General features: G+C 39.5%; 50 protein-coding genes (1 of these 50 running past the window's edge). 15 read left to right on the forward strand and 35 right to left on the reverse strand.

The features are described from left to right. Positions 1 to 56 precede the first annotated feature (56 nt). The 7 genes from B3E92_RS20355 to B3E92_RS20385 all read right to left on the reverse strand — a co-directional run bounded on the left by B3E92_RS20355 (position 57) and on the right by B3E92_RS20385 (position 7,803). Complete coding sequence (locus B3E92_RS20355) at positions 57 to 584, reverse strand: acyl-CoA thioesterase (RefSeq protein ID WP_046674180.1); 528 nt, start codon at positions 582 to 584, stop codon at positions 57 to 59. 14 nt (positions 585 to 598) lie between these two features. After that, a complete protein-coding gene (locus B3E92_RS20360; protein ID WP_115047311.1) occupies positions 599 to 1,513 on the reverse strand; it encodes an SDR family oxidoreductase in 915 nt (304 codons plus the stop codon). 182 nt (positions 1,514 to 1,695) lie between these two features. After that, positions 1,696 to 2,640, reverse strand: coding sequence for a M20/M25/M40 family metallo-hydrolase (locus B3E92_RS20365; protein ID WP_112373766.1), 945 nt, complete (start codon positions 2,638 to 2,640; stop codon positions 1,696 to 1,698). An 88-nt stretch (positions 2,641 to 2,728) separates the two neighbouring features. Then, positions 2,729 to 3,379 carry a lipoprotein signal peptidase gene (locus tag B3E92_RS20370; RefSeq protein ID WP_070562322.1) on the reverse strand — a complete coding sequence of 217 codons (651 nt, stop codon included), beginning with the start codon at positions 3,377 to 3,379 and terminating at the stop codon, positions 2,729 to 2,731. 55 nt (positions 3,380 to 3,434) lie between these two features. Then, on the reverse strand, positions 3,435 to 3,821 hold the full coding sequence (locus B3E92_RS20375; RefSeq protein WP_046674049.1) for a TraR/DksA family transcriptional regulator: 387 nt from the start codon (positions 3,819 to 3,821) through the stop codon (positions 3,435 to 3,437). Between the two features lie 3 nt (positions 3,822 to 3,824). Continuing rightward, positions 3,825 to 7,238, reverse strand: a complete 3,414-nt coding sequence (gene ileS / locus B3E92_RS20380; RefSeq protein WP_115047318.1) for an isoleucine--tRNA ligase — start codon at positions 7,236 to 7,238, stop codon at positions 3,825 to 3,827. Between the two features lie 214 nt (positions 7,239 to 7,452). Further along, complete coding sequence (locus B3E92_RS20385) at positions 7,453 to 7,803, reverse strand: HesB/IscA family protein (protein WP_046674047.1); 351 nt, start codon at positions 7,801 to 7,803, stop codon at positions 7,453 to 7,455. 287 nt (positions 7,804 to 8,090) lie between these two features. On the opposite strand from B3E92_RS20385, the gene glyA reads away from it, so the two are divergent. The 8 genes from glyA (at position 8,091) to purE (ending at position 16,255) form a co-directional block, all read left to right on the forward strand. Then, on the forward strand, positions 8,091 to 9,362 hold the full coding sequence (glyA, locus tag B3E92_RS20390) for a serine hydroxymethyltransferase (RefSeq protein ID WP_286898103.1): 1,272 nt from the start codon (positions 8,091 to 8,093) through the stop codon (positions 9,360 to 9,362). Between the two features lie 542 nt (positions 9,363 to 9,904). Continuing rightward, positions 9,905 to 10,501: an RNA polymerase sigma factor gene (locus B3E92_RS20395; protein WP_046674045.1), complete on the forward strand. Its 597-nt coding sequence runs from the start codon at positions 9,905 to 9,907 to the stop codon at positions 10,499 to 10,501. Positions 10,502 to 10,962: 461 nt separating this feature from the next. Further along, a complete protein-coding gene (locus B3E92_RS20400) occupies positions 10,963 to 11,658 on the forward strand; it encodes a zinc metallopeptidase (protein WP_070562330.1) in 696 nt (231 codons plus the stop codon). Positions 11,659 to 11,791: 133 nt separating this feature from the next. Then, complete coding sequence (gene ffh, locus B3E92_RS20405) at positions 11,792 to 13,132, forward strand: signal recognition particle protein (protein ID WP_046674043.1); 1,341 nt, start codon at positions 11,792 to 11,794, stop codon at positions 13,130 to 13,132. Between the two features lie 334 nt (positions 13,133 to 13,466). Continuing rightward, complete coding sequence (locus B3E92_RS20410; protein WP_201639725.1) at positions 13,467 to 14,057, forward strand: NADH-quinone oxidoreductase subunit A; 591 nt, start codon at positions 13,467 to 13,469, stop codon at positions 14,055 to 14,057. Between the two features lie 2 nt (positions 14,058 to 14,059). Then, positions 14,060 to 14,563, forward strand: a complete 504-nt coding sequence (locus tag B3E92_RS20415) for an NADH-quinone oxidoreductase subunit B (protein ID WP_046674041.1) — start codon at positions 14,060 to 14,062, stop codon at positions 14,561 to 14,563. Positions 14,564 to 14,594: 31 nt separating this feature from the next. Beyond that, positions 14,595 to 15,737, forward strand: coding sequence for a 5-(carboxyamino)imidazole ribonucleotide synthase (locus tag B3E92_RS20420; RefSeq protein WP_201639724.1), 1,143 nt, complete (start codon positions 14,595 to 14,597; stop codon positions 15,735 to 15,737). 8 nt (positions 15,738 to 15,745) lie between these two features. Next, positions 15,746 to 16,255: a 5-(carboxyamino)imidazole ribonucleotide mutase gene (purE, locus tag B3E92_RS20425; protein ID WP_046674039.1), complete on the forward strand. Its 510-nt coding sequence runs from the start codon at positions 15,746 to 15,748 to the stop codon at positions 16,253 to 16,255. Positions 16,256 to 16,301: 46 nt separating this feature from the next. On the opposite strand, the gene B3E92_RS20430 is transcribed toward purE, so the two are convergent. The 4 genes from B3E92_RS20430 to bshA all read right to left on the reverse strand — a co-directional run bounded on the left by B3E92_RS20430 (position 16,302) and on the right by bshA (position 20,028). Beyond that, on the reverse strand, positions 16,302 to 17,285 hold the full coding sequence (locus B3E92_RS20430; protein ID WP_236586123.1) for a sugar phosphate isomerase/epimerase family protein: 984 nt from the start codon (positions 17,283 to 17,285) through the stop codon (positions 16,302 to 16,304). A 230-nt stretch (positions 17,286 to 17,515) separates the two neighbouring features. After that, positions 17,516 to 18,079, reverse strand: a complete 564-nt coding sequence (gene frr / locus B3E92_RS20435; RefSeq protein WP_070566206.1) for a ribosome recycling factor — start codon at positions 18,077 to 18,079, stop codon at positions 17,516 to 17,518. Positions 18,080 to 18,107: 28 nt separating this feature from the next. After that, positions 18,108 to 18,812: a UMP kinase gene (gene pyrH / locus B3E92_RS20440; protein ID WP_046672284.1), complete on the reverse strand. Its 705-nt coding sequence runs from the start codon at positions 18,810 to 18,812 to the stop codon at positions 18,108 to 18,110. 73 nt (positions 18,813 to 18,885) lie between these two features. Further along, complete coding sequence (gene bshA / locus B3E92_RS20445; RefSeq protein WP_046672291.1) at positions 18,886 to 20,028, reverse strand: N-acetyl-alpha-D-glucosaminyl L-malate synthase BshA; 1,143 nt, start codon at positions 20,026 to 20,028, stop codon at positions 18,886 to 18,888. A 361-nt stretch (positions 20,029 to 20,389) separates the two neighbouring features. On the opposite strand from bshA, the gene B3E92_RS20450 reads away from it, so the two are divergent. From B3E92_RS20450 to B3E92_RS20470, 5 genes are all read left to right on the forward strand, one after another. Continuing rightward, complete coding sequence (locus B3E92_RS20450) at positions 20,390 to 21,109, forward strand: DUF1003 domain-containing protein (protein ID WP_070566208.1); 720 nt, start codon at positions 20,390 to 20,392, stop codon at positions 21,107 to 21,109. Continuing rightward, complete coding sequence (gene arfB, locus B3E92_RS20455) at positions 21,106 to 21,510, forward strand: alternative ribosome rescue aminoacyl-tRNA hydrolase ArfB (protein WP_070566211.1); 405 nt, start codon at positions 21,106 to 21,108, stop codon at positions 21,508 to 21,510. The genes B3E92_RS20450 and arfB overlap by 4 nt, the downstream gene beginning before the upstream one ends. A gap of 150 nt (positions 21,511 to 21,660) precedes the next feature. After that, on the forward strand, positions 21,661 to 22,029 hold the full coding sequence (locus B3E92_RS20460; protein ID WP_115047324.1) for a BlaI/MecI/CopY family transcriptional regulator: 369 nt from the start codon (positions 21,661 to 21,663) through the stop codon (positions 22,027 to 22,029). A 31-nt stretch (positions 22,030 to 22,060) separates the two neighbouring features. Next, complete coding sequence (locus tag B3E92_RS20465; RefSeq protein WP_201639723.1) at positions 22,061 to 23,794, forward strand: energy transducer TonB; 1,734 nt, start codon at positions 22,061 to 22,063, stop codon at positions 23,792 to 23,794. A 16-nt stretch (positions 23,795 to 23,810) separates the two neighbouring features. Then, complete coding sequence (locus tag B3E92_RS20470) at positions 23,811 to 24,701, forward strand: hypothetical protein (protein WP_070566215.1); 891 nt, start codon at positions 23,811 to 23,813, stop codon at positions 24,699 to 24,701. 23 nt (positions 24,702 to 24,724) lie between these two features. On the opposite strand, the gene B3E92_RS20475 is transcribed toward B3E92_RS20470, so the two are convergent. The 12 genes from B3E92_RS20475 to B3E92_RS20530 all read right to left on the reverse strand — a co-directional run bounded on the left by B3E92_RS20475 (position 24,725) and on the right by B3E92_RS20530 (position 34,776). Next, entirely contained in the window at positions 24,725 to 25,015 is a 291-nt protein-coding gene (locus B3E92_RS20475) for a chaperone modulator CbpM (RefSeq protein ID WP_046672278.1), read from the reverse strand. A gap of 4 nt (positions 25,016 to 25,019) precedes the next feature. Beyond that, positions 25,020 to 25,952 carry a DnaJ C-terminal domain-containing protein gene (locus B3E92_RS20480; RefSeq protein WP_070566219.1) on the reverse strand — a complete coding sequence of 311 codons (933 nt, stop codon included), beginning with the start codon at positions 25,950 to 25,952 and terminating at the stop codon, positions 25,020 to 25,022. Positions 25,953 to 26,105: 153 nt separating this feature from the next. Then, the gene (locus tag B3E92_RS20485) at positions 26,106 to 27,680 is read right to left on the reverse strand and encodes a M28 family peptidase (protein WP_070566221.1); all 1,575 of its coding nucleotides are present in this window, start codon (positions 27,678 to 27,680) and stop codon (positions 26,106 to 26,108) included. 179 nt (positions 27,681 to 27,859) lie between these two features. Continuing rightward, positions 27,860 to 28,306, reverse strand: a complete 447-nt coding sequence (gene rpiB, locus B3E92_RS20490) for a ribose 5-phosphate isomerase B (RefSeq protein ID WP_046672275.1) — start codon at positions 28,304 to 28,306, stop codon at positions 27,860 to 27,862. Between the two features lie 12 nt (positions 28,307 to 28,318). Then, positions 28,319 to 29,179 carry a twin-arginine translocase subunit TatC gene (gene tatC, locus B3E92_RS20495; RefSeq protein WP_070566223.1) on the reverse strand — a complete coding sequence of 287 codons (861 nt, stop codon included), beginning with the start codon at positions 29,177 to 29,179 and terminating at the stop codon, positions 28,319 to 28,321. A 76-nt stretch (positions 29,180 to 29,255) separates the two neighbouring features. Further along, a complete protein-coding gene (accC, locus tag B3E92_RS20500) occupies positions 29,256 to 30,611 on the reverse strand; it encodes an acetyl-CoA carboxylase biotin carboxylase subunit (protein WP_201639722.1) in 1,356 nt (451 codons plus the stop codon). Positions 30,612 to 30,684: 73 nt separating this feature from the next. Beyond that, positions 30,685 to 31,164: an acetyl-CoA carboxylase biotin carboxyl carrier protein gene (gene accB, locus B3E92_RS20505; protein ID WP_046672272.1), complete on the reverse strand. Its 480-nt coding sequence runs from the start codon at positions 31,162 to 31,164 to the stop codon at positions 30,685 to 30,687. 74 nt (positions 31,165 to 31,238) lie between these two features. Continuing rightward, positions 31,239 to 32,228, reverse strand: a complete 990-nt coding sequence (locus tag B3E92_RS20510) for a beta-ketoacyl-ACP synthase III (protein WP_046672271.1) — start codon at positions 32,226 to 32,228, stop codon at positions 31,239 to 31,241. A 7-nt stretch (positions 32,229 to 32,235) separates the two neighbouring features. After that, positions 32,236 to 33,174: a phosphate acyltransferase PlsX gene (gene plsX, locus B3E92_RS20515; protein ID WP_070566225.1), complete on the reverse strand. Its 939-nt coding sequence runs from the start codon at positions 33,172 to 33,174 to the stop codon at positions 32,236 to 32,238. Between the two features lie 106 nt (positions 33,175 to 33,280). Next, complete coding sequence (gene rpmF / locus B3E92_RS20520; RefSeq protein WP_046672269.1) at positions 33,281 to 33,472, reverse strand: 50S ribosomal protein L32; 192 nt, start codon at positions 33,470 to 33,472, stop codon at positions 33,281 to 33,283. A 14-nt stretch (positions 33,473 to 33,486) separates the two neighbouring features. After that, positions 33,487 to 34,023: a YceD family protein gene (locus B3E92_RS20525; RefSeq protein WP_046672268.1), complete on the reverse strand. Its 537-nt coding sequence runs from the start codon at positions 34,021 to 34,023 to the stop codon at positions 33,487 to 33,489. Positions 34,024 to 34,125: 102 nt separating this feature from the next. Further along, positions 34,126 to 34,776: an epoxyqueuosine reductase QueH gene (locus tag B3E92_RS20530; protein WP_070566227.1), complete on the reverse strand. Its 651-nt coding sequence runs from the start codon at positions 34,774 to 34,776 to the stop codon at positions 34,126 to 34,128. Between the two features lie 178 nt (positions 34,777 to 34,954). Between B3E92_RS20530 and B3E92_RS20535 the strand changes: the two genes are divergently transcribed. Further along, on the forward strand, positions 34,955 to 36,115 hold the full coding sequence (locus tag B3E92_RS20535; RefSeq protein WP_070566229.1) for a hypothetical protein: 1,161 nt from the start codon (positions 34,955 to 34,957) through the stop codon (positions 36,113 to 36,115). 8 nt (positions 36,116 to 36,123) lie between these two features. Here the strand turns inward: B3E92_RS20535 and B3E92_RS20540 are convergent, their stop codons facing one another. The 6 genes from B3E92_RS20540 to B3E92_RS20565 all read right to left on the reverse strand — a co-directional run bounded on the left by B3E92_RS20540 (position 36,124) and on the right by B3E92_RS20565 (position 45,839). After that, positions 36,124 to 36,975, reverse strand: a complete 852-nt coding sequence (locus B3E92_RS20540; RefSeq protein ID WP_312194325.1) for a transglutaminase-like domain-containing protein — start codon at positions 36,973 to 36,975, stop codon at positions 36,124 to 36,126. Positions 36,976 to 37,072: 97 nt separating this feature from the next. Beyond that, positions 37,073 to 37,732: an ABC transporter ATP-binding protein gene (locus tag B3E92_RS20545; RefSeq protein ID WP_046672265.1), complete on the reverse strand. Its 660-nt coding sequence runs from the start codon at positions 37,730 to 37,732 to the stop codon at positions 37,073 to 37,075. Positions 37,733 to 37,835: 103 nt separating this feature from the next. Next, positions 37,836 to 40,238, reverse strand: a complete 2,403-nt coding sequence (locus B3E92_RS20550) for an ABC transporter permease (protein WP_070566231.1) — start codon at positions 40,236 to 40,238, stop codon at positions 37,836 to 37,838. Between the two features lie 255 nt (positions 40,239 to 40,493). Next, positions 40,494 to 42,941, reverse strand: coding sequence for an ABC transporter permease (locus tag B3E92_RS20555; RefSeq protein ID WP_201639721.1), 2,448 nt, complete (start codon positions 42,939 to 42,941; stop codon positions 40,494 to 40,496). 27 nt (positions 42,942 to 42,968) lie between these two features. Next, positions 42,969 to 45,410, reverse strand: coding sequence for an ABC transporter permease (locus B3E92_RS20560; RefSeq protein WP_286898107.1), 2,442 nt, complete (start codon positions 45,408 to 45,410; stop codon positions 42,969 to 42,971). A gap of 204 nt (positions 45,411 to 45,614) precedes the next feature. After that, on the reverse strand, positions 45,615 to 45,839 hold the full coding sequence (locus B3E92_RS20565; RefSeq protein WP_070566237.1) for a helix-turn-helix domain-containing protein: 225 nt from the start codon (positions 45,837 to 45,839) through the stop codon (positions 45,615 to 45,617). A 126-nt stretch (positions 45,840 to 45,965) separates the two neighbouring features. Here B3E92_RS20565 and B3E92_RS20570 point away from each other — a divergent pair, with 126 nt between their 5' ends. Next, on the forward strand, positions 45,966 to 46,634 hold the full coding sequence (locus B3E92_RS20570) for a hypothetical protein (RefSeq protein ID WP_070566239.1): 669 nt from the start codon (positions 45,966 to 45,968) through the stop codon (positions 46,632 to 46,634). Between the two features lie 72 nt (positions 46,635 to 46,706). Here the strand turns inward: B3E92_RS20570 and B3E92_RS20575 are convergent, their stop codons facing one another. From B3E92_RS20575 to B3E92_RS20600, 6 genes are all read right to left on the reverse strand, one after another. Then, the gene (locus B3E92_RS20575) at positions 46,707 to 49,112 is read right to left on the reverse strand and encodes an ABC transporter permease (protein ID WP_070566241.1); all 2,406 of its coding nucleotides are present in this window, start codon (positions 49,110 to 49,112) and stop codon (positions 46,707 to 46,709) included. A gap of 190 nt (positions 49,113 to 49,302) precedes the next feature. Beyond that, positions 49,303 to 50,952, reverse strand: a complete 1,650-nt coding sequence (locus tag B3E92_RS20580) for an ABC transporter permease (protein WP_286898109.1) — start codon at positions 50,950 to 50,952, stop codon at positions 49,303 to 49,305. Between the two features lie 303 nt (positions 50,953 to 51,255). Further along, a complete protein-coding gene (locus B3E92_RS20585) occupies positions 51,256 to 51,708 on the reverse strand; it encodes an ABC transporter permease (RefSeq protein WP_201639718.1) in 453 nt (150 codons plus the stop codon). Positions 51,709 to 51,741: 33 nt separating this feature from the next. Beyond that, the gene (locus B3E92_RS20590) at positions 51,742 to 54,132 is read right to left on the reverse strand and encodes an ABC transporter permease (RefSeq protein ID WP_286898111.1); all 2,391 of its coding nucleotides are present in this window, start codon (positions 54,130 to 54,132) and stop codon (positions 51,742 to 51,744) included. A 51-nt stretch (positions 54,133 to 54,183) separates the two neighbouring features. Further along, entirely contained in the window at positions 54,184 to 56,577 is a 2,394-nt protein-coding gene (locus B3E92_RS20595) for an ABC transporter permease (RefSeq protein WP_115047337.1), read from the reverse strand. 100 nt (positions 56,578 to 56,677) lie between these two features. Next, on the reverse strand, positions 56,678 to 57,671 hold the 3' end of the coding sequence (locus B3E92_RS20600; protein WP_070566251.1) for an ABC transporter permease. The gene runs 1,397 nt beyond the window's last position; only the last 994 of its 2,391 coding nucleotides appear in the window; its start codon lies off the right edge, out of view — the gene reads right to left on this strand; it ends in the stop codon at positions 56,678 to 56,680.

The following is a 57,671-nucleotide window of genomic DNA, read 5'->3' on the forward strand; positions in this document are numbered from 1 at the left end:
TTGAGACAGCCTCTTTTTTATTATTTGCACGGTATGTAAGCCATAAAAATTAGGTATTAATTCTTTTGGCTAAAAAGACTAACCAGCGCTTTTAATTTTTTTGCATTTTCAGGCTTTAGTTTCCCCGCGAGAATAAGACGCAGCTCTCTTCGTTGTAATGCATCTTCGTAAGCTTTGTGTTCTATGTCTGTTTCAGGAATTAGTACCGGCACAGCTTTGGGGTTGTTATCCGCATCAACAGCAACAAAGGTATAATAAGCTTCGTTGGTTTTTACACGGGTGCCTTCCGGTAAATTAGATGCGAAAATTTCCATGCGTACTTCCAAAGAACTATTAAACGCACGTGTTACTTGAGCTTGTATCGTGACGACCTCACCCAGTTTAATGGAGCGCTTAAAAGATACATTATCAACAGATACTGTGACGACGACATTGCTACAGTGTTTTTGAGCAGCAATAGCCGAACAGATATCCATCCAATACAATAAACGGCCACCCATCAAATTTCCAAATGTATTGGTATCGTTGGGTAATACCAATTCGTTCATCTCTGTGTATGACTCTCGCGCAAATTTCTCTATCATATCATTATTTGTCATTATCGTCCAAACGTTTTGAATTGATGATCTATGATTGCCAAAGCATCCGTAAATGACGTCGGCACATAACCCAATTCAGCGTTAGATCTAGTCAGGTCAAAGCCTGTCTGCCGTGGCCTGTTTTCTGCCTGTCCAATGCTGGCAGCGCTGATCTCCGAAATCAATCCTTTGTCTAGTTGCCAGAAGTCTGCAATTTTGTAGACAGCCTCATTGATCGACATAAGCTCTGCTCCTGAAATATGAAATATTCCCTGTGCTTCTCGGTCAATAGCGAGTTGGCAAGCATAAGCTAAATCATCCACAAAGGTAGGCATTCTCCATTGGTCATTGACTACTTTTATAGGTTCATTTTGTGACAACTTACTTTTGGCCCATAATACGAGATTCGAACGATTGGGGTCAGCATTGATCCCATAGACTAATATTGTGCGAAGGATAGCATAATGACAGCCCGATTTTGCAAGCACTTGTTCGGAAGCATATTTACTTTTCCCATATTCACTTTGTGGATTGGGGAGATCTGTTTCATCATAAGGCGTATGTTTTTTGCCATCAAATACAAAGTCCGTAGATAAGTGGACCAGTTGAGTCTGATGTGTAGTACAATAGGAGGCAAGATAGGCCACAAGATCGACGTTAAGCGATTGACATGCGGCTTGATCTGCTTCACAAGCTTCCACACTTGTCATGGCTGCTGTATGTACAATTGCATCAAAAGTTTGTGCAGCTAAAAAATCTGTCAGTTTTTCCCGATCCGATAGATCTACTTGATAGAAAGTATAATTCACTTGATTCGGGTTGCGATTTGGACCCTTCGAAATGGCAACAACATCATATTGGTCATTTTTAGCAAGTAAATCAACGACTTTTTGGCCGAGGAATCCATTGGATCCTGTCACTAGTATTTTTTTCATCAACAATAATTAAATGATATCCAAGCACCCGTTTATAAAGACTCGTTTGCAGGGACTTAAGTGCGCTGTTTAGTTTATTCGTGTATGTCTACAAACTCGTTGACTAATCTCTGTTATAGCATTTGAGCATATAAAAAGCTAGATTATCACTTGCTGTTAAAGACAAATCCGCTTTTTTTGTTTTAGTTGGTCCATATAAAGTCCATTTTACTGGATTGTTTCATGATATTTTCAACCACTGTTTTTTCTAGATCTAAAATGGCTTTTAAAGCATTGTAATCAATTTTATCGGCATCATCGGTCGGCATATGGTAGTCTGGGTGTCCACCAGTATGGAAAAATAACACCGGTATATTCTTTTTGTAGAATGAAGTTTGGTCAGATCCGCCATTACCATCCTTACTAAGATTAAATTTTATAGGTGCTTGAACATCTTTGAATATAGCCGGCCATTGACTGCTTGTTCCATAGCCGATTACAGCAAGGCCATTGCTGGGATTATAACGGCCAATCATATCCATATTCAGCATGGCTGTGATTTTCTCCAATGGGAGCGTAGGGTGTTCCGTAAAATATTTGGAACCTACTAATCCCAATTCTTCTGCCCCGAAAGCGATAAATAATAGGTTGTAAGGTTCTTTTTCCTTGTTACTGCTAAAGTAACGTGCGAGCTCCAATAAACCAGCGGTACCAGAGGCATTATCGTCGGCTCCGTTATGGATTTTGCCTACTCCTAAAGAATCCTTTGAGCTTCCTTGACGACCTGTTCCCAGGTGATCGTAATGTGCGCCTATAACAACTGTTAAGTCGGCACCATTGTCAAGAAATCCAATGATATTATCTGCATTGCGAATGCTGTCTGCAACTTTTACTTTCCAGACTTTGGCTTTGAAGGATTGGCGGTAGCCTTTTTCACCTTTAGGCTCAAGTTTGTATTTTTTGAATTCCTTTTCAATATAATCTGCAGCTTTAAAGACTTCCTTACTGCCCGTTCCTCGTCCTTGCATTTTGTCGTCAGCGAGGTAATAAATATGTTTCTTTAAGTTGGAAACTTCGATCTGCTGCGCCTGTGCTATTTGGATTCCTAGTAGGCAGCAAAGTGTCAGAAGTAGACTAATGTTTTTCATGCGAATAGTAGAGTTTAGAAGTTGTATTGGGTTATATGTAAAAAAAATAAAAGCCTTGCGATTAACAAGGCTTTTAAGGAATATTTCGTTAATCTTCAACGATTTCGCTGTGTATGCTGGATTTTTCTTCTTTTTCGGTTTTGAAATACCGTTTTTGAAATAACAGGATTAAAACCACCCCAACAGAAATCGCCGAGTCTGCAATGTTGAATACAGGTCGGAAAAAGAGAAACTCTTCACCGCCCCAAAAGGGCACCCAAGAAGGGAAGTTACCTTGAATCAATGGGAAATAAAGCATATCGACTACTTTCCCGTGTAGGAAGGAAGAATAACCACCACCTGCTGGAAACAAACTCGCTTTATCATACCAGGTGCTTTCACTAAAGATGACACCGTAAAAAGCAGAATCGATGATATTTCCAAGTGCACCGGCAAGAATTAAGGCAACATTTAAGATGAAACCCCGGTTGTACTTATTTTTGATCATGTAATGCAGGCCGTATCCAATACCCGCTACGGCTAAAATACGAAATACCGTCAAAAATAATTTTCCATAATCACCGCCAAATTCCATCCCATAGGCCATTCCATTGTTTTCAATAAAATGAATCTGGAAAAATTTGCCCAATACATGGTGGCTTTGTCCGATTGTCATGGATAACTTAACCCAGATCTTCGACAATTGGTCTATTAAAAGTATCGCGACAATAAGCGCGATCGGTTTCGTATAACCCTTCATTGTGTTATAAAAATGGTCTTTGCCTAAACAAAGACCATATATTTAATGCCTAAAATTAATATTGTTTGTTTTTCGCTTCGATGCTCAACGTTGTATGTGGAACAGCTTTCAAACGTTCTTTTTGAATCAGTTTTCCTGTTTCTCTACAGATACCATACGTTTTGTTCTCGATGCGCACCAACGCTGCTTCTAGGTTGTCGATAAATTTCTTTTGACGAGCAGCCAATTGGTTTGTTTGCTCTTTTTCCAAAGTAGCTGAACCGTCTTCCAATGTCTTGTACGTTCCAGCAGTATCGTCGGTACCATTAGCATTACTGTTATTTAGCGTTGCGGTCAACGAGGAAAGCTCTTCTTTTGCTATTCTAAGCTTGTCCAAGATAATATCTTTGAATTCTTGTAATTCTGAATCGCTATAGCGTGTTTTCTCGTTGTTGTTTGCCATAATTTAATTTTTTTGGATTAATGCCTTAAGTTCTTTGCCATCGATCTCGATGGTCTCTCCTTCAGTTAGTGAATCTTCAAATACCAATGAATCGGCCAGAATTTCGGTGCAAATATACGATAAATTTTCGTTGGCAGCATTAACCACTTCTGAAGCAGCTGTTAACTTTACGTTAATTCTATCAGTTACTTCTAATCCTTTATCCTTCCTTAGATTTTGTAGGCGGTTGATCAATTCTCTTGACAAACCTTCTTTTTTCAATTCTTCGGTGATATGTACATCTAATGCTACGGTCAATTTACCTAGGTTCGCTACCTGCCATCCCTCGACGTCTTCTGCTATAATTTCTACATCGCTCAATAGAATCGTATATGGCGTGCCTGCTAGGGCCAATTCGCCTGTTGATTCCAATGAACTTATTTGATCTATAGTCAACGATTGGATAGACGAAGAAACTAACTTCATATCCTTACCAACTTTCGCGCCAAGAGCTTTAAAATTTGGTTTTATTTTTTTCTTAATGATACCGGTGGTGTCCGTAATAAACTCGATATCTTTGATATTCGTCTCCGAAAGTATCAGATCTTTTACTTTTTCTACCTTTTCCTGGAAGGCACTATCAAGTACCGGAACCAAAATTTTGTTTAATGGTTGACGTACGTTGATGGAGGTTTTCTTACGCAAGGAAAGTGTCAAAGACGAGATGTCTTGCGCTAACGCCATACGTTCTTCCAGATCTTTGTCGACTAGACTATCATTGTAAACCGGGAAATTCGCTAAGTGAACGGATTCAACTTGTTCCTTATTCGTTGCTGCATTCAAATCCAGGAATAACCTGTCCGAGAAGAAAGGTGATATTGGCGACATCAATTTCGCAATCGTATCAAGACATGTATAAAGTGTCTGATAGGCCGAAATTTTGTCTTCTGTATAATCTCCTTTCCAGAAGCGACGACGGCAAAGACGGACATACCAGTTGCTGAGATGTTCATCAACAAAGTTTTGAATAGCACGCGCTGCTTTTGTAGGCTCGTAATCCGCCAAGTATTCGTCTACTTCCTTGGTCAACGAATTTAACAAGGAGATAATCCAACGATCAATTTCAGGACGTTTCTCCAACGCAATATCGGATTCTGCATAGGAGAACTTATCGATATTGGCATACAATGCAAAAAAAGCATAGGTATTATATAAAGTACCAAAGAATTTACGACGGACTTCATCCAACCCTTCCATATTGAATTTAAGGTTGTCCCATGGAGCGGCATTGCTGATCATGTACCAGCGTGTTGCATCGGCACTGTATTGATCGATCGTCGAGAATGGATCCACACCGTTGCCCAGGCGTTTGGACATCTTATTTCCATTTTTATCCAATACCAGGCCATTGGAAACGACGTTTTTGAAGGAAACCGATTTGTACATCATCGTAGAAATCGCATGTAAGGTGAAAAACCAGCCCCGTGTTTGATCAACCCCTTCAGCAATAAAGTCTGCCGGGTATGCATGATCGAATCCAGCTTTAAAAGGAAATTGTTCCCCTTTGGCTAATTTTTCGTGATCCAGTCCCCATTGTGCATAGGGCATGGCACCCGAATCAAACCAAACGTCGATCAAGTCAGGTTCGCGGAATAACTTTTGTCCGGCATCAGAAACCAAGACGATATCGTCTACATAGGGACGGTGAAGGTCCAATTGTTCGGTATCGAATTTATCCAAGTAAGCTTTATTTTTCGCTTTTTCATCCTCAGACAGAATGTCGGAGGTCAAAGAAGCTTCCAATAAAGACTTTAATTCAGGTAAGGAACCGATACAAACCTCTTCATTTTCGTCTTCTGAGCGCCAGATAGGAAGTGGAGTTCCCCAATAACGTGAACGTGAAAGGTTCCAGTCTACCAGGTTTTCCAACCAGTTTCCAAAGCGTCCAGTACCGGTTGCTTCAGGTTTCCAGTTGATGGTTTTATTTAAGGCAACCAAATCTTCTTTCACTGCTGTGGTGCGGATAAACCAGCTGTCTAGTGGATAGTAAAGAACAGGTTTGTCTGTACGCCAACAATGTGGATAGGTGTGCTCATATTTTTTGACATCAAAAGCTTTGTTGTCCTCTTTTAGTTTGATAGAGATCAACACGTCTGTGGGTTTGAAATCTTCTTTTGAACGTTCCTCTGCACTGTAATATTCCTCTTTGACAAATCTTCCGGCAAAATCGGTGATTTCACTTACAAAACGTCCCGTACGGTCAACAGTAGGAACCTCTTTTCCGTTTTCATCTTTCACCAAGATGCCCGGTACACCATGTTCTTTTGCGACACGAAAGTCATCCGCACCATAAGTAGGGGCCGCATGGACGATACCCGTACCATCCTCGGTCGTAACAAAGTCGCCTGGAATAACGCGGAAAGCATTTTCTTGTAAATCCTCGCTGGTGATATAAGGCAACAATTGCTCATAACGCAAGCCAACAAGCTCTTCGCCCACAAATTCTGCTGCAAGCTCCCAAGGAATTACTTTGTCGCCCAATTTATAGTCTTGGAAGGATGCATTTTCGCCTTCTGCTTTAAAATGTTTGCTGATCAGATCTTTCGCTAATACGACGGATACAGGCGCACCGGTATATTTATTGAACGTTCGGATCTTCACATAATTTATTTTCTTGCCTACAACCAGAGCTGTGTTGGATGGTAAAGTCCATGGTGTGGTGGTCCAGGCAATGAATGCAACATCCTCCGCATCGTCGTCAACTAATTTTTCTATAGCTGGATGAAGCTGACTTTTGATCAGTCTAAATTCTGCAACGATAGTGGTATCTTTCACATCTTTATAGGTGCCGGGCTGGTTAAGTTCATGTGAACTCAATCCCGTACCTGCTGCCGGAGAGTAAGGCTGTATCGTATAACCCTTGTACAAAAGACCTTTTTTGTAAAGTTCTTTCAATAAATACCATAAAGTTTCGATGTATTCATTCTTGTAAGTAATATAAGGATGTTCAAGGTCAACCCAATACCCCATTTTGGTGGTTAGGTCATTCCATACATCGGTATATTTCATTACCTCCTTGCGACAAGCGTCATTATATTGTTCTACGGTAATCTTTTTGCCGATATCCTCTTTTGTGATTCCAAGAGCTTTTTCGACAGCAAGTTCAATGGGCAGGCCATGGGTATCCCAGCCGCCTTTTCTTTTCACTTGGTAACCTTTCAAAGTCTTGTAACGACAGAAAATATCCTTAATCGTACGTGCCATCACGTGGTGAATCCCCGGCATGCCATTTGCAGAAGGCGGACCTTCAAAAAATGTATAGGTCTTGCTTTCAGGACGATTATTGATACTTTTTTCGAATATTTTTTCCTGTTCCCAACGGGTCAAAATCTCTTTACCTATCTCGGGTAAATTTAACTGCTTATATTCTTTGTACATCAGACTGTTGTATGCTTCTTTTATAAAGGTCGCTAATTTAGTGATTTATGATGGAAAATGAAAGAGGGCTTTGTTGTACTAATCTCATTAAATCGAGGTCGAACTTTTTGAAATCTCTCCTCGATCAACCGACAAAAAATGAGTGTGGTGTCTACTACGACAAAGGGACTACCTATGGCAGTCCCTTTCTTATTTCATTTGTACTGAAATTCAGTTATGCTGAAAAACTGCTTCCACATCCGCAGGTACTTGTTGCATTGGGGTTATTAAATGTGAAGCCCCTTGCATCGAGTCCCGATTTGAAGTCGATTTCCATTCCGGCAAGATATAGGCCATGTGCTTTGTTCATAAAGATGCGGATTCCTTGAATTTCGTATTCGTTATCGCCGTCCTTTTTCTGGTCAAAGCCCAAGATATAACTCATACCGGAACAACCGCCGCCTTCAACACCGACACGTAAACCAAAATCATCAGAGATTTCTTGTTGATCCTTTAATTTATTTAGTTCCTTGATTGCCCCCTCTGTTAAAGAAACAGGAGCAACTGCTGTATGTTCTGTACTCATTGTAATAGTGTTTTAGCCAATCCAATACAAAAATACATTTTTTTAACGGCAAATTGCTTGACCTTGATTTTTTGACATTTTCGAAACATTCAATTCTTTGTCCGCTTATTTTGTCCGATAGTACCATAAAATGATCCCGACCTAATTAGGTAATTCGCATTAATAAGGCTGTTTTTCTAAGAACATTTAATAAAATATGGCTTTTTGTCGATATTCTTTATGGAATATGCTATCTTTGAGGCATCAAAAAATAAACTACAAAATTTACTTTACAACATTTAAAAACAATGGAAAGAGATCAAGCCATTTTTAATTTAATAGCTGATGAGCTTAAACGCCAAGAAGAAGGTATTGAATTAATTGCTTCAGAGAACTTTGTTTCAAAACAAGTGATTGAAGCTGCTGGTTCAGTGTTGACAAATAAATATGCAGAAGGCCTCCCAGGAAAACGTTACTATGGAGGTTGTGAAGTTGTGGATGAGATCGAAACCATCGCAATTGACCGTGCAAAACAATTATTTGGCGCAGAATGGGTAAATGTTCAGCCTCACTCTGGTGCTCAAGCGAATGCGGCTGTTTTTTTGGCGACAATCAAACCTGGCGACAAAATTTTAGGTCTTGATTTATCTCACGGTGGTCACTTGACACACGGTTCGCCAGCGAACTTATCGGGTAAGATCTATCAACCATTATTTTATGGTGTAAAAGAAGACACTGGTTTAATTGACTATGAGCAATTGGAAGAAACAGCGCTTCGTGAAAAACCAAAGATGATTATCTGTGGTGCTTCTGCTTATTCTCGTGATTGGGATTACGCACGCATCCGTAAAGTTGCAGACGAAATTGGTGCTATCGTGATGGCAGATATTTCTCACCCTGCAGGTTTAATCGCGCGTGGTTTATTGAATGATCCACTTCCACATTGCCATATTGTTACAACAACGACGCACAAAACGCTTCGTGGCCCTCGTGGTGGTATGATCATGGTCGGTAAAGATTTTGAAAATCCATGGGGTATCAAAACACCTAAAGGTGAAATCCGTACAATCACACAATTATTGGATTTAGCTGTATTCCCAGGTACACAAGGTGGTCCTTTAGAACATACAATCGCTGCTAAAGCAATCGCTTATGGTGAGGCTTTATCCGATGAGTATATGGAATATATCGTTCAGGTAAAGAAAAATGCAGCTGCATTGGCGCAATTCTTTGTAGAAAGAGATTATAAGATCATCTCTGGTGGTACAGACAATCACTTGATGTTGGTGGATCTACGCAATAAAGATATTTCTGGTAAAGAAGCCGAAGCTGTATTGGGTAAAGCGGGTATCACAACAAATAAAAATATGGTTCCTTTCGATACACGTTCTCCTTTTGTGACTTCAGGTGTACGTTTTGGTACTGCTGCAATCACTACACGTGGTATTAAAGAGAATGAGATTATTCAAATCGGTGAATTGATCGATGAGGCATTGAAAAATGCATCTAATGATGCGCAACTGGATTTGATCCATGGTAAAGTAAAAGCAATGATGGCTGAGTTCCCATTGTATAAATAAGACTTTTTCCATAGGAATAGAAAAAGCGGAATTACCGATGCGGTGGTTCCGCTTTTTTTATCCCGTCTTTTTTTCTAATGCTATTTTAGAAAGAATAGTTCCGTTACAGTCTCGTATCAACTTAACTTTTTAGACGAACTTAACAACAATCTTATACGGACTTTAAACGGATTTTATAGGTATTCATCCGAATGAGGTCCCTATAAGGTCCCTATCAGCTCCCTATAAAGTCCGTATGAAGTAATAACTTTAAAACTTGTTATTTTGGAGCTGTTCGAGGTTGTTATTCCATCTTGTCTGAAGGGGCGTACTGTGGTCGAAGAACCTTTATTTTGGAATTATGAGGTAGATAACTTATTTTTAAATGTTAAAAAATCTTAAAATAAATTGTAATAATTTGATTACTCATTTATTTTACGGTAATTTGGTTTTAGATTAATTGATTGTTTTACAATAAGAAAGGATAGTTTATACGGCAAACATTTACATTTTAACACAGAACTGATAATTTATTTGCGAACTGCTAAAAAAGTAAGTGACGTATGAGACTTTTAAAAAGTAAAAGCGATCAAGAGTTGATCCAAATGTATGTCGGCGGCCAAGAGTCCGGTCTAGAGGCATTGTTGAATCGATATAAATCGAAAATATATACTTCCATATATATGAAAGTAAAAGATGAATATCTTGCTGAAGATATTTTCCAGGAGACTTTCATAAAAATCATCAACACCTTAAAATCTGGTAAATATAATGAAGAAGGTAAATTTTTACCTTGGGCTATACGTATAGCGCACAATATGATCGTTGACTTTTTTAGAAAAGCAAAACGTGCTCCGAATATTGTGAATGCCGACGGGTTTGATATTTTTGAGGTGCTCGAATTTAGTGATGAAAGCGCAGAGTCAAAAATGCTCAAACAGCAGGTTGATGTTGACCTTAAAAAAATGATCCAAAAGCTTCCGGACGATCAAAAAGAAGTGCTTATTATGCGTCACTTTTGTGATATGAGTTTTAAAGATATTGCGGAGATAACCGAAGTAAGTATCAATACTGCTTTAGGGAGGATGCGCTACGCATTGAGCAATTTACGTAAAATGATTGAAGGTACTGATCTTACCCTGCAAATGGGCTATTTATAATAAAGGGGGCATTTTTTAATGCCCCTTTTTATTTGCATTCCTAATTGGAGCCATAGGAAGTCTCGACGCTTTTGTAGTTTCTCGTCTTTTGTCTTAGTTTCTCATCTTTGTCTTAATAGTATAGCAAGGCTACAATCCGTTGAGCATCGTGTTTTCAAAAGCCATTTGCTTCAATAATAAGCTCCCTGATCGAACTTGAAATAAAACGCATCTCCAATACTCACCGATGAGACTACATCTTGGATTCTTGTTAAATAGCGCAGGTGTTTCACTGTACGAAGCTGAAAATGGAGTTATCTGCCCAAATGATCTGGCAATTATGTCATGTGGAGATCAGAAGAACCTGTTCTTTTTGTCAGGTCAAAGACTTTTTTTACCTTAGAAATACATGCATATGCCTTTTTTCGACGATTGGAATAAGGTTTGATAGTCATATAATAAAATAAAACGATTGAATAGCTATGTACTTGATTTTATTTATTGGAATAATGGTGGTAAGCCTGATTGTCCAAACAAGATTCAAAAACAAATTTAAGAAATACGCCGAAATGCCTTTGAGCAATGGGATGTCTGGAGCTGAGATTGCGCAAAAAATGTTAAATGATAACGGTATATATGATGTAAAGGTAGTGTCTATTCCAGATCGCTTGGGAGATCACTATAATCCGTCAGATAAAACCGTAAATTTAAGTCCTGAAGTTTACAGTGGCCGCAGTGTTGCAGCTGCAGCAGTAGCGGCGCACGAATGTGGTCATGCTGTACAGCACGCCAAAGCCTATAAATGGTTGGGATTCCGTTCGGCAATGGTTCCGATGGTAAATGTAGCGTCTAAAATGACATCATGGGTATTGATGCTGGGTGTTATGCTATTTGCTTTTTCCAAAGGGGGTAACCCCTGGCTTTTAGCTGTTGGAGTGGGGGCTTTGGCTATTACGACCCTGTTTTCTTTTATCACCTTGCCCGTAGAGTTTGATGCGTCGAACCGCGCACTGGAATGGTTAAACCATGCTGGTGTAACCTATAATGGCGAAGAACATGACGGTGCGAAAGATGCTTTGAAATGGGCAGCGATGACTTATGTCGTAGCGGCGTTAAGTGCGTTGGTAACACTTTTGTATTATGCGTCTATTTTATTCGGTGGCCGTAGAAGTGATTAAATACGGATATTGTAACTTTATCCTACAAAAATGTGATTATTTTTCATAGTCGCATTTTTTATGGGGTGTTAATGAGGTTACTATAGACAATTTTTTTAACTTTGCTGTTTATATAGAATAAGATTCAGATTTTATGTTTTCAAATCTTCAAGATAAGTTAGATAGGGCCTTTAAAGTATTAAAAGGACAGGGGAGTATTACCGAGATCAACGTTGCAGAAACGATGAAAGAAATTCGCAAAGCGTTGTTGGATGCCGATGTGAATTATAAAACTGCCAAAACTTTTACCGACGATGTTAAACAAAAAGCTTTAGGCGAAAATGTACTGACAAGTATTTCCCCGGGCCAATTGTTGACGAAGATCATGAACGATGAGTTGACAGCTTTGATGGGCGGATCTGTTACGGAGCTTGAGACTGGAAAAAATCCAACAGTCATTCTAATTGCGGGTTTGAATGGTGCTGGTAAAACAACTTTCTCCGGTAAGTTGGCCTTGTACCTTAAAGATAAAAAGAATAAAAAACCATTGTTGGTGGCTGGTGACGTTTATCGCCCTGCAGCGATCGATCAATTGGAAGTGCTTGCCGAACAAGTGGGCGTACCAGTGTATGTGAATCGTGAATCTAACGATCCTATTGCGATTGCCAAAGCCGGTGTGGAAGAAGCAAAACGCAATGGAAATAATGTCGTAATCATCGATACAGCCGGTCGTTTGGCCATCGATGAGCCTTTAATGGTTGAGATTACAGCAGTTAAAGAGGCGACAAAGCCAGACGAAATCCTATTTGTTGTGGATTCAATGACTGGTCAAGATGCCGTGAATACAGCTAAGACGTTCAACGACCGTCTGGACTTTACAGGTGTAGTATTGACTAAGTTGGATGGTGATACACGCGGTGGTGCAGCTTTATCGATTAAATCTGTCGTTAATAAGCCTATCAAGTTTATTGGTACAGGTGAAAAGATGGATGCATTGGATGTATTCCACCCTGATCGTATGGCCTCTCGTATTTTGGGTATGGGTGACGTGGTATCCTTAGTGGAACGTGCACAGCAACAGTTTGACGAGAAGCAAGCCGCAGAGCTCCAAAAGAAAATCCGTAAGAATAAATTCGATTTCAACGATTTTAAATCCCAGATTCAACAAATCAAGAAAATGGGTAATATGAAAGACCTCATGGGAATGATCCCTGGCGTTGGGAAAGCAATGAAAGATATTGAAGTCGATGACAATGCTTTCAAACCCATTGAAGCGATTATCGATTCCATGACACCTTTTGAACGCGAAAACCCAGATGTCATTGATCAAAAACGTCGTTTACGTATTGCGAAGGGATCAGGTACTGATATTAATGAAGTGAATAAGTTATTGAAACAATTTGGTGATATGCGTAAAGTCATGAAGCAGATGTCTAATCCGGCGATGGCGGCTAAATTGATGCGTAATATGCCCAAAATGCCAGGAAAAATGTAATTTTTGGAGAATAGTTACATCATAAGAAGGGCATCGTTTTATACGATGCCCTCTTTTTTTTCTGAAAATGTCTGATCTTATTGGCCAGAAAGAACCTTCAGTCCGCTTTCATTGCTGTTGGTGTCTGCAAAGTCATGAAGGTTTTGAACATGGCATTGCTCTTTCGATTAATTTTCGGTTGCTGCTAAGTGCTGCACCAGATGAATTGGGGACTGCTTGCAGACCGGATACGGGGCATTAATGCCTTAAAATTCGAACTGTTTTTAAAGAAATAATTCGTAATTTCAAGTTCCTCACCCGAGTAAACGAAATATTTGTTAAATTTGTAATTATTATGGATGACCCCGCGCAATTATCGGAATACGGCAAAATCCTTATCATTCTGCTGATAGGGGCGCTGTTAGTCTGTGCGACCATTTTTCTAGCACGTTTAATCTCTCCGAAAAAGAATAATCCCATCAAATCTGGTACTTACGAATGTGGAGAGGATCCCATTGGTTCTTCTTGGGTTCAGTTTAATCCACGGTTCTATGTTATTGCCCTTGTATTTTTACTTTTTGATGTAGAACTTATTTTTATTTTTCCATGGGCCACTGTATTTGGACAGTCCGAATATATTGCGGCAGATGGAAGATGGGGGTGGTTTACCATGATTGAAATGGCTATGTTCATTGGCATTTTAATTTTAGGATTGGTTTTTGTTTGGAAAAAGGGCGATTTGGAATGGGTTAAACCGAATGTGTCCTTACCTAAAGTTCCTGTAGCTATCCCGGATAGTGCCTATGCAAGCCTGAATAGTAGGACGTATCAGGTGCGTGATTATGCAGGTCTTGGAGATGAAACTGTCGCGCACAAAACGACGACAGATGAACAGGTGTCGACGCCGAAACCAGCCTTTAAACCTCGATTTAAAAAACCTGAGTAAGCATGAGTTTAGATAGTCAATTGCAGAATAATGGTGTTATTGTTGCCAAATTAGATGATTTGCTGAATTGGGCAAGGTTGTCTTCAATGTGGCCCATGAGCTTTGGTATTGCTTGCTGTGCCATTGAAATGATGGGGGCAATGGCTTCAACGTATGATTTAGACCGGATGGGCGTATTCCCAAGGCCTTCTCCACGGCAATCCGACGTGATCATTATTGCTGGAACGGTTACTTTTAAGATGGCCGATCGTATCAAGAAACTATATGAACAGATGCCCGATCCTAAATATGTTATCTCGATGGGCTCTTGCTCCAACTGTGGCGGTCCATATTGGCAGCATGGTTATCATGTGGTCAAAGGGGTAGATCGAGTGATCCCTGTGGATGTTTATGTCCAGGGCTGTCCGCCACGTCCCGAGGCATTAATTGGTGCTTTTATTGAGTTGCAAAAAAAGATAGACAAAGAAAGCTTGTTGGGTGAGCAATTGTTCAGCGGAAAAGCTTAAAAGATAAATTTTATAAGATTTTAAATCAATTATGGCAAAAGATTTTTATGGTGAATTGCAATTGGGTATTCTTGGCGGTGGTCAACTGGGAAGAATGCTCATCCAGGAAGCCATTAATTACAATGTAAATGTTCATGTATTGGACCCGGATAAGAATGCTCCTTGTCGCAAGTTGTGCAATAAATTTGAATGTGGTTCATTGGGCGATTTTGAAACGGTCTATAATTTCGGTAAGGATTTGGACATGATCACGATCGAGATTGAGAAGGTGAATGTAGATGCTTTAGAGAAACTGGAAGGCGAGGGCGTTATCGTGTACCCACAATCACGTATCATTCGTCTGATTCAAGATAAAGGTCTGCAAAAGCAATTTTTTAAACAAAATGATATCCCCACTTCGGCATTTCAATTGATATCCAATAAAGATAATTTAGTGAATGCCTCGTTAAACTTACCCTATATCCAGAAATTGCGTAAGGATGGATACGATGGGAAAGGGGTAAAGAAGATTGTTAACCAACAAGATATACAAGATGCTTTCGAAGAACCCAGCTTAATTGAAGAATGGGTAGATTTTGAAAAAGAAATTGCGGTCATTGTTGCCCGGAATGATAAAGGTGAGGTGTCTACATTTCCAATGGTAGAGATGGAATTTAATCCTCAGGCTAACTTGGTGGAATTTTTGATTGCGCCGTCTTTGTATGGTGTAGAGATCCAACAACGCGCAGAGGCTATAGCAAAAAAGATTGCCGATGATCTACAGATCGTGGGTATATTGGCTGTAGAGATGTTCCTAACGAAAAATGGTGATATTCTGGTCAATGAATTGGCTCCGCGTCCGCATAATAGTGGTCACCAGACCATAGAGGGTAATTATGTGTCGCAATTTGCACAGCATTTAAGAGCTATCTTCAATCTACCGTTAGGTGATACCAGATGCAGAACGAACGCCGTTATGATTAACCTGTTAGGTGAACCTGGCTATGAAGGATTGGCCAAATACGAGGGTGTAGAAGAGGTGTTGGCAATGGAAGGCGTATATATCCATTTATATGGAAAGAAATATACGAAGCCATTCCGTAAGATGGGCCATGTTTGTATTATCAATGATGACCGGGAGAAAGCGATCTTCAATGCAAGAAAAGTACAAGAAATATTAAAAATTAAAGCTTAAACAATACTATGTCAGTCAATAATAAGGCCCAGGTAGGCATTATCATGGGAAGCAAATCAGATCTTCCTGTTATGCAGGATGCGATAGATGTGCTCAAAACCCTTGGGGTGGAATTTGAGGTAACGATCGTCTCAGCACATCGTACACCACAACGTATGTTTGATTATGCCAAAAATGCAGCATTTCGTGGTTTGAAAGTTATTATTGCTGGAGCGGGTGGTGCGGCGCATTTGCCCGGAATGGTCGCTTCAATTACACATTTACCTGTAATAGGCGTACCTGTAAAATCATCAAATTCCATTGATGGATGGGACTCGGTACTTTCTATCCTTCAGATGCCCAATGGTATTCCTGTAGCAACTGTCGCTTTAAATGCGGCGAAGAATGCAGGTATATTGGCAGCTCAGATTCTGGGTACACATGATGAAACAATCAGCAAGAATATCATCGAATTTAAAGAAGAGTTGGCGAGAAAAGTAATCGAGACCGCAGTAGAAGTCGAAGATACCGAATTCTAAGCTGACAATCTTACAAAATAAAAAAGGGGAGCATTGCTCCCTTTTTTTATTTTGTAAGATTTGCCTGAACATAATCGTAACTTTTTTTGAGACTTTCGATCTTATCTGGCATATAGATATTGTCTTGCTCGACAAATGCATATTTAAGTCCGGCTTTATTCTTTTCTTTGACGATTTCAGGGAAGTTGATGCTTCCGGTCCCCACTTCGGTATACTTGATGTCATTGAAGATTTGCTCAATCGGCAATTTTCCATCTTTGGGCCATTCAATGGGATTGGATTTTGTTTTATCCATATCTTTGACATGCCATAGTTTAAAACGGTTGGGGAATTTTTCAAACAAGGCTATCGGGTTTTTACCCGCTTTTTCTGCCCAGAAAAGGTCTAATTCAAAATCGACCAAATCAGGTTCAGTGAATGCTAACATCACCTCTTCACCGGTCGTATTATTGCCCAGATCCCTAAATTCCCAGAAATGGTTGTGGTAGGCAACTTTTAGACCCAATTTTTTAGCCTGTTCACCAGCTTTATTCAATTGCTCGGCAGCATAGAGATAATCATCTTTTTTCAATGCATTCAGATCAAACATCGGTGTCACAGGAGCAATTACATATTCTTGGCCAAGTTCTTTTGCTGCATCAAAATAAGCCGCAAGATCTTCTTTGTCGGTATGCGCTTTACTGAGGTATTTGGACATATCGTAATGGCCTGAATGTGTTTTTAGACCGTTATCATCCAATATTTTCTTCAACTCTTTGTAAGGCAATTTCCAGAACTGCTTGGCTGTGGCGTCTATCCCATAGAGCTCAACATGTTTATACCCAATTTTGGCAATTTGTTCCAAAGATCCTTTCGGATCTTTATCCATTAAATCGCGAATGGAATACAGCTGTACGCCTATATTCTGTAATGGATTGTCGCTGATTGCACCGGCTTTATTTTGACAAGATATAAAGTTGGGCACCAGATAAGCTGCCGAAAGACCTATTCCAGCTTGCTTTAAAAATTGACGACGAGAATTGTTCATCATATAATTGATTACTTGTTAGTGTACAATGTACAATTATTTGTTCAGAAATCAATGGTACAACAGGGAATATTTTTGAAGTGTATGCTGAATCTTAACCCATAAAATTTTTGGAAGGTCAATGTCTTGTAGGTTGGGAAGAGTTCTTTTTAGGGGAGGAGTGCGGAGTTCTTCACACCAATAAAAAAGGTCTGAATATTTTTCAGACCTTTTTTCTATTCAAGTAGGAAAACTTAAACAGTCATGATATCTTTTTCTTTCAGTTCAGCCAATTTATCAACTTTTACAATGAATGCATCTGTTAATTTTTGAACTTCACCTTCAGCAGTTTTGATTTCATCTTCAGAAGCGCCGTCATTTTTTAATTTTTTGATGGATTCGTTGACATCTTTACGGATATTACGTACACCAATACGGCCTCTTTCAGTTTCTTCTTTTACTTTCTTAACCAAATCACGTCTTCTTTCTTCTGTTAAAGGAGGAATATTCAGACGAATAACGATACCGTCATTCTGTGGGTTGATTCCTAGGTTAGCGTCAGTGATAGCTTTTTCAATTGCGTTGATGAGCGATTTTTCCCAAGGTTGGATAACAATAGTCCGTGCATCAGTTGTATTGATGTTGGCCACTTGTGAAAGTGGAGTGGCGCTACCATAATAGTCTACTGAAATTCCATCTAACATCGATGGAGAAGCTTTACCCGCACGAATTTTAGTTAATTCGGATTCGGTGTGAGCAACTGCTTTGGACATCTTGTCTTTACAATCGTCCAATTCAATTGAAATTAGTTCGTTCATATAAGATTACGTTTTTTACAGATTTAAATTATTTAACCACAGTTCCGACATGTTCACCATTAGCAAGTTTCAATAAGTTGCCTGGTTTGTTCATATCAAATACGATGATCGGTAATTTGTTTTCTTGACAAAGGGTAAAGGCTGTCATATCCATAACATTTAATCCTTTCTCATAAACCTCTGTGAATGATATTTCTTCAAATTTTGTTGCAGTAGGATCTTTTTCAGGATCTGCGGTGTAAATACCATCCACACGGGTTCCTTTCAATACGGCATCCGCATTGATTTCGATTGCACGCAAAGATGCAGCGGTATCCGTTGTGAAATAAGGGTTTCCTGTACCAGCTCCGAAAATAACAATACGGCCTTTTTCCAAATGGCGTACAGCTCTTCTGCGAATAAATGGTTCGCAGATTTGCTCCATTTTGATCGCAGTAAGCAAACGTGTCTTTTTCCCAACTTTCTCAAGCGCATCTTGAAGTGCCATGCTGTTGATGACTGTGGCAAGCATGCCCATATAGTCTGCTTGAACACGGTCCATGCCTGATTTTTCGGCGCTTAGACCACGATATATATTACCGCCACCGATAACAATTGCAATTTCTAAACCTTGATCGTGAAGTTCTTTGATATCATTAGCGTATTGTGATACACGGTTAATATCGATACCGTAGCTTTGGTCACCCATTAAGGATTCACCGCTAAGTTTTAATAAGATACGTTTGTATTTCATAATTGTTTTTTTGGAAATTTTCCAAAGGTCAAAGATAAAATATTTTTTTTATCCCTTAAGCCTAAAATAATATTTATTGTGCTTTTATTGTTTGATTAATGACTTCTCCGTAATACTGTTCATATAAAGGCATAATATTGGACAATTGGAATTTTTTCGCATGATTTAATGCCGCTTCCTTAAATTTTTCTAAGCGCTCTCCATCTTCCAAGATATAAATCGCATTCTTTGCCATATCTTCAACATCACCAACAGCACTGAGAAATCCAGTGACGCCGTTTTCATTCAGCTCAGGTAACCCTCCAGTATTGGAAGAGATAACTGGAACTTGACAAGCCATGGCTTCTAAGGCCGCAAGACCGAAACTTTCCGAACTTGAAGGCATCAGAAATAGATCTGATACAGACAATATTTCTTCCACTGCATCCTGTTTCCCCAAGAAACGGACGTCCTTGCATACATCAAGTTCTCTGGATAGCTCTTCTGCATTTCGACGCTCAGGGCCGTCACCTACCATCAATAATTTGGAAGGGATAACATCATGTACTTTCTTAAAAATACGGATGACATCTTCTGTATTTTTGACTTTTCTAAAGTTGGACGTATGGACCAATATACGCTCATTGCCGGGGGCAATGGCTTTTTTGAAATGTGACCGATCTTTATTGCTAAATCTGTCGAGGTCAATAAAGTTGGGAATCACTTTGATATCGCGCGTAATATCAAAATATTGAAGCGTCTGATCTTTCAGATTCTGTGATACAGCGGTTACGCCATCGGACTGATTGATGGAGAATGTTACGACCGGACTAAAACTCTTGTCTTTGCCAACCAATGTAATATCCGTCCCGTGTAAAGTCGTCACGACAGGAATATTAATGCCGTAGGTAGTGAGTAAGATCTGTTTGGCCATAAATGCCGCTGATGCATGTGGAATGGCATAGTGGACGTGGATCAAATCCAACTTTTCGAAGCGAACAACATCAACCAGTTTGCTGGCTAACGCAGATTCATAGGGTAGAAAATCAAAAAGAGGATACTGCGAAACAGCTACCTCATGATAGTATAGGTTTTCAGAAAAGAAATCCAGACGTGCAGGTTGTCGATAGGTTATAAAATGAATCTCATGTCCATTTGCGGCCAAGGCCTTTCCTAGTTCGGTTGCAACTACACCACTTCCACCAAAGGTGGGATAACAAACAATTCCTATTTTCATCTGCGTAATTATGTCTGAGCGCATATTTTAACGGCATCCCGTTATAAACGCTGTTTATTTTTTGTTAAAAGGCTCCCGGGAACCTCGTGTTAGTACTTTGATTGTCGTTGTTCAAGACTCGCAATGTCCATTACATACAAACGCTATTCATTCATGTGGCACCGACGAAGTTCTTTAGCTTGACAATTGCCCTCTTATTTTACTTTATGATAATAAGGTAAATTGAAGATGCTTATTCCTGAATTTTGTGTTGCAAATTTCGTCTATTTATGCGTAAAATAACAAAAACCAATTGCCATAGTTTTGTGAATTTTTTGATTGGTTAAAAAGCACTATCTTTAAATAGATATTAAATCGGTATATGGATAACTTTATAAGTGATATTTCAGGACAGCAATTTCCTTCGGAACAACGTATTTTGGGGGCTTCAATCCGACAACCCATTTTTAAGCTGATAAAAAAGGAATATCCAGGTTTTAGTAAGGACAAGTATATCGCCGCAAGTGAGTTGACACGATTTAAAGAAACTTATATCGCCGAATTTCTGAAAGATGAGTCTGGACAGTTAAGTCAATTGGATCAGCAGGTCATCAACAGTTTTAAGGAAAATAAAGTGATCAGCGCAAGTTTGGATGGAGATAATATGGAGCCAGTCAGCGTAGGAGACCGGGTTGCCGATAAAGTGGCTGAGTTTGGCGGAAGCTGGACCTTTATTATTTCCTTTGTCTTATTTTTGATTGTCTGGATTGCGGCCAATATCTTTTGGTTAAATAATAAAGGCTTTGATCCTTATCCCTTTATTTTACTGAACCTGATTTTGTCCTGCGTAGCTGCTTTGCAAGCTCCAGTTATTATGATGAGTCAAAACAGACAGGAAGATAAGGATCGTGAACGTGCAAGAAATGACTATATGGTCAACTTAAAGGCTGAACTCGAAATCAGGGAATTGCATGAGAAAATAGATCATCTCATTATCCGCAAAGAACAAGAACTTGTCGAAGTACAACGGGATCAAGTGGAAAAATTGAGCTTTCTATTAAAAAAGATGGAAAAAATAGAAGAAGCATTTAAAAATAAATGAATTTAGAAGGAGTAATAGGAGAACTTACGTTTAAGTTTTCCAGATCGGGTGGAGCAGGTGGACAACATGTAAACAAGGTGTCATCGAAAGTATTGTTGCAGTGGGATGTTGCGCTATCCACAGCTGCTTCTGTTGAAGAAAAAGCAATGATTTTCAACGCGTTGGCAAACCGTATCAATAAAGAAGGAATACTGCAATTGGAGTGCGATATCGATCGGTCACAGATCCGTAATAAAGAAATCGCAATCGATCGCTTTAAGCGTATAGTGGAAGGCGCACTTGTGCCAGCAAAACCCCGTAAAAAAACCAAAACTCCGTATTCCAGTGTGCTGAAAAGACTGGATCGAAAGAAACAGCAGTCTCAATTGAAAGCCTCAAGGAAAAAGAATTTCGACGAATAAAGATGACAATATCACGTATTGTTGTAAATTAATTGTTTAATTATCAGTATTTTGTATTTTAAACTAATTTATTAGTTGTAAAACTATGATTTTAGTTATAACTTGTGTATTGATTTATTATTTTGGTATTTATTTTATTCCTGAGGAGTTATGGAGGATTTTAAAGAGTTAACGAAAGCTGAGGAGCAGATTATGCAAGAGCTCTGGGAGATGGGCCGTGGCTTTGTCAAAGAAATTATTGATCGACTTCCGGAGCCGAAACCGGCCTATAACACGGTCTCGACCATCGTTCGTATTCTCGAAACAAAGGGCTTTGTAAGGCATGAATCTTTTGGTAAAAGTCATCAATATTTACCAAAGATTTCAAAACAGGAATATAAGAAAGGTATCACAGGAAAGTTATTAACGAATTATTTTGATAATTCGCCCAAGCGTATGCTCTCTTATTTTTTGGAAGAGAATAGGCTGGACATCAAAGAACTTGATGACATCTTATCGATCATCGAACGTAATAAATAACAACCAATACCCTTTTATAAACTTTTTGATTATGATTTACTTATTGATTGTCAATATTTCATTGATTATCAGTTTTGTGCTCTACAAACTGATTTTTAGAAAACTTACTTTTTTTCAATGGAACCGGATCTATCTGATTGGAATGGTTGTATTTTCCTTATTAGCTCCTGTGGGTATTTTTATTGAATTACCCAAGACGGAAATGATTTCCAATCATATTCCACAGGTCGACTTAGGAACATATATGGATGTCGAAATCGGGAGCCCGATCGAAAAAAAACCTCTTTTTTTGTTGGATATTCTTGCCAAGATCTATTGGATAGGAGCGGGAATCGCCTTTTTTTTCTTGGCGATACGGATCAAGCAACTTGTTCGGGTATTGCGTTCTTCTCCTGAGTACCTGAGTTTTTCTTTTTTTAATCGGGTTGTGATTGGAAAATCGATTAAAAACAAGAAGAATATTGCATGGCATGAGCAGGTTCATGCTGAGCAGGGACATTCCTATGATTTACTGTTGATTGAGCTACTTAAAATTTTCAATTGGTTCAATCCTGTTGTGTATTTCTTTCAAAAGGAAATAAGGTTTCAACACGAGTATATTGTAGATGAAATTTGCTCGACCGATAAAGTGGCTTATGCAGAAATGCTGGTTGCTCATGCATTACGTACAGATCAATTGGCTTTTTCACATGAGTTTTCCAATCATTCTTTTTTAAAGCAGCGCATCACGATGTTATTTAAAGATAAATCTGTACAAAGACAACGCTTGTTATATGTGATTGTGCTGCCCATGTTATTGGTGGTAGCGGGGTCTACGTTGGTCTTTAATACGAGTAGGGCCAAGGCTATGGTAGCGGATGTAGAAGAAAGCGTTAATGGCTTAACTGTGACTGATGAGCAGACATTGCCGAGCCAGTCTGAGGAGCTGAAAAATGGACAGGTAAATGAAGACAGTAAGGTCTACAAAGATCCTGAGATCATGGCTATTCCAGTTGGAGGAATGAAAAAGTATGTCATGGGATTGAGCAGTAGAATCCACGTGAGTGATGAAGCAATCAAAAATAATATGATCGGGGTAATTGTCATCTCAGCCATCGTGGAGAAAAATGGTGAGTTGAGCCATATAAAGGCTAAGAATGATTTGGGCTATGGCTTGGCATCCGCTGTGGAAAATGCTGTAAAAGCAAGTGGGAAATGGAAACCTGCAATCGTCAATGGGAAAGTCGTTCGATCGCTGCTTTCCTTACCCGTTACCGTTGGCGGAAAAACGACGTACTATTGGGAGGAAACTGACACATTGGGCAGAAAGGTCCGGATGTCATCTCATTCATTCCCGGGCGCTGAATCTGGTGAAGAGACGGAAAAACAACTCAAGGAAGTAAAATCGATAAGGACGGAAGATGAGAGCGACCGCTGGAATCTTTCATTGGATTTTCAGTCCGATTTAGTAACCTTTGATAAAGTTGAGGTGCAACCAACACCTATTGGGGGAATGCGATCTTTTATGATCTGGGTAGGCGATAATTTTGTTTTTCCGGAAGCAGCAATTAAACGGGAGGTTAATGGCATTGTTGAAGTGGCTTTTATTGTCGAAAAGGATGGCAGTTTATCCCATGTTGATGTAAAAAAAGATCTTGGTTATGGAACCAAAGAGGCGGCATTGGAGCTCCTAAAAGGTGCGAAAAAATGGAAACCGGGATTAGTTAACGGTAAACCGGTACGCGTGGCTTACACATTGCCGATTCGTTTAAATTTAAAGAAGTAAAGATTAGATCATAAATATGCAGAGCAGATTCATTCAAATTTTCTATTTTATTGTGGTTTTGGCCATGCTTTCTTCCTGTAAGTCCTATAAAGTGGTTCCCAACGGTTTTGCTGTACAAGGTGATGAGTATTTTGTTAATATTAACAAAGAGCTTACGGTATTCCTCGGGGATGATATTATGGAGGATAAAAATTGGCAAGGTAAGACTAATCCGATTAATGCAAAGCAGGTTGACAATCGATTTCGTCGTGTATTACGCCATTTACGCTATTCAGATACCGCGTATCAGGTTTTGTTTTCTGGACATCTGGAAGGAAAATATCAGTATGACATGCTTGCTGTAGTCAACAACTCGCCAAATGTAAAAGGGAAAAAAAATCACCTACTTGATTTAAGTTCTTTTCAACGGGAGCAAAATAAGGAGGGACGATATTTTTATACAACTACAACTTTTAAGGGGCAAAAGCTGCTTCATTTTGTAATTCCGTTTAATGGGCGCCTTTGGCAAGAGAAAATGGTGTCGCTGATCTTTCTTTTCCCGGAGGATTTTACCGATATCGCGTGGGCGAAGGATGTAGTGATGTCTAATGTTGCTATGTATCGCGATCGTTATAAATTTACCCCGAGCCGCACAGAGATTTTATGTCCTGATGATGGTAGTAGCCGTTCGCATTTAGATTATAAAATTCCGGAAGAAAAGGTGAATAAAACAGGTTACATGTTAATGAAAGCTTATGGTGAAGTTGACGGAGAACGAAAACTGGTTGTTTACCGCGTGATGAAGCCTGGTGATTTTTATGGTTCCTTTGTGACTTGTAAAGGGGATTATGAAATTCTATATACCACATTGCAGGACAAGATTGTTTGGCAGACCAAGGTGAATACAGAGCGGGATGTCAAATTCTAACGAAATAAATTGAAAGCCTTGGATCAATAATCCAGGGCTTTCAATTTATTCTTTAAATGTGAAATTTCATTTTGGAGCTGTTCAACTTTCTCCAATAGGTGACTGGCAACCTGAATTCCGGCAGGATTTACTTCAAGATCATAGTAGAGATTTGAAAAGCGTTCCAATTTTTGGAGCTCTTCTTCATCAATATATTGTTCTTCTTGTTGAATGACAATATGTATGAGTCCGTATTCCTCCATGGTTTGCAGGAATGTTGTTTCAACCTTTCTGGACTGGCAGAAGTCGATGACTTTAATGAGTGTCGTTTCCATAAGATTAGTGTTTTAAATCCTTCAATTGTTGGAACAAGGCCTTTTCTTCGGCAGACAGATTATTGGGCATTTGAATATTCAATGTGACATACAGATCGCCAAATTCACCTTCTTTGCGATACAAGGGGAATCCTTTTCCTTTAAGTCGCATTTTTGCACCATTTTGACTTTCGGCTTTAATCTTCAGTTTAACTTTGCCGCCGAATGTATCTAAAGTTGCTTCACCGCCTAAAATAGCTGTATAGAGGTCTATATCAAGTGTTGTGTATAAGTCATTCCCCTGACGTTTAAAACGGGCATCAGGCGTGATGTTGATAGTGATATAGAGATCTCCTTTTGGGCCACCGTTGATGCCCTCTCCGCCATAACCTTTCAGTTTGATCTTTTGACCATCCTCCACGCCAGCATGAATCGTGATGCGGATACTTTTTCCATTGATATTGAAGGTCTGTTGATGTGTCGTGTAAGCTTCTTGTAAGGTTAAGCTGAGCTCCGCATTAAGGTCCTGGCCGCGGAATGTACTTTGGCGGCCTCCTCCGCGTCTGCTACCAAACATCTGTTCGAAGAAATCAGAGAATTGCCCATCATCAAAGTTTCCAGTGTACTCATGGGAACCGCCACCACCAAATGGATTTCCTCCAGCGCCGAATGGATTTCCTCCGTTAGATTGTGACTGACGGTATTGTTGTTGCGCTTTTTCATACTCCTCTCCATGTTGCCAATGTTCACCGTATTGGTCATATTTTTTGCGCTTTTCGGGATCGGATAATACTTCATTTGCCTCATTAATCTCCTGAAATCGTTGTTTGGCCTCATTGTCATTGGGGTTGACATCAGGGTGGTATTTACGGGCTAGTTTTCGATATGCTTTTTTGATGTCATCAGCTGAAGCTGTTTTATCAATGCCAAGCACTTTATAGTAATCTACAAAAGCCATAAATTATACTTGTTTTGTATTAAAGATAACAATAATTGTGAATAAAAGGTTTATGCTAAAGGTCATTTTAGTACATAAAAAAGCAAGTAAACAATCATTTACTTGCTTTTTGTATTGTACAAAATAATCCTTGATAAAGCCGATAATTTGACCTTACTCTTTATTACTGTCGATGACCAGGCGATTTTCCCTATTGGCTATTTGCCATGCCGTGTAAAATGCGAGCTTTTCGCGTTTTACCATTAATGGAAAGTCGATCTTGTCATAGGTATCTGCAGGCGTGTGGTAGTCCGGATGCAGGCCCGAAAAATAAAAGACAGAAGGAATACCTTTCTTGGCAAAGTTATAATGATCGGATCTATAGTACAAACGCATAGGATCCTTTGGATTGTCATACATATAGTCAATCTCCAGTTTCGTATGTTTTTCATTCTCATTTTTATTGATCTCATATAACTCGGAGCTCAATTTATCTGAACCGATAGCGTGGATATAATCATGATTGCCTTTGAGATGCTTGTCGTCGACACGGCCGATCATATCGATATTGATGCAAGCAACGGTGTTTTTCAATGGAAATATGGGGTTTTCTGTATAGAACTTGGAACCTAGTAAACCTTTTTCTTCTGCAGCATAGGTGATGAACAAAATACTGCGACGTGGGCCATTTCCTGTTGATTTAGCTTTCGAAAAAGCGCGTGCCAATTCAAGGACGGCTGTTGTGCCCGAGGCATTGTCATCGGCCCCAAAGAAGATATTGCCTTTGGAATCCATTCCATCATGGTCGTAGTGGCCTCCGATCACAACGATTTCGTCTTTTTTATCTGTTCCTCCCAGATAGCCAAGAATGTTTGGATCAGCTAAAGCAGCCGCATTGGTGCCAAACTCAGCTTTAAAATTTGTTGAAATAACAAAGGAATTAGGTTTTCCCGTACGATTAATCTTTGCAACAACAGTAGCAAGGTTAGTTCTCGCCAGGTTTAGTATATAATTTGCGGCATGGTCTGTAATGTTGACTACAGGGATCATTGCCGACTTTTCCGGCGCAGGTTGGTCCACCGCCAAATTGTAACGACCCTCAATAGCACGGTCTCCCGCATCCTCCAAAAGTTGGGACAGCTGACTATTGATCGCTAATACCATTTTGGGATTGTGTTTAAGGATCTCTTTGACTTTTTTATTTCGGGTTGTTGCCCAGTCCGACGCAGTCTTTTTGCTGCTAATCCATGAATTTCCTTTCTCATCTGTTGGCTCATTCTCATTGATCAACATAACGATCTTATTGTGGAGATCCAAGCCCGAGATATCCGAATACTTGGGGTCATCTATGCCATAACCAATAAACACGATTTCATTGCTTTCGAAGAATTTGTTCTCGTTGTTGCCAATGACGAAAATGTCCTTACCATGCTGGAAGGGCCTGTCGTTAATACTAAATTGCTTTACTTTAAAGCTGTTGCGAATTAGTTGCAGGGGTTGGAAATAGGATCCGTTGACAGGTGCACTAAGTCCATATTTTTTAAATTCATTGGCAATATATTCTGCTGCCAGACGTCCGCCTTTTTGGCCGGTTCCTCGGCCTTCAAAATCGACAGAAGCTAAAGTGCGCAGATGCTTCTGTGTAGATTCTACCGTGATTTCATCGGCATATTTACTGTTTATGTCCTGTGCATTTGCACAGCTCATCAGAGCGCATGCTATCCAAAGCAGGTTGTATATTTTCTTCATTGTTTATTTTTTACTAGTGTGACTTTCAGTACCTTATTTTGTAATTTAATTAACCAGATCAGCTGCGTATCATCTCCTTAATTGATATAACAGGTGTCGTTATCTGCACAATATATAAAAAAAAGCGGATGAAAAGTGTAATTTGCTTTTCATCCGCTTCTTAAAATATGTTAATTTACCTAACAGCTACAAGCTATTTTGTTTACGCGGTTAGCGTGACGCCCACCTTCGAATTCCGTGTTTATAAATGTGTTGACGATCTTTTTAGCGAGGTCAAGGTCGATAAAACGTGCAGGTATACATACGACGTTCGCATCATTATGCTGACGGGCTAAAGCCGAAATTTCCTCCAACCAACAGATAGCAGCACGAATATTTTGGTGTTTATTAGCTGTGATAGCAACACCATTTGCACTTCCACAAATTAAGACTCCAGCATCAGCTTCTTTATTTTCTACTGCTGATGCAACTGGGTGTGCGAAATCTGGATAATCAACTGAATCTGGAGAGTTTGTTCCAAAGTCTGTTACCTCATAACCCAGTTCATTTAGAAAACTTACCAAAGCTGTTTTGTATTCAAAGCCGGCATGGTCACTTCCAATCGCAATTTTCTTTACGCTGCTCATTTTATTGTTATTTTATTTTTCTTGTGCTAATTTTTTTCTTTTGACATCGGCCGAAACCATGATACTTATCTCATATAATAAGAACATTGGTGCTGCAACGGTCAGCATGGTGATGATATCTGCGGAAGGTGTAATGATAGCTGCTATCACTAAAATAATTACAGTTGCATAACGACGGCTGGCCCGCATAAATTCAGGGGTCATAATGCCTATTTTCGAGAGAATAAATACCAGTATCGGGAGTAGGAAAACAATTCCACAGCCCAATGTTAACGTTGCTATCGTAGAAAGGTAGTTATCAATGGTAATCTGGTTGACGATCTCATCACTTAGGGATACGTTGGCTAGAAAGTTGATGGATAAGGGTACAACAATGTAGTATCCGAAGAGTGCTCCTAAAATAAACAATAAAGAAGAGTAAAAAACAAACCCGCGTGCAGACCGTCTTTCCACATCGGTCAGTGCTGGTTTTACAAATAACCAAATTTCAAAAAGGAGGTAGGGGAATCCCATCATCAAAGCCATCAATAAACAGGAGTTTATCTGAAGCATAAATTGACCTGCTAGTTCGGTATTGATGATATTAAAAGGAATTTTCTTGACACAGAAGTCTGCTAAATTGAAAGCATCTGCTGCCTTACACATCATGCGATAGGTCCAAAAATTTAAATTCTTTGGCCCCATGATGATATCGTTGAATACGAAATCGTAGAATGTAAAGGCAATACCTGCAAAGATACAGATCGCAATTGCTGAACGGACCAAATGCCATCTTAAAACCTCAAGGTGGTCAAAAAAAGACATTTCCGCTTCTATATTCTTCCCTTTATCTTTAATAGCTTGTATTAGATCTTTCGAATTAGGTGTACTCATAAAAATTGTTTGGAAACAAAAATACCATTCTTATTGTAAAGAATGGTATTTTTTATGTATGTAAAGATAATTTTATTTAATCTTCTGCAGGATATTCCTTTAGGTCGAAAGTTTCCATAAACTTTGTCGTGAAATTGCCGGCTCTAAAGTTAGGGTCGCGCATCAATCTCAAATGCAAAGGAATGGTTGTTTTGATCCCTTCAATGACGAATTCACTCAATGCACGTTCCATAGTACAAATTGCTTCTTCACGTGTTTGCGCAACGGTGATCAATTTAGCAATCATAGAATCATAGTTTGGCGGAATTGAGTAACCAGAATAAACGTGTGTATCTACACGTACACCATGTCCACCTGGTGAGTGGAAGTTGGTGATTTTACCTGGTGAAGGACGGAAATTGTTGAAAGGATCCTCCGCATTGATACGACATTCGATCGCATGCATTCCTGGTTCGTAGTTTTTTCCGGAGATCGGAATTCCTGCGGCCACCTTAATTTGTTCTTTGATCAGATCAAAGTTGATGACTTCTTCCGTTACCGGGTGTTCTACTTGGATACGTGTGTTCATTTCCATAAAGTAGAAGTTGCGGTGTTTGTCAACCAAGAATTCGATTGTACCAGCACCTTCATAGTTTACAGCTTTAGCACCTTTAACAGCAGCCTCTCCCATTTCAGCTCTCAATTCGGGAGTCATAAAAGGTGATGGCGATTCTTCAATCAATTTTTGATGACGACGTTGGATCGAACAGTCACGTTCAGATAGATGACATACTGTACCGAATTGGTCACCCACAATTTGGAATTCGATATGACGCGGTTCCTCTACATATTTTTCAAGGTAGATACCGTCGTTACCGAACGCAGCCGCAGATTCGACACGCGCAGAATCCCAAGCTGGTTCAAACTCTTCGTCTTTCCAAATGATGCGCATACCACGGCCACCACCACCGGCTGTAGCCTTGATGATAACTGGGTAGCCGATTTCATTGGCTAAGGTAATACCTTCTTTTACGTTTGAGATCAAACCATCGGACCCTGGAACAGTAGGAACACCAGCTTTTTTCATGGTATCTTTTGCACGGGATTTATCACCCATTTTCTCGATCTGCTCTGCAGTTGCACCAATAAATTTGATACCGTACTCTGCACAGATAGCTGAGAAACGAGCATTTTCCGACAAGAAACCATATCCTGGGTGAATCGCATCTGCATTTGTTAATTCAGCTGCAGAAATAATATTCGGAATGTTTAAGTAAGAGTCTCTACTCGGTGGAGGACCAATACAAACTGCTTCATCCGCAAATCTTACGTGTAAACTATCGCGATCGGCAGTGGAATATACTGCGACACTCTTGATACCCATTTCACGACAGGTACGGATAATGCGCAGGGCAATCTCGCCTCTATTTGCAATTAATATTTTTTTGAACATTGTCTTGAATTATGAAGTTTGCAAAAAATGTAGCCCTTTGGAGGCTACATGTATTCATTTACGTAATTGTAAATTACTTAGGCTCAACTAAGAATAATGGTTGGTCGAACTCAACAGGTTGAGCGTCTTCTACCAAAATCTTAACGATTTTACCTGAAACTTCAGATTCAATTTCGTTGAATAATTTCATTGCTTCAATGATGCATAGTACAGAACCGGTATTGATATCATCACCAACATTGACGAAAGATGGTTTACCAGGTCCAGCCGAACGGTAAAATGTACCGATCATTGGTGATTTGATTGTGATCAAGTTTGCTTCAGCGCTTGCGGCTGGTGCTGCAGGGCTAGCTACTGGAGCTGGTGCCGCTGCTTGTGCAACTTGAGGAGCAGCAATTGGAGCAACAGCAGGAACAGTCGCTGTTACGTACGTAGGCTCTTGATTTGTTTTTATTGTAATTTTAAAATCTTGCTCTTCAATTGAGACTTCATTCACACCTGATTTTGAAACGAATTTAATCAAGTCCTGAATTTGTTTGATATCCATACCCATAGTATTCTAGGTTTTGTTTGTTTCTAAAAAATTCTAACTGTCAAAAGTAATAAATTATACCATAAAATGGACAACTAATACGCCCATTTTAAATAGATGGATCCCCAAGTGAAACCTCCACCGAAAGCAGCAAGGATAAGATTATCTCCTTTCTTCAATTGAGATTCCCATTCCCACAAGCATAAAGGAATAGTACCACTGGTGGTATTTCCATATTTTTGAATGTTCACCATCACTTTTTCTTCCGGAAGCCCCACACGTTCTGCCGTTGCATCAATAATACGTTTGTTGGCCTGATGAGGCACCAACCAAGCAATATCTTCTGACTTTAAGTTATTTTTGACCATAACTTCATGTGCTACATCAGCCATATTGGTTACTGCAAATTTAAACACCGTACGACCTTCTTGGTAAGCGTAATGTAATCCTGCATCTACAGTTGCATGCGACGCCGGATTCAGCGAACCCCCACCTTTGATATTCAAAAACTGTCCTCCGGAACCATCGGTTTTTAAAATAGCATCTTGTATACCCATGCCTTCTTCATTTGGCTCCAATAATACACAGCCACAACCATCACCAAATAGGATACAGGTATTGCGGTCTTGGTAATTGATGACCGAAGACATTTTATCGGCACCGATAACAAGGACTTTTTTATGAGTGCCAGCAGTGATAAATTGTGTTCCTGTATTCAGACCGAACAAGAAACCTGAACAAGCCGCCTGAAGATCAAATCCCCATGCATTTGTAGCTCCGATTTTATCGGCCAGAATATTTGCAGTCGCAGGGAACAGCATATCTGGTGTGCTTGTACAAAAGATAATAAGGTCAATATCTGTAGCAGCTATACCTCTTTTTTTCAATAAACCTTGCACTGCAGGTACAGCAAGATCTGAAGTAGCAAGACCTTCACCTTTTAAGATGCGACGCTCTTTGATTCCCGTTCTGGAAACAATCCATTCGTCGTTGGTGTCGACCATTGTTTCCAATTCTTTGTTAGTAAGGATATAATCCGGAACGTAACCATTTACAGCCGTGATTGCGGCGTGAATCTTTGACATAAATACTCTAATTGAAAATAGATCTGATGCTGTCAATGAACTTAGACTCGATCATATCTCTTGAAAATAAAACCATATTTTTAATGGCCTCAGGTGTCGAAATACCATGGCCAATAATGACAGGAGCATTAACTCCCAAGATCGGGCTACCGCCGTACTGCTCGTAGTTGAATCGGTCGAAGAAATCATCTTTAAAACCTTTTTTCAACGTCACTACATAAAATGATTCTGCGAGTTTCAAGACGACGTTGCCTGTAAATCCATCACAGACGTAAACGTCGGCATGGTCACTGAACAGATCACGGCCTTCTGCATTTCCGATAAAGTTAATCTTGTCGTTGGCTTTAAGTAGGGGGTAGGTAGAGGTTGTTAGGATGTTTCCTTTTTCTTCTTCTTCTCCGATATTCAATAATCCCACTTTAGGGGTGGATACATTAAACACATGTTCGGCAAAGACACTTCCCAAGATTGCAAATTGGTTCAACATCTCTGGTTTACAGTCCGCATTAGCGCCGACGTCCAATAAGATTCCGAAGCCTGATTTTAATTTGGGAACAATGGATGCTATTGCAGGGCGTAATACGCCTGGGATAGCTTTAACGCTAAACATTGAGCCCACAAGCATGGCGCCAGTATTACCAGCAGAAGCGAATGAGTCAATTTCTTTGTTTTTTAAATATTCAAATCCCTTCGCAATACTTGAGTTGGGTTTTTGAGTTATTGCTTTGGTTGGATGTTCACCCATTGCAATGACTTCTGGAGCCTCCACATATTCAAAGTCAGATGAATTTCCTCCGGCTTGATTGATTAATTGTTTAGTCTCTTCAGTTTTACCAAAAAGGACTATTTTTTGGTCTCCAGTAAGCTGTTTTTGTGCTTCAATAGCACCTGTTATCGTTGCTTTAGGAGCATAATCTCCTCCTAAAATATCTAAACCAATCTTCATCCGTTATTATTTAGTAAATCAATAATACGCAAAAAACATCCCAAAGTAAAGCAAATTTCTAAAATAGTGCTTGTCTGGGATGTTTTGGTGTTATGAAAGGTTTACCTTAGACAACAGCTGTATTTTCAATGATCAATTTACCGTTGTAGTACAAGTTTCCGTCTACAGTATATGCACGGTGAGGTAAATGAACTGCGCCAGTTTCTTTACATACTGTCAAGCTTGGAGCTTCAGCTTTATAATGTGTTCTTCTTTTGTCTCTTCTTGATTTAGAAGTTTTACGTTTTGGATGTGCCATCTCGTATTCTTGTTTTAGTTATTTTTAATATTTCTCAATGCTTCCCAACGTGGGTCGATAATTTCTTCTTCTTTTTGTTCCTCTGAATCAGGCTCGCTTGTAAATAACGCGAGCATCTCAGGATCACATTGTATGCCTTGTCCCTGCTCTTCACATTTGACGATATAGGGAACAGCTAAATTAATGTATTCGTATAATAACTCAGCTATATCCAACTCATGGTCGCTTTTGGATAAGATCAACACCTCTTCGGTATTATCTGTCCAATCTTCATCCGTGAATTTGACTAATATTCGTTCTTGAATTGAAATCGGTGACATAAACTCTTTTAAGCAGGTATCACAAGTCAATTGAATTTCGCCTTGGATATCAAAATGCAAAATCAAAAGATTTTCTTGTTTTTGCAATTCAACTTCTGCTTTCAGATTGCCATCTTTTACAATCGAATGTTCGTAGCAGTCAAAGAACTTTTTATTAATGTCAAACTCAAAATTGTGCTTTCCAGCGTTGAGCCCCGAAAAGGGAATTCTATATTGTTTTAGATGTTTCACAATCTTGCATTTGAGCCTGCAAAGGTATGTATAAAATCATTAGGATAGAAATATTTTTTCAAATATTCCGAAGCAAAGCTTCATATACACCAGTAACAGGACTTATTCATAATAATTTTTGCCTAACTCTATCTTTTCGCGCCCATTTGCCATACGCCATTTGTTAGTATCGCGTAGCGAATAAGCACAGCCGCAATATTCCTGCATATAAAATTTCTCCTTTTTGGAGACTTCAAGCATACGGGCAGAACCACCTTTCTTACGCCAGTTGAAAGTCCAATACTCCATCCCTTCATGGCGGGAGGCAGCACGTAAACCACAATCATTGATCTGCTCCATGTTTTTCCAACGGGAGATACCCAGCGAACTTGAAATCACATCAAAGCCATTGGCAGCCGCATACTCAGCCGTTTTTTCAAAACGCATATCAAAACACATCGTGCAACGGATGCCTCTTTCAGGCTCTTGCTCCATCCCTTTGGCCAAATCAAACCAATGATCAACATCGTAGTCCGCATCAATAAAAGGGATATTATGTTTTTCCGCAAATCGGATGTTCTCGTCTTTGCGTAAATCATATTCTTTGCGGGGATGAATGTTGGGATTGTAAAAATAGATTGTAAAATCGATATCCGAAGCAATGAGTGCTTCCATCACTTCTCCAGAACACGGAGCACAGCAGGAGTGTAAAAGTAATTTTTTGCCCTCTCCCGGTAATGTCAACGTCTCCCTTACAAATTCCTTATTTTCCATAATCGTATGTGCTAACAAAAACAAAGGCAATTTTAATCAAAAAGTAGCGGATTGACAAATATTTCCGTTTTACTTATACGGGTTTGCCCCTAAAAGAATCATATAAATTCATTGATATTCTGCATATATTAGTAGATTTGTATGTTTAACGCAATACGCTATTTTTAATAAAAAATATATGAAATTTTCGTTTCAATCCTGTATTATCCTATTCGTTGCCAGTGTAATAGGTTTTACTTCTTGCAAGAAACTGGATGATGAGCCTGTACGAACGGGGGCTACTTTGATCTCTAGATTATATGTTTCTTTCTCGGATTACGACCAGAACAATTCTGCGCTTAAAAACATGATGATTATCGATCCGGCTGATACGACCAATTTAGATAATATCTATCAATATCTTTCTCCGGCAAAAGGGGGCGGACCAATTCTTTTTGATGCTGCTGCCCGGGCTATCTTTCAGGCGAGTGTTACGGCACAGGATACCTTTCTTCAGGTGATTCCATTTGCCAATGAGATCTATGGAATTCCCGGTAATGCAGGTGCTATTGGATACCGCGGTTTTACGAATGTTAGGGGATTGGCCTATTATACGTATGCCCAACAAAATGGTACATCTGGATCTGTAACAACACCATTTCTTTTGGCGGTTACAAATCGCGGAGTAGGTAATTCCATGTTATATGCGATAAGTACACCAAGTGGAAAAGTGGGATCAAAAGGTGGAGCACCAATCATTGACAAACAGATTAACCTTGGGAACCTGGTTCCGAGTTCACTGACTTTATTGAATAGCAATACAAGTGATAGTAATGAGAAATTGGTGCTGATTGGTTTTAATAATGAAGGAACAGAAAATAGAAGTGGTTTTGCTGTATATTCTCAACTCAAACAAGAACTCATCGACCGTCCTCGCGATACCATTGTAGCTTCCACTAGATTTACGCCAGTGATGAAAGTATATATCAATGGTAAAACGGGATTAGGCTCGGTATCCTATGCACCCAAAAAGGGTTTGTTGGCGGTAACTTCCGGTAGTGAAGTGCTATTTTTCAAAGATCCAAAAACCTTATTTAGTGGAGGCACGGACAAAACTGTGGCGCCTGATTACGTCATCGGTGGGGCTAATACAGGCTTAGTAAAACCTTGGGGGATAGCCATTGATGATCGTACAGAACAAGGGAAATTCTTTTATGTTTCTGATCTAACGAATCGTACAATTTCGCGTTTTCCATTGCTAGGTGAAGGCAATATAAAACCCGATATTGCAGCGAAAACCTATGGCTCTTTGACGCCGAATTATATCTTTTTAGATGCTCGTGAAGCTAATATTTTCTAACGTGCAGTTTAAGCAAGCAACTGGAAAAGCGCTTTGATTTCCTGTTGCTTGTTTGAACTTTCATGTTCCTCGTAGGCAGACATCAAGTTTCGCAAAGCTCGTTTAAGGATGGTCACATTATCGCAGGGATAGGTGAATTCTCTATCCGGATTGAGGTTCAGTTGCTTCAAAAATGAATTTACATCGCTTTTTTGCATAACCTGCCCACGATTAAAGGCATTGATGTAAAACAGCACATTTTCATTCCCTTCTTCATCCGAATCCATATACGCCAATACAAAATGCTTTGGTAAATTAATACCGTAGATCGGAATGTCCAATTTTTGTGCAATGATACTGTAAATGCAGGATAGGGTTAAGGGATTCCCCTGTTTGGTATCGAGTACTTGACCAATATAGGAATTCTGTGGATGATGATAATCCTTTGTATTTCCTGTTAGGCCGAAGGAGCCAAAAAGAACATGATTCATCAGGTTCACTTTTTCCAGCGGGCTCATGTCGTAATGCAAACCGCGCCATACCTCAGTTTTGAGGTCTTCTATCGCTAAAACAATCTTATGATCCTCATAAGAAGGATATTGATAATTATTGAGGATAATTAATCCTTCCAGTAGATTGAATGAGTTACTCAGGTTCCAAATCTGTAATTCGTTTTTGGTCTGATCAAATTGAATTTCATGGATAATATTCTCTAATCGACCCTGTATGTGAGGATCGAAGCTGGACTCCCAAAATTTTTCCAAATAGGGTACAATCTCAGGACCTTGGCTTTTTAACTGGTGCTCCACTTCCTGAATAATCTGTTGGTCGGTGTCGTCCAACAGGGATATTAGCGATTTTAACTCTCTCTCATTCATCATAACGAAGTTAACTAATTGATTCGAGATATGAGCTAAAAAAATCCCTACCGTCATTGATGTACTGCGTAGGGATTATCCAGGTTAAATTGGCATACAATTATTTGAGCTGACCATCCAGCATATTGACAACTCTTTTACCATATTCGGCATTCTTTTCAGAATGGGTTACTTGTATAATTGTAACGCCATCATCGTTGAGCTGTTTGAATAAATCCATGATTTCTTCGCCTTGTTTGGAATTTAAGTTACCCGTAGGCTCATCGGCCAGCAATAACTTCGGTGATCCCGCCAATGCACGCGCTATACCGACAATCTGTTGCTGACCACCGGATAGCTGGGCCGGGAAGAGATCCTTCTTCCCGACAATGCCAAAGCGATCAAGCATATCGGCAACAATAGCTTTTCTTTCTTTGCTTGAAATGTCTTTATAGATCAAGGGTGTTTCGATATTTTCATACACGGTCAATTCATCCAGGAGATGATAAGCTTGAAATACATAGCCTATGTGGGATTGATATAGTTGCGTTCTTTTCTTTGCTTTCATTTCCAATACATTCTCGCCCATAAAGATATATTCACCCTCATCAGGTTCATCAAGCATACCGATAATATTTAATAAAGTTGATTTTCCAGACCCTGATGGCCCCATGATGGAGATAAAATCACCTTCAGCAATATCGAGACTTACATCTTTAAGGACGAATGAGCGTGTACCACCTACGTTATACCACTTGAATAAATTTTTTAATTGTATCATTTTTTAGTATTGAGATCTTAGATATTCTTGTTTTATATTTTTATTAGTCATCATAATTACTGTTCGACTGGGGAATAGGGCCCTTTACCGCTCAAATTATCTTTTATTCATCGCGCAGGCTATCTATTGGATTTGTTTTTGCGACTTTTATAGATTGGAAGCTGATGGAAACCAATATGAGGATAAATATGCAAAATATTGGGATCAAAAACGACCACCAGGACAGCTGAATATGATAGGCGAAATTGGAAAGCCATTTATTCATGAGTAGATAGGCTATTGGAAGGGCTATGCCGATCCCGACTAAAAAGAGCTTGAAAAATGGTTTGTTCAATTGAATAAAGAGCAATTGTACCGAGGCCCCCAGTACTTTGCGGATGCTCATTTCCTTTTTTCGTAATGCCGCCTGATACGCCGCCATACTAAATAGCCCTAAGGCCGCGATGATAACCGAAAGGCTGGTGAAACTATTAAAAGCAGTCTGCAATTCGTGCTGTTTTTTGTGCTGTAAAGCATATTGCTCATCCATAAAAGAATAATCAAGAGGCAGATCTTTTGCGGATGGATTTTTCTCCCATTCTGCTTTGACTGTATTGATGGCCTGATCAACCATTCCCGGTTTTGTTTTGACCATGAGGGTTGTCTGAAAGCGCATAGTACCACATTCGTTTTTAAATGAATATAGGCTCGGCTGAACTACATTTTCAAAGCCATAAGCTTTACTGTCTTTGACTAAGCCAACAATTTCAAAGGTGACATCACAGCCTTTGATTTTAGCACCTATCGGGTTTTCGAGTCCTAAATTTTTGGCTGCAGATTCGTTGATAATAGCATAGTTGGCCAAGGAATCGTGAAGCAGTTGATCTATTGAAACAGTGGTGTTTCCTTGTATACTGGAGATATTTAGCGTCTTGAAGTATCCAGGATCAATACCGACATGTGCAAACGAAACGTTTTTTTGAGCATAGGAAAAATCCATTTTGGGAGGTTGTTCGCCTTCCCCTGGAATATTTGTCGCTGATGCAACAGAGGCAATACTTGGATCATTTTCTAACCGACGTTTTAGTTGTTGATAGGAACCATCAATTTTGGAATCATAATACATGCCTATTCCTTTGAAATTAACAACCTGTGCAGGCTCAAATCCTTTATCCGCCTGCTGCATATAATTTAGCTGTGCCCTAATAACCAGCATGCCCGATATAAATAGGATGGCCATACTGATCTGAAAAGTTAGTAGTGCGTTTCGAAATGTGCCCTTTTTGAGAATGGAAGTCAGTCCACCTTTTAGGAGATTAACAGATTTGAAGCCAGAGAGTATGATCGCTGGGTATATTGCCGATAGAATTGTTGTCAATAGTACGGCAATAGCAAGTTGGGCGATTGTCTCCGAACTCAAAATATAACCCTTAAGATCATCATTAAACCATTTTTGGAGAATATTTCCTGTGAGGGCCAAAGTAACGAAACTTAGAATTGCAGCACTGAAAGTCAGAATAAATACTTCCAGTACCAATTGCCTAACGATAGCCCAACGTGAGCTTCCCAATATTTTTTTGAGCGCGAGTTCCTTAATGCGTTGATCCGCTTGTGCCATAATCATATTGGCAAAATTGGCAGAGGCGAGTAAGAGGATCAAAACGGAGAGAATACCAATAATCCACGTGATGATATAAGCCGTGTTACTTCCTGTTTTTGGCCGAAGGTGAAGGTTGGACAGTGGGTCTAGGTAGATCCTCCCTTTGGCATAACTGGAGGAGCGGATTTTATCTTTCGGTGCAATTTCTTTCTGGTAAAGCGCGTTGATGCGATTGGTCAACTTCGTGATATCCGTACCGGGACGTACTTGAATATAAGTTTGATACAAAAAAGGATTATTATTGGCGAAAAGGTCCTGCGGTTCACGGATAAACAGGAGATCGTAATCAATCATGGATAGACCTTGCTCTTTGATTGTACCGTAGATTGTTTCCTGCACACCTAGAGCAAGGCTTATAGCTGGAATCGACTGGGGGCTGTCAAAATTTAAGTCTTCTTTTTTGAATAGTTGTTCGGCAATATGGCTTTTGACCATGGTCGCATCCTTTTGATCCTTGTTTTTGTAGAGCGGTCCGGTCGCATTTTCGATTTGAAAGATTCGTGCGGCTGAGGAGTCAATCAGTGCAGCATTTTTAATAAGGACTGTTTTTTCACCAAAAAGGGGATAACTTCCATAATTGTAAACTATTTTTCGACCTGCATAGACGATATCAGGTAAATTCTGTTTTAGCAATGGAGCCAGAGAAGGTGAAGTTTCGTCCGTAAATGCACCTTCTGCTTCAAGGCCAATTTGGTAGATATCCTTGTAATGTGGATTCCATTTATCGTAGCTGGTCTCTCGATTGATGTATTGATAGGAAAGGATAAAACCGGTAAAACCCAAGGTCAATCCAATTATATTTAGAAGAGTAAATCCTTTGTTTTTTAAGAGTTTACGCCAAGCTAGTTTGAAATCATTTTTTGTCATCTTACGCTGGATATGTATGCTTAAACCAAGTAGAATTATTTCACTCAATTAAAATTACAATCCCCTTGCCAGTGTCGTAATAGTTTTATTATAAATAACTTATCGTGTTTTTGTTTTGTTTTTGAATGTTCGATTTCGAACAGTTTACGTCCAGAATCGAACATTCATTCCCCTAAGCTATTGGTTCAATGACCACCACGCAACAGGCAGGCAATTACCAAGGCAACAAACACCAATTTTTAAGATCTTCTGACTTTATTCATCCCTTAAACTATCGACCGGATTGGCACGGACGACTTTCCAAGTTTGATAACTAATCGTCCCAAAAGCAACTAAGATTGCACTTATTCCTGCCAGAACAAAGTAGAACCAATTGATTTCTATGCGATAATTGAAATCCGCCAGCCATTGATTCATTGCCCACCATGCAACAGGTGTAGCAATGACTAAGGCTACAAAGACCAATTTTATGAAATCTCCGGAGAGTAATTTGAGTAATCGGATGGAACTGGCACCGAGAACCTTACGGACACCAATTTCTTTTGTACGTTGCTGGGTCACATATGTTGCTAGTCCAAAAAGTCCCAGGGCGGCAACAAAAATGGCTACAAAGGCAAAGCAGCTGAAGATATTTTTAGTCCGTTGGACATCCTGATAGAGGTCAGCGAAGCCGGCATCAAGGAAATTATAGTCGATTTTTTGATTCGGCGAAAACTTATTCCAAACGGTATTAATGTCGGCTAATGTTTTGGACATGTCCGTCGATTTGGTCTTGATAGAAAGCATGGAAGGACTATTGGCAAGGGTCATGCAAACGGGGTAGTAGCCCTCATCTTTCATTGATTCAAAGATAAAATTATCGACGACACCGATAATGGTCCATGTCCTGCCGTTAGTAATTTGTGTACCAATGGGATTTCCTTTGATGCCTAAATCAGCAAGCATTCTTTTGTTAACAATAGCACCTGTACTATCCGATGCGATATGTGGATCGAAGTTTCGGCCGGCTATTAGCTTCAGACCAAAAGTGGAAAGGTAACTTTCGTCGATATTCCAGAATTGCCCACCTTCACCTAATTCAAGATCTTCCTTGCCTTTGGCCCAAAAAAGATTTCCATTTCTTTTTGCACCATCCAATTGAACCGGTAAATAGTCGCCAATAGAGACATCACGAACTGTTGGAATGGCTTTTAATTCATTTTTTAATTCTTTCGCCTGGGAGGCAATTCCCGTTACACCACGAAGTACAATGACCTGATCCTTATCAAAGCCAATGTCTTTATTAAGCATAAAACTGATTTGCTGATTTGCAATGAGTGCGCTGATGATCAATATAATAGATGTTGCAAACTGGAAAATAACCAGTCCATTGCGCAATAATGAAGATTTAGGATTCGTAACCGATTTGCTTTTTAATGCGTTGATCGGCTGAAATCCTGATAAATAGAACGCTGGGTATAAGCCAGCGAGGATACCGATGAACAACATGCTCAAAATCAGCGAAGGCACAAAGTACCACACTGTCCACGGTATAAACAGCGCTTTGTTGGCTAGATTGTTAAATAGTGGTAATAACAGGAAGGCTAATAATAACCCTATAAGAAGTGAAATAAGACTGTAACATATCGCTTCGGTCATAAATTGGATAATCAGTGTCTTTCGATTGGATCCAATGGTTTTGCGAATTCCGATTTCTTTTGCCCGCGTTGCTGCATTCGCTGTGGATAGGTTGATGAAGTTAATACAAGCGATCAATAAAATAAAAAATGCGATGCCAGCAAATATCCAGACCATCTTAATATCACCTTGATATTGCGTAGCCATGCCATATTCCGACACATTCTTAGAACGCAGGTGCATATCGAGGGCGATTTGAAGTAAGACGGTTGACTGCATCATTTCGGGCGATATTTTCATTCCATTTTTTTTATTAATCAGAATATAATGGTCCTGAATATAGTTTTTTGAAATGCTACCCTGTGCGTTGGCAATATCTGCATTCTCCTTCAGTTTTACATAGGTAATGTAATTTGTTGCGCCCCAATTGTTTTGTTCACCCGGGTAAAATGGTTCGCCTGCAAGGGATATAAAATAATCATAACCATAGAGGCTGGAATTGTTCGGAACATCATCGATGACAGCCGTTATGTTATATAAAATACTTTTATTATTGTTGAGATAGATCGTCTGCCCTACAGCATTTCCTTTGAAATATTTCTCAGCCCTACTTTTGGTAATGACTATCGCATTGGGTTTGTCCAGCGCATGTGATAGCTGTCCTTGTACGACCGGAAGTGGAAATATTTCCAAAATGGACTGATCGACATAAACAAATCCTTTATCAAGGTAATTCTCTGCGCGGCCATTTACCGTAAATAGATTGCTTCCGGCACCAAATAATGTATTGGGTAAAATGCGGCCGGCTAATTCTACACTTAGGATTTCCTCTTGCAAGGTTTTAGCTGCTGGGGCAGGAAAGGCAAAGGTTTGCCTCACTTTATCACCATCGGGTGCCGAAACGATAAGACGGAAAACACGGTCCATGTCGGGATACATTTTGTCATAACTGGTTTCATGGCGAATGTACAGTACAATAAGAATGCAAATGGCAATACTAAAAGCGAACCCGCCGATCTTGATGATCGAGTAAAGTTTGTTGTTGGCCATATTTCGCCAAGCGATCTTTAAATTATTTCCTATCATAATAAAGTTCTTTTACAGTTTTTGTATTTATTCATCACGCAGGCTATCCACCGGATTGGCGCGAATGGCTTTCCAAGTCTGATAGCTGATTGTGCCTAAAGCAATTAAAATGGCACTCATACCTGCAAGAATGAAGTATAGCCAATTTATTTCGATTCGATAGTTAAAATCAGTAAGCCATTGGTTCATTGCCCACCTCGCAACAGGTGTGGCAATGACCAAGGCTACAAACACCAATTTTATAAAATCTCCAGACAATAATCGGAGTAATCTGATCGCACTGGCTCCAAGTACCTTACGTACGCCAATTTCTTTGGTTCGTTGTTGTGTCACATAAGTTGCAAGGCCGAAAAGCCCGAGTGCAGCGACAAAAATGGCAACAAGAGCGAAACAAGTAAATATATTCTTGGTCCGTTCCACATCTTGATAAAGGGCCTCGAAACCTTCGTCCAAAAAGCTGTAGTTAATTTGTTGATTTGGTGCAAATTTGTCCCATACTGCTGTGATATCAGCGATTGTCTTTTTGAGATGTTGCGATTTTACCTTAATAGAGAGTAGGGAAGGATTGCCTTGTAATGTCATACAAAGTCCTGCATACCCCTTCTCCTTCAACGACTCAAAAATAAAATCATCTACTACGCCAATGATCGTCCAGGTATTGCCATTGGTGATTTTTGCACCAATGGGATTCTTTAATTGAAGTTCGTCGGCCAACTTTTGATTGATAATAGCCGAACTGCTATCGGTGGCTCTCGTGGGATCAAAATTTCGTCCTTTATTTAAATGAAGACCGAATGTGCTCAGATAATCCTGATCGATTTCCCAAAATTGGCCCTGTGTAGCCATATCGAGATCTCTTCTACCATCAATCCAGAACGGATTGCCATTTCGTTTGGCACCATCGATGGGTACAGGGAGAAAATCACTCAGGGAAACTGAAGCAACATCTGGGAGGCTTTTTAGCTCATTTTTTAAACTTGGAAGCTGTTTCGATAATGTTCCAATTCCGCGAAGCACAACAACTTGGTCCTTGTCAAATCCCAGATCTTTGTCTAATATGTAGTTTATCTGTTTATTGGTCACCAATGCGCCAACGATAAGGATTATTGAGGTTGCGAATTGAAAGACAACCAAACTATTCCTAAAAAGCGAAGATTTGGCACCAATGACGTTGTTTTTCAGTGCAGTGATTGGTTTAAATTTGGATAGGTACAATGCTGCGTAGATTCCGGCAAGGACGCCGATCACCAATATAGCCGCCAAAAGAGAAGGAAAGAAGTATGCCGCTATCCAGGGAATGGTCAAGCATTTGTTGGCTAGTTGGTTGAATACGGGTAGTAGTAGCCAGCTTAGAAAGAGCCCGATAATCAGTGACAGTACACTATAACAGATTGCTTCAACAAGAAATTGTCCAATAAGCAGCTTCCTGGAGGAGCCAATAGTCTTACGGATACCAATTTCTTTTGCTCTTGTTGCTGCATTTGCTGTCGATAAGTTGATGAAGTTAATACAGGCAATGAACAAAATAAATAAGGCTATAGTTGCGAAGGTCCAAACCATGCGAATATCCCCTCTGTTCAATGTACTCACTTTATCGTCGCTTACATCCGCAGATTTTAGATGCATATCGAGGGCATTCTGTAGGGTTATTTTTGCCTGCTTGAAAAGCGGATTAAGTTTACGTCCAGATTTTAGATATTCAGGGAGATAATGTATTTCTAAGTAATTCTTTGAAATTTCTTTTTCTGCCAGTGCAACATTTACGTTGGGTTTTAATTTGACATAGACGGTATAATTGTTATTGAGCCAAGCAGTCTGTTCACCTTGATAAAAAGGCTCTCCAGCGAGCGACATAAAAAAACTATAACCGGCAAGGGTCGAATTGTTGGGCATATCTTCAATTACCCCAGTGATGGTATAGGCTTTCGACTTATTGTTGTTGAGATAGATCGTTTGTCCAATTGGATTATTTTTAAAATATTTTTCGGCTTTGCTTCTGGTAATAACCAATGTGTTGGGCTTGTCAAGTGCGTGGGACAGCTGGCCCGAAACCATGGGCATAGGAAACATGTCGAGAATGGACTGATCGACATAGACAAATCCATCATCATAATGGCTATCAGGGCTGTTATTTAATGACAATTGGTTACTGCCCGCACCGAATAAAGGGTTTGGTAGAATGCGTCCCGTTTGCTCAACGGACGGGATTTCTGCTTTCAGGGTCGGCGCCACAGGGGCAGAAAGTGAAACCCAGCGCTCGATTTTATGCTCAATAGGTAACTGAACGACCAAACGGTAAACTCTATCCATCGCCGGATAAAACTTATTATAGCTCGTCTCATGTTTTATATATAAAACAATAAGAATACAGATGGCAATACTAAAGGCAAAGCCGCCAATCTTGATGAATGAATATAGCTTGTTTTTTGCCATATTCCGCCAAGCTATTTTGAGATTATTTCCTATCATAGCAGAATTTTTTAACGCCTGAATGATTGGTATTTATAATCAAAACAGGCGTTTAAGCTGAAATCAATTGCGTTGCCATTTTGCTAATGTGTTGATAATTAGTTTCTTGTTTTAAAATTGAAAAGTTCGTCTGTACGATATCGAACAGTTTGGCGTTCAGTATCGCACAGACGAGCTAAGCACTGGCGAAAAATGGAGAATTGCTTACTCTTCAATCTCTTTCAACTGGAGATGATCACATAATTCGAACATCATTTTAGCTGGATCTGTATCAATAGCCAATGCAATCAGGTACATTTCATCCAAACGTAATTTGGCCGTTTCGGTCATCGTTAACTCATTGATTCTTGCCTTACTTAAACCCGTTTTTCGCGCAATTCGCGATTTATTAACGGATTTCTTCTCTAAAAATTCACCTAGTTTTGTCATAGTTATGATTTAGTATGCTCTATTTTTGTATAGATAAATATACAAAATGTTATTTTTATTTATACAAATGTTTTAAATTTTTAAATTATTTCTATTTCTTTGTATGGAATAACTATATGAGCTATAATGAGAAATAATTTTAAAGTGTTCAAACGGGTGTATAAGCATCGTTGTCAACCGTTGGAAATGCAGTTCTTATATCGGATGATATTACAGCGTATTTCAAATGGTCTCTCACCCGAAGAAGTATCTTTTTTAATGGGAAAAGCACTGGATTTTATAAGCAAAGTTGAGTCTTTCAAAATTAAAACGATTCTTGCTATTGATTACTATATTTTTTGTCGTGTGTTAGAAGTGGGGAGTATACATGCCATGTTGCCTTTAGGGATGAATTTATCCAAGCAAAAGTATGCTTATGAGTTGCACGTTAATACATTGGCTGAGGAGGTTATTTACCATTTATATAGATTATCCATTGAAGAAGGGGTACAGGAGATCGAATTTAAGATAATGGACATCCGCCATAATTTTGATCCAAATGAACCTTCTACGTTGAATGAGCTTCGGAAGGTCAAGAGAATCATCGAAGCGCAGGTTGGCACGGGATATTTTAATAAAAATAGGAGTCCTTATGAGATACATAAATTGGTTTGTATGATACTCGATACATATGTAAAACCTAAAAACTTGATGAAGATACTTGAAGATTTGCTCAATCGGTCTGATGAGCTTAAACTTATTCGGAAAGAATCAAAATATGGATTTGTTTATCTATCGAAAAGCTATGAAGGTTAAAGGAATAAGGAGTTACCCATCCAGTAGCTGTTCGCAACGAACACCAACTGGATGGGTACAACGCTCATTTTTCTATTCATCTCTTAATTTTTCAACGGGATTAAACCGAGTTGATCGAAATACAATAATGCCAACCAATAAACTCAGCAATCCAATCAATGTACCCAATGGTAACAAGTAAGTAAATGCATTGATTTCTACGCGGATGATGTAATTTTGTAGCCAGTATTGCATCAATAGATAACTCAGTGGAACTGTCGTAAACGCAGCAAATAGGAAGATTCCGTAGTACTCTTTTGAAAAGAGCAACATCAAATGTGCTAGTGAAGCCCCTAGTACTTTACGAATGCCGACTTCTTTATTGCGCAGATGGATGGAAAGCGATATTAATCCGGTAAGTCCCAATACAACAATCAGCAGCGAAACAAACGTAGCAATCTGGGAAGCGCGATGCAGCTGCAGCTCATTTTCATATAGATTTTTGATGCGTTCATCCATAAATTTATATTCGAATGGTGCATCAGGTAGCAACGTTTTCCATTTTTTTTCGAGCTGTTGTACTGCATTGGAAAGAGGTCCCTGCTTCAATCGAATGCTAAGGTATCGATATTGAAGACTCTCATGTACATCCATCCAGATAATAGGCGGAGATGCCTGATGCAGTGAGTTGGCTACAAAATCTTCAGCAACGCCCACAATAGTGATTTTGTAATTAGGATCATTTATTGCTATTTGCTGACCAATTGCTTGCTCGGCATTTTTAAAGCCAAAATCATCCATAGCCTTCTTGTTGATGACAACTGGTCTATTATCCGCATTCGTTGCATAATGTTTAGGAAGAAAAGTTCCTGCAATTAGCGGTATCTCGTAGGTTTCCAAAAAGTGACTATCACTTGTAATCCGTTGTACCTGGATTTCTCTGTCGTCTGTCGTCCCGAATGCAGGCTGCATATTGGACCCCAGCAATCCAGGAGTTTCATAAGATAAGCTTACTGATTTTACTTCTGGCTGTTGGCTGAGTTCCTGTTGTAAAGTCTCCATTTTGCGAACACCATCTTCGGACCAATCTCTAGGTACCTGAACGGTTAATAAGTAGTCTTTGTTGTAACCTAGATTGCTATGGAGAAATAGGTCCACTTGTTTGGAAATAATCAATGTGCAGACAAGCAGGAGCAAGGCTACCCCAAATTGAAAAAACAAAAGAATTTTTCGCACCAGTTGTTTGCCCCCCAGCGTCGAAAACTGGCTTTTGACTGCCGGAAGTATCGCGACATTGGAAAGTTTAATGGCTGGATAGAGCCCCGCTAGTAGACCAATGAACAACGTCATTATAATCAGTAAACCAAAAAAGTAAATAGGCAATTCCACCAACGAGGGTAGCTTACGCATCAAGACATGTTCGAAGATTGGACTCGTGATGATGTAAATTGGAAGACTGATCAATGCTGCTATGGCCACAATCAGGATATATTCGGTCATCAGTTGTCTAATAAGTTGCATGCGAGATGATCCCATCATCTTGCGAACACCGATTTCCTTTAATCGCGTAATGTGCTGAGCGATACTAAAATTGATGAAATTGATGATGGCCATGATCAAGATGAAAATGGCAGTCCAAACCAACGTCTGTATCATTTTGCGGACGGCCCCTTGGTTGTCATCCAAATAATAGGTTTTCAATGGTTTTAAATTAGGGCTGTATTGATTGGAAAACTCTTTATCGGTATTCTTTCTTACCAGCGTTTCGATGGCGGCATCTACGCGCTCCACACTTACACCTGGTTTCAATTCGATATAACCGGCAATATAAGGGTTATCCCAATTGTCTATCGATCGGCCAAAGAATTGCTCGTTGATGATCGGTAAAAATATGTCTGCATGCATATTCTTTGTGAGATCCATAATGGCGTTTTGGACATCAGATTTAATGATTGCTGTAATTTCAAAATCATGTTTTTCACCCTTGAAATTTTTTATTTGTAGCGATTTGCCAAGTACATCCTCATTTCCGAAATATTTTATGGCTGCTTTGTCACTGATGACTACTGAAAAGGGATTATTCAAAGCGGTATTGGCATTGCCTGCTAAAATCTGGAATCCGAACATCGTCAATAGACTGGGATCTCCAAGAGACATGCCTTCTTCATGGATTGTTGCTCCGTTCGCTACGATACCGGTCAACCCATCAATCCGATAATAATTGGAGACCAGGTTGGGATACTCCTCATGTAAAGCTTTGGGGAGTGCCCCTAATGTAGTTAAGTCAATACCAAATCCTTCTTTCTTATACTTGCTTTGCAACAAAAATTGCCGATCAATATTTTTGATATTGCTATTCACTTGATGTACATCCCATACATAAGCACCTACAAGTAATAGAAAAGTAATACCGCAGGTCAATCCAATTAGATTGATCAGATTTTGTACTTTTTTCTTTCCGATATTTCGCCAAGCAATCTTGAAGTTTGTAAAGTTCATTGTCTTAAAATATGAATTTATTTTGGTCGTGGAGCTGCTGATAGCTTGTGCTCTACTTAAAAAATTAAAAATACAAATGTTTGGCCAAGTAATTATCCTGTTGATCATTAACGGATTGCATTCCTGATTCTTTTACTCGCTGTTCGATATCGGACAGTGCTTTGTCCATAGCTGAACAGACGAGTCTATTTCATTCATCACGTAGACTGTCGACAGGTTTTGTTAGGGCTGCGCGTATCGCTTGTGAACTTACTGTAATTAAAGCAATAAAAACGGCTAGCGCGCCTGCTAGTACAAACATCCACCATTGCATCTCAATACGGTATGCAAAATTTTCTAACCATTTGTGCATCATCCACCAAGCTAGGGGAGAAGAAATGACAATGGCAATGAGAACGAGTTTGACGAATTCAGTGGAAAGCATGCGTGTGATGTCGGGAACTGTAGCTCCAACAACTTTCCGGATCCCTATTTGCTTTTTGCGTTGATTGGCGGTAAAAATAGCCAAGCCAAATAAACCGAGGCAAGCCACAAAAATAGTCAGCCCCGCAAAGATACTCAGTAACTTACCCGTTTTCACTTCTGCTTGATAGGTTTGTGCGTATCGCTCATCCAGAAAGGAATAGCTGAATGGAATGTCTGTCGGAAAGGAACGATAGAGAGACGCTAATTTTTGAATGAGCTTCTCCATATCGGTTGTTTGTGTTTTAAGAATCAAACTCCCGGCTTGATCGCTAAGAACCATCACAAGCGGAGAGATCTGCTCATGCAAAGAACGAAAGTGGAAATCCTTAACGACACCAATAACACGATAGCTTTTGTTGTCTTTATTGGTTAATATTTTACCAAGGCTATGATTGTTCCAACCCAGATCTTTTGCTGCGGTTTCATTGATGATAACAGAAAGGCTATCATTACCAAATGTTTTTGCGAAATTCCGTCCTTCTTTAAGTTGCATACCCATAACAGGAATATATTCTTCATCAACATCGTAACGAATTGTTTTGACCCATTGATCAGTATTGCCATCTGGATAAATGAAAAAATTGTTGTTGTTGCTTTCTCCAGCAGGAAGATAGGACGAATGAGAGACATGCTTGATCCTGCTGTCTTGCATCAATAAATTATAATATGTCTTTTCGTTTTTTCCCAAAGGCCAGCTCGGTATAATAAGGACATTATCCTTGTTATATCCAAGTTTAATATGACGCATATAATCCAGCTGCTGAACAACAACCACGGTTCCAAAGATAAGCCCGACAGAAATGATGAATTGAAATACAACAAGTCCGCTACGTAAATTAAAGCCTTTAGTCGAGCGGCTTATTTTCCCTTTTAATACCCGTAGCGGATTAAATGAGGATAGATATAACGCGGGATAGCTACTGGAAAATAGACCGACAATTAGACCAAAACCTAGTAAGATGGGGATGATTTTAGATATTTCAAGTTTTTGAATATCAATCTCTTTTCCGGAAATCTGATTAAATAGGGGGAGGGCAAGTAAAACAATTCCCAGAGCTATTCCTAAGGAAATATAAGTCAGGAGGACACCCTCTAGCATAAATTGTCGCATCAGGTTTTGCTTGTCAGCACCCAGTACTTTTCGTACGCCAACTTCCTTACATCGCTTAAAACCACTGGCTGTAGATAAATTCATAAAATTAATGGTGGCTATCAATAGCATAAAAAGTGCAATAGCGCTGAAGATGTAAACGTACCGTATATCCCCAGGGACACTGAGGTCATAGTTGAAATTCGAATGTAGATGGATATCTGTGAGCGGTTGTAGGTAAAGACCGATCTTATTTCCCGTTTTTTTGAATTCTTGGTAACTCATGCCAAAACCGGCCATAAATTATGTGGCAACATGTTTGTCGAATAGGGTGGCTAAGTTTTTTTCGAGCTTTTCACGTGATGCATTTTTTGAAAGAAGCGCATACGTATAGTATTCGGAGGTCATCCATGAATCTGAACGTGAATCTTCCAGTGCATCCAAAGAGGTAAATACATCAAAATGAAAATGGGAGTTTTGAGGAACATCTTTAATTACGCCAGTGATTTTGAGAATATTTGTATTGTCTTTGATGATGAGGTCTCGACCGACAACATCGTTTGTGCCGAAGTATTTTAAGGCGGTGGATTAGGATATCACTGCAGAATTAGGGGAAGAAATAGCTGTAGACAAATTCCCTTTAATAAAAGGGAGTGTGAAAATTTTGAAGAAAGAAGCATCCACGAAAGCCATTTTTTCTTCGTGGAAAACTTTATTATTGACGACAAATAGAGGCGATCCACCTATTCTTAGTCGTGCAGTTTCTTCAACTTCGGGCAGCTCTGACTTCATCGTCGAAGCTACAGGTGGCATTACATGTGCCTCATTGATCGTTCCGCCCTTAACCGTTCCTCTGAAAACAACACGTACAATACGGTCTGCATGCTCGTTGTAACGATCAAAACTAAATTCATCGGTCACATATAAGCTGATCAGAAGGCAGGTTGCAATGCCCATGGCCAACCCAACGATGTTGATAAACGAGGTAGAGAAATTGCGGGTTAAATTTCTCCATGCTATTTTTAAATTATTCTTGATCATATTGAGGCCCCCTCTATTACTATAAATGAATATTTACTCGTTTCGTAAGCTATCTACTGGATTGTTTAGTGCGGCACATATTGTTTGGAAATTGACAGTAATGATGCTGATCAAAAAGATGGCAAGCCCGGCAAGGATAAAGAACCACCATTGCACGCCCACATTGTACGCATAATCTTCAAGCCATTTTTTTGAAAAATACCCCGCTATTGGACTGGCAATAAAAATAGCCAAGGTGGATAAGATGAGATAATCTTTTGAAAAGAGACGTGATATGTCAAGCACTGTAGCGCCTAGTACTTTGCGTATGCCAATTTCTTTAGTACGCTGTTCGAGATTTTGCATAATCAATCCTGTAATTCCTAAGGCGGAGATCAACAATGTCAATGCACTGAATAGGATAAATAATTGCACTTGCTTGTTCTCTTTTTCATATTGTTTTGCAATCAACTCATCTATCCAATGGAAGGAAACGTGTTTATCAGGATAGGTATTTTGTATAATTTGAGATACCGATCGAAAGATTTGTTGTTCTTGTCCTTTCCCTACTTTTATCAGAATATTGCCGCTTCCGTTAAAATCTTTTGCCAAAATTACTGTTGGTACTATTTTGCTACGAAAAGACTCACTATGGAAATCTTTAATGATTCCGACGGGGATAATTTGAAGGTCTTTATACAGGATACCGAGTTTGTTTATCCCAAGCTTTTTTGCCGTACTTTCGGTCACAAGGGCATTATTGATACCTTCATCTTCTCCCAGATCCATTTCAACATGCGTATAATCTTCAGGAGTCAATAATCGACCTTTAACCAGCTGGATTCCCAAAGTCTTGGGCAAATCGACATCGCCACCGATGAAACTGACTTGGATATTTTTCCCTGGATCGTCCTTGTCAACGATTGTCTTGGCAAGGTAGCCTGACCCGATTGTCGGCGTCCAGGCAGCGACGCTGACCGATTCAACCCCAGTAAGTTGACCAATTCGATCTTTTATATTTGTATTTTGTGTACCCTTATTGAAATAGTCGATGTTTAGCACATTTTTGACTTCCATTCCCAAGGGAGCTGCTTGCATATAACTGAGTTGGGACTTGATTGTTATAAGGCCAATGATGACGATAATGGCAATGCTAAACTGTGTAGTGATAAGCATTTTTTTGATAAAGACTTCCGCATGGGGAATTTTTGATAGCTTATTTTTTAAGGCATCTGAACTCTTAATACCAGAGATCAGCCATGCAGGATAAAAACCAATTAGCAGGCCGAGGGCGATTGATGTCGTCATAAAGGCCAATAGCAACGGGAGCTGTATGGATTTAATATAAGCGAGATCATAGCCTATAAAGTGTTCCAGTTGGGACAATCCAAGTCTAAAAAGTACCAAACTACATAACGCAGAAATAAAAAACAGTAGGATTGTTTCTAACAGCATTCGTCTGATCATCTGGGCTCGGCTGGCCCCCAATACTTTATGTATATGAAGTGCTCTTAATTTTTTAACTGTTCTTACAGCGTAAATATTAATAAAATTGATACAGGAAATAATAAAGACCAAAACGGCAACACCCACAAATATGTTTGTTGTTTTTTGGTTGCCGCTGATATCTGCACTGCCTAATGGCTCCATATATATATCCTGAATAGGCTGCAGGCGAAATGAAGTCACATGTTTTGTGTTAGGACTGAGGTATCCTTTATACCAATGATTTAGTTTCTGCTCGAGATCTATTCTTGGTGTCCCGGGTTTTAGTTGTACAAATTGTTCGGTGTAGTAGCCTGAGCCATCTTTGCTTAATTCCATCGATATTTTGGGGACTAAAGCAATGGCGGAAGCTCTGAGCGTTGAATTATAAGGAAGAATATCCATAACACCCGTGATGATATAATCGGATGGCTTATCGGTATAGGGGTCGGCACTTTGGATGACTTTGCCGATGACATTTTCGTTCTTAAAGTACTTTTCTTTGAATTCTTTGCCGATGAGCAAGTTTGTTTTTCCTTGGACCAGCTGTTTGGGATTGCCTTCGAGAACCTTGATGCTCAACATATCCAAGATATTTATTTCCGACTCCAAAACCTGTATGCCTATGGGCTGTGCTGAGCTTGCATGCGGTTTTAAATAATATTTTCTGGATTCTATCCGAGCCTCATGTTGAATCTCCGGAAATACTTGTTTGAGTTCCGTACTTAAATTAACGAATGTCCTGGACATTTGGCGTTCAAGGCCAGCCGTTGAATCTATCGTGACAATCCGAAAGAGATGATCCGCATTTTTCCAGCTTTTGTCGTACGAATTTTCCTCAATGACAAGAGCGAATACAAGAAGACACAAGGAGAACCCAATACTTAGACCCAAGATATTGATCCAGGTATATTGTCGTTTGACAATGATGCTGCGAAGAGCAAGTTTGAATGAATTCATAGTCTTCTATCTGGTTTTAAGCTATCGAAAAAAATGTTGTTTGACTTTAAGCTACTCATCACGTAAGCTATCGACAGGATTACCCAGTGCAGCCTTAATTGCTTGATAGCTTATCGTGGCCATACTGATCAGAATAGCCAATAGTCCAGCAATGACAAAGTAATACCACTGTATCTCAATTCGATAGCTGTAATCTTGTAACCATTTATCCATGGCCCACCAAGCAATAGGTGTGGCGATAAAAATTGCGACCACAACAAGCTTAATAAAATCGATTGAAAGTAAAGAAGTTACTTGGGTGACACTTGCTCCAAGAACTTTGCGGACAGCAATTTCTTTCATGCGCGTTTCGGCCATATAGGCGATTAATGCCAATAAACCAAGACAGGATATAAAGATCGTCAATCCTGCAAAGATCATGGCTAGCGTACCTATAGCTTTTGTCTCTTTAAATTTTTCTTCGTAGGTCTTGTCAATGAATTGATATTCAAAAGGATAGTCTGGGTTGAACTTTTTAAAGATGGACTCAATCGTTTTTAAGTTGTCTCCGATGTCATTGTTTGGATTTAAACGATAATGGATCGTTGTAAACCAGGCTTGCGGTCCTAATATCACCATGGGTTTATTGTCTCCAAATGGCGATCCCATAATGAAATCTTTGACCACCCCAACTACGGTCCATTTTGTTCCATCACCATCCACAATGCTATTGACCGGGTTTTTGAGGTGCAAACTTTTTACCGCGGATTCATTTAAAATCAAAGCAGTACTGTCTGTCGCAAACTTGTAAATATCGATATCCCGCCCCTGTATAAGAGTTAGGCCTAGATTTTTTACGGCATCTGCATCGGTACTAAAACGGTTATAGGAAATGCGTTTGTCCTGTTCCGTTGGTGTCCCAGACGTAAATCCCCAGCCATTGCTATAGAAATCGGTTACTGGCGACATATTTTTTGATACAGAAACAACTGCGTTGCTGGCTAGTAATTCGTCGCGTAAAATTTTATAATTCTTTTCTAAGTCACCTTTGATACTGCTATAAAGCAACCCATTTTCATTATAACCACGGTCGCGCTGTTTAGTGTACTGGATTTGTTTGGCGACAATGACCGTTGCGATAATCAATATAATCGCGAGACTGAATTGAATGACCACTAAGATGGAGCGAATACTAAGACCCCTCGTTTTAGAAACGAATTTCCCCTTCAACGTTTTGATAGGTTGAAAGGAAGAAAGGAAAAAGGCGGGATAGGTGCCGGCTAATATACCTGTAAATAAAGCAAAGCCAATTAAAAATAGCCAGGTTGGTAAGTTTAATAACGATAGGCTAAGCTGTTTTCCGACAAGCTCGTTAAAGAATGGCAGGACAATAAAAACAAGTATCGTCGCGAGTACCATGCCGATTAGGCTGATCAATATGCTTTCAACGAGGAACTGCGCCATTAGGCTTGTCTTATTTGCGCCAATTACTTTGCGGACACCGACTTCTTTCGCACGGCGTTCGGAACGTGCCGTACTCAAATTCATAAAATTGATGCTTGCCACCAATAAAATAAATACACCAATCCAAGCAAATAGCTTGACGATATCGATACGTCCGGACGTATAATTTCCTCCTTTTCCGCTATTGTAAAGAAACGAATCGGGATAGGGAAAAGCAAAGATCTCACCCGTATTTCTAGCCGATTGGTAACCGGCAGCCTTATTACTTGCATTGATATGATCTCTCAGATAGGTTCTGATTTTGCTGTTAAACGCGGTAAGTGAGACACCTTTTTTTAGGAGCACATAGGTGGTTAATGAATTATTGCTCCAGTTATCATCCACGTAACCAATTATTTTTGCATATTCAAATGGTAGGAGAATATCAAATTTGAAACTTGAATTACTCGGAAGGTCTTTAAGTACCGCCTGTACGGAAACCTGATTAACAGAGTCTATCCGAACTGATTTTCCAATAGGATCTTCGCTGCCAAATAAAGCCTTGGCATAGCTTTCTGTGAGAACAAGGCCTTTAGGGTTATCAAATCTAATATTCTGTTCTCCTTTCACAAAAGGCAAAGAAAACATCTTGAAAAAACCAGGATCGATGAAAACAGTATTTGCGATCAGTTTTTTATCCTTGAATGTCGTTAGAAATTGGCCGCTCTCATTATATCTGGTAAAAGTTTCTATATCTGGAAAATCGGCGGACAAGGAGGGACCTAATATTTTAGGAGTGAAGGCCCAAGCTGATTTATCGCCCTGAAATTCGTCTCGATTACTCAATACATGCAGGCGATCACCCTTTTCATGAAAGCGGTCCATGGTTAACATGTTTTGCAACCAAAGTGCTATAAGTAATGCTCCGGCCATGCCGATCGCCAATCCGATGATGTTAATCAAAGAGAAGGATTTGTTTTTCATCAGGTTGCGCCATGCTATTTTGATATAATTTTTAAGCATATTTGTCGTATTGGTTATTGCTAAATAGAAAAAACTTGAATTTTAAAGGTCCAGCTTGTTATTTATCAGGTGTCTTTATTTTTAATAGCTACTAAAACAATTACTCATCTCTTAAACTATCAACCGGGTTTAGAATCGCAGCTTTTATGGTTTGAAAACTAATGGTGATAAATGATACCAATAATGCGCTTATCGCCGCCACAATAAATACCCACCAGTCTAGCGTGATGTGGTAAGCAAAATTCTCTACCCAGCGGTGCATGGCATACCAGGCTAAGGGTACACTGATCAATACAGCACACAGGACGAGGGCCATAAAGTCAACACTCAATATGTTGACAATCTTGATCGTTGAAGCACCTAATACTTTACGGATACCGATCTCTTTAAAGCGTTGTTGTACAGCATAAGCTGATAGGGCAAAAAGGCCCATACAAGCGATAGCAATTGTAATGATGGAAAATAACTGCATTACCCGTGTTGTTTGCTGATCTTTGAGATATAATTTGTTATAGTCGTCATTGAGAAAATGATATTCAAAGCTGTTTTTTGAATCAATATCTTTGATGACAGCTCTTATCTGCGCAAGAGCATCTTTTATCGGCGACGTCGGATTGAGTCGAATGAAAATATTACCGAAATAATCATATTCAGGAAAAAGCACAATTGGTTTGACTTCGTTATGTAATGACGCAAAGTTAAAACTCGCAACGACTTGTTTGATGCTGCCCTTACGCCCATTCAAGTTGATTTTCTTTCCAATAGCCTGTTCAGGAGTAAAACCCATGGCGGATGCAGCAAGTGTATTCACTATAAAACCATATTCTGGTGAAATAGTGTCTTTTGCGCGCAAAATGTCCGCGTCTGACAACGGTGCACCGGCAACAGATGGAATATGGAAAACGGATACGAAATCTTTTTCAATCGGAATTGCAGTGACATTCATATCAAAATCATTGGGTTGGCCTTCTACTTCACTGATGCTGTAGCCACCTTGGATATTGACGGGGTTGTCATACGAAGCGGTAACCCCCTGGACACTGTTGAGCTGCATTAACTTTTCTTTTAATAGCTGCCTTTCTTTATCTTGCCAT

Origin of the sequence: Sphingobacterium sp. UBA6317, assembly GCF_002440385.1 — a bacterium.
Lineage (GTDB): Bacteria > Bacteroidota > Bacteroidia > Sphingobacteriales > Sphingobacteriaceae > Sphingobacterium > Sphingobacterium multivorum.

Bases quoted from the DNA above. Each gene is read 5' to 3' on its own strand.
- B3E92_RS20355 (WP_046674180.1), bottom strand. From the start codon at position 584: ATGATAGAGAAATTTGCGCGAGAGTCATACACAGAGATGAACGAATTG.
- B3E92_RS20360 (WP_115047311.1), bottom strand. From the start codon at position 1,513: ATGAAAAAAATACTAGTGACAGGATCCAATGGATTCCTCGGCCAAAAA.
- B3E92_RS20365 (WP_112373766.1), bottom strand. From the start codon at position 2,640: ATGAAAAACATTAGTCTACTTCTGACACTTTGCTGCCTACTAGGAATC.
- B3E92_RS20370 (WP_070562322.1), bottom strand. From the start codon at position 3,379: ATGAAGGGTTATACGAAACCGATCGCGCTTATTGTCGCGATACTTTTA.
- B3E92_RS20375 (WP_046674049.1), bottom strand. From the start codon at position 3,821: ATGGCAAACAACAACGAGAAAACACGCTATAGCGATTCAGAATTACAA.
- ileS (WP_115047318.1), bottom strand. From the start codon at position 7,238: ATGTACAAAGAATATAAGCAGTTAAATTTACCCGAGATAGGTAAAGAG.
- B3E92_RS20385 (WP_046674047.1), bottom strand. From the start codon at position 7,803: ATGAGTACAGAACATACAGCAGTTGCTCCTGTTTCTTTAACAGAGGGG.
- glyA (WP_286898103.1), top strand. From the start codon at position 8,091: ATGGAAAGAGATCAAGCCATTTTTAATTTAATAGCTGATGAGCTTAAA.
- B3E92_RS20395 (WP_046674045.1), top strand. From the start codon at position 9,905: ATGAGACTTTTAAAAAGTAAAAGCGATCAAGAGTTGATCCAAATGTAT.
- B3E92_RS20400 (WP_070562330.1), top strand. From the start codon at position 10,963: ATGTACTTGATTTTATTTATTGGAATAATGGTGGTAAGCCTGATTGTC.
- ffh (WP_046674043.1), top strand. From the start codon at position 11,792: ATGTTTTCAAATCTTCAAGATAAGTTAGATAGGGCCTTTAAAGTATTA.
- B3E92_RS20410 (WP_201639725.1), top strand. From the start codon at position 13,467: ATGGATGACCCCGCGCAATTATCGGAATACGGCAAAATCCTTATCATT.
- B3E92_RS20415 (WP_046674041.1), top strand. From the start codon at position 14,060: ATGAGTTTAGATAGTCAATTGCAGAATAATGGTGTTATTGTTGCCAAA.
- B3E92_RS20420 (WP_201639724.1), top strand. From the start codon at position 14,595: ATGGCAAAAGATTTTTATGGTGAATTGCAATTGGGTATTCTTGGCGGT.
- purE (WP_046674039.1), top strand. From the start codon at position 15,746: ATGTCAGTCAATAATAAGGCCCAGGTAGGCATTATCATGGGAAGCAAA.
- B3E92_RS20430 (WP_236586123.1), bottom strand. From the start codon at position 17,285: ATGATGAACAATTCTCGTCGTCAATTTTTAAAGCAAGCTGGAATAGGT.
- frr (WP_070566206.1), bottom strand. From the start codon at position 18,079: ATGAACGAACTAATTTCAATTGAATTGGACGATTGTAAAGACAAGATG.
- pyrH (WP_046672284.1), bottom strand. From the start codon at position 18,812: ATGAAATACAAACGTATCTTATTAAAACTTAGCGGTGAATCCTTAATG.
- bshA (WP_046672291.1), bottom strand. From the start codon at position 20,028: ATGAAAATAGGAATTGTTTGTTATCCCACCTTTGGTGGAAGTGGTGTA.
- B3E92_RS20450 (WP_070566208.1), top strand. From the start codon at position 20,390: ATGGATAACTTTATAAGTGATATTTCAGGACAGCAATTTCCTTCGGAA.
- arfB (WP_070566211.1), top strand. From the start codon at position 21,106: ATGAATTTAGAAGGAGTAATAGGAGAACTTACGTTTAAGTTTTCCAGA.
- B3E92_RS20460 (WP_115047324.1), top strand. From the start codon at position 21,661: ATGGAGGATTTTAAAGAGTTAACGAAAGCTGAGGAGCAGATTATGCAA.
- B3E92_RS20465 (WP_201639723.1), top strand. From the start codon at position 22,061: ATGATTTACTTATTGATTGTCAATATTTCATTGATTATCAGTTTTGTG.
- B3E92_RS20470 (WP_070566215.1), top strand. From the start codon at position 23,811: ATGCAGAGCAGATTCATTCAAATTTTCTATTTTATTGTGGTTTTGGCC.
- B3E92_RS20475 (WP_046672278.1), bottom strand. From the start codon at position 25,015: ATGGAAACGACACTCATTAAAGTCATCGACTTCTGCCAGTCCAGAAAG.
- B3E92_RS20480 (WP_070566219.1), bottom strand. From the start codon at position 25,952: ATGGCTTTTGTAGATTACTATAAAGTGCTTGGCATTGATAAAACAGCT.
- B3E92_RS20485 (WP_070566221.1), bottom strand. From the start codon at position 27,680: ATGAAGAAAATATACAACCTGCTTTGGATAGCATGCGCTCTGATGAGC.
- rpiB (WP_046672275.1), bottom strand. From the start codon at position 28,306: ATGAGCAGCGTAAAGAAAATTGCGATTGGAAGTGACCATGCCGGCTTT.
- tatC (WP_070566223.1), bottom strand. From the start codon at position 29,179: ATGAGTACACCTAATTCGAAAGATCTAATACAAGCTATTAAAGATAAA.
- accC (WP_201639722.1), bottom strand. From the start codon at position 30,611: ATGTTCAAAAAAATATTAATTGCAAATAGAGGCGAGATTGCCCTGCGC.
- accB (WP_046672272.1), bottom strand. From the start codon at position 31,164: ATGGGTATGGATATCAAACAAATTCAGGACTTGATTAAATTCGTTTCA.
- B3E92_RS20510 (WP_046672271.1), bottom strand. From the start codon at position 32,228: ATGTCAAAGATTCACGCCGCAATCACGGCTGTAAATGGTTACGTTCCG.
- plsX (WP_070566225.1), bottom strand. From the start codon at position 33,174: ATGAAGATTGGTTTAGATATTTTAGGAGGAGATTATGCTCCTAAAGCA.
- rpmF (WP_046672269.1), bottom strand. From the start codon at position 33,472: ATGGCACATCCAAAACGTAAAACTTCTAAATCAAGAAGAGACAAAAGA.
- B3E92_RS20530 (WP_070566227.1), bottom strand. From the start codon at position 34,776: ATGGAAAATAAGGAATTTGTAAGGGAGACGTTGACATTACCGGGAGAG.
- B3E92_RS20535 (WP_070566229.1), top strand. From the start codon at position 34,955: ATGAAATTTTCGTTTCAATCCTGTATTATCCTATTCGTTGCCAGTGTA.
- B3E92_RS20540 (WP_312194325.1), bottom strand. From the start codon at position 36,975: ATGATGAATGAGAGAGAGTTAAAATCGCTAATATCCCTGTTGGACGAC.
- B3E92_RS20545 (WP_046672265.1), bottom strand. From the start codon at position 37,732: ATGATACAATTAAAAAATTTATTCAAGTGGTATAACGTAGGTGGTACA.
- B3E92_RS20550 (WP_070566231.1), bottom strand. From the start codon at position 40,238: ATGACAAAAAATGATTTCAAACTAGCTTGGCGTAAACTCTTAAAAAAC.
- B3E92_RS20555 (WP_201639721.1), bottom strand. From the start codon at position 42,941: ATGATAGGAAATAATTTAAAGATCGCTTGGCGAAATATGGCCAACAAC.
- B3E92_RS20560 (WP_286898107.1), bottom strand. From the start codon at position 45,410: ATGATAGGAAATAATCTCAAAATAGCTTGGCGGAATATGGCAAAAAAC.
- B3E92_RS20565 (WP_070566237.1), bottom strand. From the start codon at position 45,839: ATGACAAAACTAGGTGAATTTTTAGAGAAGAAATCCGTTAATAAATCG.
- B3E92_RS20570 (WP_070566239.1), top strand. From the start codon at position 45,966: ATGAGAAATAATTTTAAAGTGTTCAAACGGGTGTATAAGCATCGTTGT.
- B3E92_RS20575 (WP_070566241.1), bottom strand. From the start codon at position 49,112: ATGAACTTTACAAACTTCAAGATTGCTTGGCGAAATATCGGAAAGAAA.
- B3E92_RS20580 (WP_286898109.1), bottom strand. From the start codon at position 50,952: ATGAGTTACCAAGAATTCAAAAAAACGGGAAATAAGATCGGTCTTTAC.
- B3E92_RS20585 (WP_201639718.1), bottom strand. From the start codon at position 51,708: ATGATCAAGAATAATTTAAAAATAGCATGGAGAAATTTAACCCGCAAT.
- B3E92_RS20590 (WP_286898111.1), bottom strand. From the start codon at position 54,132: ATGAATTCATTCAAACTTGCTCTTCGCAGCATCATTGTCAAACGACAA.
- B3E92_RS20595 (WP_115047337.1), bottom strand. From the start codon at position 56,577: ATGCTTAAAAATTATATCAAAATAGCATGGCGCAACCTGATGAAAAAC.